The following is a 55,750-nucleotide window of genomic DNA, read 5'->3' on the forward strand; positions in this document are numbered from 1 at the left end:
TGGCCGGCACTGGTCGACCCGCCGCAGCTTGAAAACGCCCTGCTCAACCTGTGCATCAACGCGCGGGATGCGATGCCGGAGGGCGGCCGCATCACCATCGAGACCGCCAACAAGTGGCTCGACGACCGCGCTGCCAAGGAGCGCGACATGCCGCCGGGGCAGTACCTGTCGCTGTGCGTCACCGACACCGGCACCGGCATGACACCGGACGTCGCCGCCCGCGCCTTCGACCCGTTCTTCACGACCAAGCCCATCGGGCAGGGCACCGGGCTGGGCCTAAGCATGGTCTACGGCTTCGCCCGGCAAACCGGCGGCCAGGTGCGGATCTACTCGGAGGTGGGCCAGGGCACGACCCTGTGCATCTACCTGCCGAGGCATTATGGGGATGCCGAGGCCAACGCGGTCCTCGCCGACCTCGCCGGAGCCCCACGGGCCGAGCAGGGCGAGACCGTCCTGATCGTGGACGACGAGCCAACGGTACGGATGCTGGTCACGGAAGTCCTCGAGGACCTCGGCTACACGGCTATCGAGGCAGGCGACGCCGTCTCGGGGCTCAAGGTGCTGCAGTCCGACGTGCGCATCGACCTGCTGGTCACCGACGTCGGGCTGCCCGGCGGCATGAACGGGCGCCAGATGGCCGACGCGGGGCGGGAGCGCCGGCCCGACCTGAGAGTGCTGTTCATCACTGGCTATGCGGAAAACGCGGCTGTCGGCAACGGCCACTTGGAGCCCGGCATGCAGGTGCTGACCAAGCCTTTCGCGATGGAGGTGCTGGCCTCCCGCATCAAGGACCTGATCGCCAGCCGATGATATCGCCTCGACTACGAGCAAGGATCCCTGGCGAGCAGCGTTCGCAACCCCGCACGCCTGGCCGCGTTTGCAATCTCACTTAGGTTGATGCCGGAATCCTTCCGTACCGCTGGTGAGGGGACCGAGAAGTAGTGCTGGTCCCTCGATGTCGCTGACCAACCGGATCGTGGGCTTGGTGGCCCTGGCGCTCGTGCCGGCGTTGGCCATCCAGGGTTACAACGAGTACGCGCTGCGCGCGGCTCGCACCGAGGCCGTGCGCGCCGAGGCGGTGCGGACAGCACGGGGTGTGGCGGTCGACCTTGGGCAGTTCGGGCGTGGCGTCCGTCAGGCCCTGCGCATCCTCGCGGAGGTGCCCGAGGTCCAGGGCAAGGACCCGGCAGTCTGCACACCCTACCTGCGAACGCTGCTCGACAAGGTGCCGGGCGCCTTCTTCTTCGGCGTGATCGACGTGGATGGACGCGTCGTGTGCAACACCCTGGGGTCGGCGCGCGGCGCCTACTCGCTCGCGGACCGCCAATACTTCCAGGATGCGATGCGGGGCGGCTTCGCCGTTGGCGAGTATGTCCGTGGCCGCATCACTGACCGACCTACCATCCAGCTCGCCCAAGCGATTCCGGGAGCGGACGGCCTCCCGGCGGGCGTCGTCCTAGCGAGCGTCGACCTGGATTACCTCGCCGGCCAACAGGCCCGGGCCGGCTTGCCGGCGGATGCCACCCTCACGGTTACGGACAGGAAGGGTGCGATCCTGCTCCGTCTGCCCGATCATGCCCAGTGGGCCGGCAAGCTCTTGCCGCCCGCCTACCAGGCGACGCTCCAGGCCAACCGCGGCCATGTCGTCGACATGCTGGGCCTGCGCGGCACGATGCGCATCACTGGGGTCGCTGCCGCCACCCCGGATGACCTCGATGGCATCACGGTTGCCGTCGGCCTGTCGCCAGTCACCGCCTTCGCGGACATCGACGCGGCGACACGGCGCGGCCTGATCCTCATCGGTCTGGGCGCTGCCCTGGCCCTCGCTGCGGCCCTCCTGGCCGGACGTGCCTTCATCCGTGAGCCAGTGCACCGTCTGCTCAGGACCGCCAGCGCCTGGCGGGCCGGCGACCTCGAGGCGCGGACCGGCATCGCGGGGCCGACGGAGTTCGGCCAGCTCGGCGAGGCGTTCGACGCCATGGCGGCCTCGCTGCAGAAGCATGAGGGCGAACTACGGGCCGAGATCTCACGCAGCCACCAGTTGCAAGAGCGGCAGACGATGATGCTGCACGAACTCAATCACCGCGTCCGCAACACGCTAGCCACGGTGCAGTCCCTCGCCCGGCAATCGCGTCGGAGCGATGCGACCGACGACCGGCTGGAGGGCCGCATCCTCGCGCTGTCCAAGACGCACGACCTGCTCTCGCGCGACGACTGGTCCGGGGCCTCGCTCGTGACGGTGCTGGAGAACGAACTGTCCCCATTCCGGGACGAGCACGACCGCTTCCAGTTTGACGGGCCGGACGTTGAGCTTGCTCCGCGCTACGTCCTAGCGCTCGGAATGACGGTCCACGAGCTCACCACGAACGCAGCTAAATACGGCGCCCTCTCCGTCGAGCACGGTCGTGTGGACATCGCCTGGCACGTGGTCACCGGCGAGAGCGGCGCCCGCCGGCTCGCACTGGAGTGGCGCGAGAGCGGAGGCCCCTCGGTCGAAGAGCCACGCGGGCGCGGCTACGGCACGCGATTGATCAACGGCGGCGTCACGCAGGAGCTCGGTGGCACGGTCAGGCTGGTCTTCCAGCCAGGCGGGCTGCGCTGCACGATTGACGTTCCCCTCGACGCACAGGACCGCTTCACCTCGTTCCGCGACGTCGCAAGCCCCTCCTCGCCATCGTCCCCATGAGGCCAGCTTGCCAACGTCCGCTGCCGACCGAGGGTGTGTAGAAACGCAGGAGGGGTAGACGAATTTCCCCTCTAACGCCCTGGTTATCGCCGAAACAGGCACCCTAGAGACTCTGGAGGGGCAATCCGACATTCAGCAGGTCCGCTTGGCGGTAGGCTGAGAGGCCGCAAAAATCGCATCTGGTGGTCGAAATCTGACGTTTGATACCCGCCGATGGTCCGCTACATGCCACACGGGGATATCCGGCATGAGTGCGTCTCGGCCAAATTTGCTTTCGCCCGAAACGCCCGTGTTGCACCGCCATCAAGGGACTAATTCAATCTCGCTTGGCCGCCAAGTCTTCGTAAAGAACGGTTCGAGCGGGCTGTAAAGCCGCAGGATCGTGAACCAGCCCTTTTTGGGGTCAGTCTGTATCCAGTTGCCACGTTTGACGCCTGTGGGCTGGGTTGGGCTGAAGTAGATTGTTGTTACGCCGTCAGAGCCTGCCTCGGCGGCGGGGGATGGGTAACTTTGACTACCCGCTCGTGGGTAGCGTTGCGGCGTTTCGAGCATTGAGCGCGTCTGATTATCGTAGAGCGTGAATGACCAGAAGTTCTCTTCTGGAATCCCCTTAGGCAGCATCACCCTGTATGTCTTGGAGCCGTCGAAGTAAGTTTTATCGGCATCAAGCATGTTGAGCAGATATTGCGACCCGATACCAGTCACACGCATAGCCATGGCTGGTGTAATACCGGTGACGTAATAGAAGAACGCAGTGCGCGCATCCAACTGGCGGTACCCCGTCGCTGGGAACGGCTTGACACCTGCTTTAGTGATTTCGGGAATTGGAGTCTCGAACTCATATCCTGTAACAAACAGGAAATTCATCCAGGCGGAGTCCGGATAATAATACCAATTTTTGTCGCGGGGATTTAGGAATAAACTACGCGAGGTAGCGTTGGCGACCGAAGCGGCTTCCGTGAGGATTTTCTTCATCCTCGCGTCGGGCGAAAATGACTTGCCCTTGATGATGCCGATGGCAGCGACCGATCCCATCTGTTCGGGATTAAGCGATGTAGCTGGCTCCTGCTGCACGATCTCATTCAGCATCTCGTAGAAGCTGAAGTCGTTGGGCGGAACGGTATTCATCACCTTGCCGCTGCCTTCGTGGAATACAGTGGCAGGTGGCTCGGTGATTTCGCCAAGTTTGGCCTTGCCGGAAAGAAAGGCTGCGATTGGAGTGCCAACGCCACCAGCCTCGTAAGGGTAAATCTTGGTGAAATTCTTGATCGACTCGACGGCAGGTTTCGGATCGCTTTTGTTTTCGAGAAATGCGCGGCCCATAATGAGCAGCCGGGTCGTGATGGGTCGAGCAACGTAGTATCCGCCCTCCGGAACCGGGCCGTCATAGCCCGGCGGCAGGATAAGATATTTGCCGCCAAGACCGCGATCAGGTCCTGGCAAGCCGAAATCAGTGACCCAACGGAACCACATGTCGTCCAAAGCCCCCAGAGCCTTGGGCGGGGCCTCGAACACCACTGGACCATTAGAAACGTCAATAAATCCAAGGAAGTACACAGTATCTGCGTTTGCAGTCAGGAACAGTGACTTTGCATCCATCAACTCAGAAAAGATTAGAATCTCGTTATCCTTGACACCGGCGTCGATAAATCCTTTGCGCGCAGCAACTAGGCTGACACCTTGCATTGTATTGACGAACGCGTTGTACGCATGTGTAAAGTCGATGTAGTCGTAAGCTTTGTCCAACGTGTTTTTTGACGGCGCGCCATCCTTGAATTCGAACGTCCCAAAGCGCGTATCGACTTTATCCTGAGTGGTGATCGACGGTGGGGGCGCGGGTACCGTCTGGGCAGTAGCCAAGCGTGTCAGTCCCAGAGCGACGCAGAACACAAGCAATGAGGTGAGTTCAAATTTTCTCATCGGTCGCCTCCCTTGGGACGGTTCGGCAGGGTAAAAGAAAGTGATCCTCATCCAGCAATTGCAGATTTTAGAAAATCTGGCCATACAAAAACGATAGGCAGAATTACTACCAACGCTCCGGAGCAACTCATTTCGAGGTGCAGCAGCCGGAAGTGGTCCAGCGGCAATCCAATATCCAAAGTCCATCCTTTGCGGAAGGTTGGAAGGTCCGCTTCCAGGCATTTGAGGAAAGAATGCCCTACGACTGGATAGGATGGAAAGTAGTCGTTGCGGCGTGTCCAACGAGAATGCCCGATCTCTCCGCTGCTGAGGAGATGAGCTATGCCGACACAGACCGTCCTAGCCGCTGCAACAGCCCTGGCACTTGGACAAGGAACACCGCAGCCGCTTCCCTCCACCCAGGCCACGACGACCTACCATCGGGTCGAGGTAAATGGAGTTGGCATTTTCTACCGCGAGGCGGGGCCGCGCGATGCGCCCACGATCCTGCTGCTCCACGGCTATCCGTCGTCATCCCGGCAGTGGGACCCGCTGCTACCGCTGCTCGCCGACCGCTATCACCTGATCGCGCCCGACTACCCCGGCTTCGGCCAGAGCGATGCGCCGTCGCCAGCGCAGTACACCTACACCTTCGACAACCTTGCCAGGACGATGGAGGGGTTGGTCGCCCACCTCGGCATTGAGCGATACACGCTCTTCATGCAGGACTACGGCGGTCCGGTCGGCTTCCGCATGGCGCGAGCTCACCCCGAACGGGTGAGTGCGTTGATCGTTCAGAACGCCAACGCCTACGCAGAGGGCCTCGGTGCGAAGTGGCAGTGCATCGCCCGGTACTGGGCCGATCCCGCGGCTCACCCCGAGCAGGTCGATGCCTTCATCTCGTTGGAGGGAGCCAAGCAGCGTCACCTTGGCACGAGCCCGAACCACGAGCGGTACAATCCGGACACTTGGACGGACGAGTACGCTGCCTTAGCCCGTCCGGGGCAACGGGACATCCAAGCGGCGCTCCTTTACGACTACCGCACCAACGTCGCGTCTTATCCGGCGTGGCAAGCTTGGATGCGCAGCCATTCGCTGCCAACGCTCGTGCTGTGGGGCCGTTATGATCCCTCGTTTATTGTGCCAGGAGCAGGAGCGTACCTGCGCGACATGCCGGCGGCGGAGTTGCACATCCTCGATGCTGGCCATTTCGCGCTGGACGAGGCAACGGACGAGATTGCTTGGCTGACGCGTGACTTCCTTGGCCGCAGCATTGGAAGCTCGACAGCCCCATCTTCCGTACCTCGTTAGTGCGGACGCTACTCCCCTAGCGTTGGAGAAGGGCTGGAGACGGAACGTCCGCTTCGAGGCGATAGGCCAGGGTCCGCTGACCACCCTTTTCCGGCCTTCTGGAGGTCTGCTTACCGGCAGATTGGTCGTCAGCTGGCGCTCGACGGCCATGGTGCCTCGGGTATTCTGCGTGCGTGGCATGCCTGCTCGGGATCTGGGGGCGAGATACCCTCGTGTGCTGGTCGCCAGCGGAGGGTAGACCGCGATCCGGACCCGATCCGCTCGGCCAAGCCAAGCTGCACCAGTCCCATGCAGGCATCGAGAACTTCCGCGTTGCACTGAGCGCGTGGAAGCCCAGACCTGATCTTGATAACGCTAGCGCGGACGAATTCATCGGTCAAAACTGAGAGAACTGCTCGCTCCGCAGCGCTGAGCGGATGCATCGTGTAAACTTCCTCGCACCCAAGTGCCTAAACGCCTTGACAAGGAGCTGTGACCTTCGCTTCCGGCCTCCCCCGGTTAATTGGGGTAGCTGCCACCCGAGGCCGGATGATGAGTGCCCGCATACGTGGCCGTGCCGGACGTGAGCGGCCCCGCACGGCCGTCGTACAAGGCTTACCCGGCGAGTTCGCGCATGACCTTGATCAGGTCGGATTTGCCCTCAAAGCCGATGCCAGGCAGCTCCGGCATGACGATGTGGCCGTTCTCGACCTTCACCCCATCCGGGAAGCCGCCATAGGGTTGGAACAGGTCTGGGTAGCTCTCGTTGCCACCGAGCCCGAGGCCGGCTGCAATGTTGAGCGACATCTGGTGCCCGCCATGCGGGATGCAGCGGGACGGTGACCAGCCAAACTGGTGCAGTACGTCCAGTGTCCGCAGGTACTCCACCAGCCCATACGACAGGGCGCAGTCGAATTGCAGCCAGTCACGATCCGGCCGCATGCCTCCGTAGCGCAGGAGGTTGCGAGCATCCTGATGCGAGAACAGGTTCTCGCCGGTGGCCATTGGACCCGGGTAGAACTCGGACAGCGCCGCCTGGAGCGCGTAGTCGAGGGGATCGCCGACCTCCTCGTACCAGAACAACGGGTACTCCCGCAGCATCTTGGCGTAAGCAATGCCGGTCTCCAAGTCGAAGCGGCCGTTCACGTCCACCGCGAGCTGCGCCTGGGAGCCGATCTCCTTCAGCACCTCCTCGATGCGGCGCTGATCCTCGTCGATCGACGCGCCACCAATCTTCATCTTCACGACGTTGTAGCCGCGGTCGAGGTAGCCGCGCATCTCGGCACGCAGGGCGCTGTAGTCCTTGCCCGGATAGTAGTAGCCGCCGGCCGCGTAGACGAAGACCCTCGGGTTCGCCTCGACACCCTTCTGCTCGGCGAGCAGGCGGAACAGCGGCTTACCGGCGATCTTCGCGGTGGCGTCCCAGATCGCCATGTCGAGGGTGCCCACTGCCACCGAGCGCTCGCCGTGGCCGCCAGGCTTCTCGTTGTTCATCATCGCGGCCCACAGCTTGTGCGGGTCGAGGTTGTCGCCGGCCTCGTTGAGGACGCTCTTCGGATCGGCCTCCAGGATGCGGTTGCGGAACCGCTCGCGGATCAGACCGCCCTGGCCGTAACGGCCGTTCGAGTTGAAGCCGTAGCCGACGACGCGGCGGCCGTCCCGCTCTACGTCGGTGACCACCGCCACGAGGCTCGTGGTCATCTTGGTGAAGTCGATGTAGGCGTTGCGGATGGGCGATGAGATCGGCTTGGTGATCTCGCAAACGTCGACGATGCGCATGGGTGCACTCCTGGTGTTGAGCGGGGTGAGAAGGTTTGAAGGGATTGGCTCTCAGGTGTCCGCCGGGGAGCCGTGGCCTACGGTGTGACCACCGTGGGACGAGGCAGAGCGTGACTGCTCTCAGGTTCGGGAATGATCTCTTCCGCCGCGACGGCTGCTCGTTTGCGGTAGGCGTCCTGTGCCTTCGTGGCGTCGAAGGCGCCTTCCCACTTCGCGATGGCGATGGTGGCGACCGCGTTGCCGATCAGGTTCGTCACCGCGCGAGCCTCGTTCATGAAGCGATCGACGCCGAGCAGCAGCACGAGACCGGCGACAGGGACGGTGTGGATGCTGGACAGTGTCGCGGCGAGCGTGACGAACCCGGCACCGGCAACCCCGGCCGAGCCCTTTGAGGTCAGGAGCAGCACGCCGAGGACCACCAGCTGATCGCCGATCCCGAGCGGCGTGTTGGTGGCCTGGGCGACGAAGATGGCCGCCATCGTCAGATAGATGCAGGTGCCGTCCGCATTGAAGGTGTAGCCGGTCGGCAGGACCAGCCCGACCACGGACTTCTCACAGCCGAGCCGCTCCAGCTTGACCATCATGCGCGGCATGACGGCTTCGGTGGAGCAGGTCCCAAAAGTGATGAGGATCTCGTCCTTGAAGTAGCCGAGGACCTTGGTCAGCGAGAAGCCGGTCCAAATGCAGACGGTGCCGAGTACCACCACTACGAACACGATCGAGGTGATGTAGACCCCGAGCATGAGGTAGGCGAGCGACCAGACCGTGCCAAATCCGTACTTGCTGATGGTGAAAGCGACACCTGCACCGGCACCGATCGGGGCGAGGCGCATGACCATCGCGACGATGCGAAACAGTGCGTCGAGCAGGCTATCGATGACGACCACCACCGGCTTGCCGTGCTCACCGGCCTGCACGAGAGCGACGCCCAGCAGCACCGAGATCAGGATGATCTGCAGCATGGCGCCCTTAGCGAACGCATCCACCATCGTCGTGGGGATGATGTCCATCAGGAAGCCGACGAAGCCGGGTTGCGCCTCGGCCGCCTTGGCATAGCCAGCGATGGCGCTGCCGTTGATGTGCGTGGCGTCGATGTTCATGCCGGCGCCGGGCTGCATGACGTTGACGACCACGAGGCCGATGACGAGCGCGAGGGTCGAGACGACCTCGAAGTAGAGGAGTGCCCGAACACCGATGCGGCCGACCTCCTTCAGATTGCCCATCTTGGCCACGCCAACCACGATGGTGCCGAAGATCACCGGCGCGAGCAGCATCTTGATCAGCTTGATGAAGCCATCGGCGAGTGGCTGCAGTGTAATGCCGACACCTGGCAGGAAGTACCCGACGAGAGCGCCCAGGATGATGGCGATGAAGACCTGAATGTATAGCCTGCTGAGCCATGTTTTCACGGCTTAATCCCTCCCATTGGCCGCTGCTTGAACAGCGAGACCAGTTTCTCCTCTTGCGGGAGTTTGCAGGGCGGCTATACGCCTGGACACCGTCGCGTGGCCAATGCCATGTTCGATACGCCCTATGCGCAAACGGCACCGACATGGATCTGGACTGGCTCAAGGACTTCCTAGCCCTCGCGGAACAGAAGACCTTCTCGCGGGCCGCCGACGCTCGGAATGTGACGCAGCCAGCCTTCGGCCGCCGCATCCGGGCGCTTGAGGATTGGATCGGCACGGCACTGTTCGTGCGTGGGGCGTACGGCGCCGCGCTGACGCCGGCCGGCGCTCATTTCGAGCCGGCGGCGCAGGAGCTGGTGCGTAGCTTGGAGCGCGCCCGGCGTGGCACGCAGGCAGTTGGTGATCGGGATACGGCGACGCTTTCAATCGCGGCGACCCATGCCCTGTCGTTCACGTTCTTTCCGAGCTGGATACGCCCGCTGATGGGGTCCACAGTTCTAGGGACGCTCAACCTCATCTCGGACAGCATGGAAGCCTGCGAGCAGATCATGCTCTCTGGTGAGGTGCACTTCCTGCTCTGCCATTTTCATCCGGACGCGCCGGCGAAGTTCGAGCCCGACCGCTTCCAGAGCGTTCAGGTCGGTGATGATGTGCTCGTTCCGCTGTGCGCGCCTGGCGCGGACGGCCGCGGGACGTGGTCACTGCCGGGCTCATCGACTGAGCCGGTTCCCTACCTCGCCTACAGTCAGGCTTCTGGCCTCGGCCGCATCTTGGTCGCCTGCAAAAGCAAGGAGTCGACCCACACCGTCACGAGCTTCACCTCGCATCTCGCTGCGACGCTGACGACGATGGCGCGGGAGGGGCATGGCATCGCGTGGCTACCGCAGACAGTGGCAGCGGATGATCAGGCACGTGGTCGGCTGGTACGTGCTGGCTCAGAGCGGTTCGACGTGCCCATCGAGATTAGGCTGTTCCGATCCCCTGAGTGCCGCAACCACGCAGCTGACGAACTCTGGGAGCACCTCTCTAGCCGCGGTTTTCGGGTAGCGGCTCCGTAAGCCGCCCTTATGCGAATGGCCCCCGCCAGTACTGTCTGCTTACGGGACGTCGCCAAAGCCAGCTGAATGGCCGGGTTGGGCGCAAAGCCGAATGTCTGCTTTTCCGCTAATACTCAAGATCCGATCCTGGCCATAAATATTATTTTTCTAAAACATCGTGGGGTTTGGTGGCGGTCGATCCTGGATTTCGGTATTACCATGCAATTGTTGACGAAATCCCGCACAGCCGCTTGAGCCGGTCTGCAACGCGTTGAGCGGGCTCGCGGAGCCTTTCAGCAGTCATAACAACATAGCCAGACGTGACATCGCGCCCCAGCGAGTGGTTCACGAGAGCAGACAAAGCGAGGGGAGAGATGTCAGTGCTCTCTGCTACTGTCACAAATGTTCGTCTCAGATCGTGAGCAGAAACACGAATGCCAGTGGAAACCGCAACTTGTTCTAGAGGGTAGGCCGGCTCTTCGATGTGCCCGCTGGCGCTGTCTGCTGAGAAGACGAACGGTCCATCTTTGCCAATTGCCCGTCTCGCTGCCAGGAGTTCATGAACGAAATCCGTCATCGGAAGATCTAGCTTCCTCCCGGCCTTCGTGTTGGCCGCAGGAAGACGGATGACGCGCTCCGCGAGATCAATGTGCTCCCAGCGAAGTGATGCAGCTTCGCGGCGCCTTAAACCTGTGAACAAGAGCAGCAGGAGGTAAGCGCGAGCTACAGCGTTCGGCAAGCTGAGAACGCCTTGGTAGAAGCGGGGCATCTCCTCGGTCCGCACTACACGTTCTCGCCGACGCTCTTGATACCACTGACGTTTTAAACGTCTGACCGGATTGGCCGGCAGGTCAGCGTCTCGGTCGGCAGCGTAATTCCAGAGGAAGCGCAGCGATCGCATCACACCGTTCGCCGTAGACTCACCGTTGTGAGGTCCCGCAGCCTGGATCTCCGAGGCAATAGCCCGATGGCGTGCCTCCACCAGTTCAGGTGTGATGTCTTTGAGCGGCCTGTCTAGCCAGATCTTCAGATGTCGCTCGACGCCTCGGCGATACTCCTCAGCGGTGGTCTGCCGCAGCGGCCGCGAAACAAGGTAGTCCTCGAGGACAGCGCGGAGCGTAAGGATTGCCTTGGCCGGGGCTTTGGGATCGAGTCCGCGGTAAAGATCGGCGAGCGTAGCTTCAGCGCGGCGGCGCGCCTCATCAATAGGAACCACGTTGGTGGGCGCTACTGTCACGCGCCGCGTGCGCCCGTTCGGAAGGTCGCGCTGAACGACGTAGGTTTTTGCATTCGTCTTGCCCGAGCACAGCACGCCGAATCCGCGCAGCTCGGTGTCCCAGTGGAGCACCTGTCGCCCTGACGCGTCGGGTGCCGGCAATTTCTCGATCACCCGTTGTGTTAGCTTGAGGCGGGCCATAGTGCTGTCCGTCAAATAAGGAAAAAGGGGGCTCAGAAGCTGCCCTACGGAGCTTTACATTAGCTCTACGTTAGTGGGTCTGCGCCTTAAAATAAAGCGGAGATAATGGGTTAGGCTCTGCAGCGCCTTATTTTTAAAACGGCAAAGGGCGCGCGCCTGCAAACTACGAATCTGGGGGTCAGAGGTTCGAATCCTTTCGGGCGCGCCATTAGCTTCACGCACTCAGCAGATACTGTCCTGATCCGCGCTTTTCAGAAGGCGCGATTGGGAAGCGGCTGGGAAACGCACTCACCCATAGCGGTTTAGACGGCGACGCCCGTGCGGGGCGTGGTCAGGACGGCTCGGTCACGTCCTTGATGCCGACCTGCGTGAGGAGCGTCGGCAGCGCGTTCTGCGGGCCGACATAGGCGTTGACGGGCTTGTACCACGCGGAACGCGAGTGCGAATTCCCGCCCTCGCCGCCGCCGCTGAGGATCACCGCCGGGACGCCGGGCGACATCGCCACGTTCGAGTCCGTATGTTCCCCGGTCACGTTGACCGTGGCATCCGTCAGGACCGAGGCGATCGACCGGCGCGCCGTCCGGACGACCGGGGACGCCAGGGGCGTGAGGCCCGCCCGCCGGTCGCCGATCAGCTTGACCGCCACCGTGACGGCCGTCGAGTTCCAGCGCCGGTTCTCCTCCTCGGCCGCCTGCCTCACGAGCCCGAGGACCTGCTCCGCTTCCCTGAGCAGCGCGCGCTCGTCCTTGGAGCGCATGTCGAGGCAGACCCCAGCGCGTGGACCGCGCTGGGCAAACCGAATTGCGTGAAGCTGTGGCCGCCCGGCGCCCTCAAGGTGATCTCGCAACGGTGGCTGCCGGTGCCGCGGTTGAGCAGGCGGCTGATGTCGATCCCGTCGACCGGAACAAAGCCATCGATGTCCGTCTGGTCACGAAACAGCGCGTGCGCACCGCGCAGGTTGCCGAACTCCTCCTCGCCGACGAAGATCACATCGTCGACCGTCGCGAGCGAGTTCTGGTTGAGAGCGTCGCTCACGGAGAGCAGGACCGCCAGCCCGCGCGTCGTCGCCGATTCCCGGGCCATCGAAGGAGGCGCAGAACGGGAGTGGGCTCTGGCAGAACACCGACGACCGCGTGCGTGCGCACTCGTGCCTGGGCGATCGGCCGCCCGCGCCCGGCACCTTCCCGGATCGAGCCTTCCGGCCCCCATGACTGCCGCCACGCCGTAGCCTCACGTCCGGCTCGGTCCACAATACCGGTCCGGTCAGCTGCCGCGTCAGGTCGGCGACCCGCCCATCGCGGCTCGTGTCAGCTGCGGGCTCTGAGCGCTGAGCGGGTCTGATGACGTGAAGGGCCTATATATTTTCTCGCGCGGCCTGTTCGGAGCAAGCCTTTGCGACCTCCGAGATCGGCAGATTCGAGTGGCCGGACGTCTTCGAGGTGTCGTCAAGGCAAGAGCGCACACGATCGCGCGAAGCATTTCCGCCGCTCGACGTATCCAGCTTGCGCAGAAGATTGTCCTTGTCCGCGGACGATGCTCCCGCCCAAGCTTGCATCGTATCGCCTCCGTCCAACGCTGAAGCGAGCGCTGCCATGACGACGAGGACGAACACACTGGCGGGAAGAAAGCGCATTGTTACAGCCTCGCATGGCGAAAGGTCGGCAGCTGCTCTCGGGGTTCGTTCAGGCGGCGGCCGCGGTCGCAGCTCGGCCCGCACGGATTTCCGGCTTGCGAGCAAATGAAGGTGCGACTGAAATAGGTCCTGAAGCGCCGTCGCGGATTGCCGACTACTTGGGGCAAAAACGCACAGCTTCGACGAACGGGCGCGTGTTCGCCGGCGTGAGGCGCCTGGGATTGTCCATCCGCGCATCGGCCTGCCCCGGACATCGCCGCGGCAGGGTGGGATCCTTGGGGCGAGGGGCGGCCGGGCCTACTGCGCGGCTTGGATGTTCGGCGGTCCCAGGTGCTGAAGGAAGTCGGGCTTGCCGAGGCTCACGCCGGCACTGCGCAGGATCGCGTAGGCGGTGGTGGCGTGGAAGAAGAAGTTCGGCAGGGCGAAGCCGGTGAGATAGCGCTGCCCCGTGAAGCGATAGCCCATACCGTTCGGGAACTTCAGCTCCACCTCGCGCTCCGCACCCGAGGCCAGCGCGGCGGGATCGACGCCTTCGACGAAGGCGATCGTCTTAGTGCAGCGCTCCTTGAGTTCGGCGAAGCTGGCCTCGACATCCGGCATTGCAGGCGCCGCGATCCCGGCGAGCCGCGCCACGGCGTTCTTCGCGCTGTCCGATGCCATCTGATATTGAGCCGGCAGGGGGCGCATGTCCGGAGCGAGACGACCGAGGAGCAACTCGGCCTCGGGCTTTTCCAGCGCCGCCTTGTCGAGCCAGGCGCTCATGCTACGAAGCGCATTGACGAAGACGGGGACGCTGACGTCGCGGATGCTGATGCTCATGCCCACTGCCTAGGGCACCTCTCCCCCTTGAGGCAATGCGGATGCACGTCGGGACGGAAACGCCTCGGCACCCCCTGTCCCGCTCGCGAACCTGTCATCCGGCCTGAGCCGATGTCCGCTTCCAAGATGTCGGGAACGGCCCGCGAACTGCCGAGACGGGCGGGCAGCCATCCTGCGCCGCGATCCGAGCGGACGTCCGGTTGCCCAATCTTGTTTCCCCGAAGCAGTCCGGCGGCAAACCACCCAACCCGGATGCGCGGCAGAGCGAGGCAGCGTGTCTCGCGGTGGCCTGGAGCGGCCCGTTCGCTTCAGAAAAGCGCGCTTGAAAAAGCGGACTGACTTCTACCGCGCCATGGCATGTACGGGAAGCCGCTGAGTGCTCGCGCTTGGCGAATGAAGGGTTCGGAGAAGGTCTGCGACCGGCATCGGTTTGCCGATCAGGTAGCCTTGGATGTAGCGGCAGCCATGGCGGTGAGCGGCCTCGAGCTGGTCAAAGGTCTCAACCCCCTCAGCGATGCCGTCGAGCCCGAGATTCTGACAGAGATCCAGGATCGTAGACACGAGACTGCAGCCTCGGTCCGTGTCGATGTCGGCCATGAAACTACGGTCGATCTTGATCTTGTCGAGCGGCAGGCGATGCACATAGCCGAGGCTGGAATAGCCCGTCCCGAAGTCGTCCAGCGCAATCTTGATGCCGAGAGCCCGCAACGCGTTGATGGCCGCCTTCGCCTGATCGAAGTCCCGCATCAGAGCGGTCTCGGTGAGTTCCATGGTCAGGCGACGAGGGTTCAAGCCGCTCTCGGTGACGGCGGCGAGGATCGCGACCATGGTCTCAGGCGAGGCGAGATCATGGGCGGACAGGTTGAAAGACAGGCCGATGTCGGGGGGCAGTCGTGCGCAATCGGCCAGCGCCTTGCGCAAAAGCAGCAGGGTCATGGCATGGATCATACCGCAGCGCTCCGCCGCGGCGATGAACCGGTCTGGCGGGATGCGGCCCAGCGTCGGGCTGGTCCAGCGCGCCAGACCTTCCACGAGGGCGATCTCGCCCGTCTCCGTGTCGAGGATCGGCTGGTAATGCATCTCCGTCTCGGCGGCGAGGTCGGCCGTACGCAGGGCGGCCTCGACGGCTCGCTCGGCGCGGATCGCGTCCTCATGCTCTTGGGAGAACAAAGTCGTCATACCGCGCCGATGCTCTTTCGAGTGGTACAGCGCGTAGTCGGCGCGGTCGAACAACTCGTCCGCCTCGCGTCCTGCTCTCGGGAATTTTGCCAGGCCGCCCGAGCAACCCGTGATGACGCGAATGTCCCCGAGGAGGATCGGCTTCTGCAGCGCCGCGCATATGCCGTCACAGAAGGCGATGATCTCTTCGGGCGACCCGGGCGAGAGGACGAGGACGCCGAATTCATCGCCGCCGAGGCGGGTCACAATCACGCCGACGCGCGCGAACGCGGCCAAGCGCCGGCCGGTTTCCGCCAGGACGCGATCACCCACGTTATGGCCATAGGTATCGTTGATCGGCTTGAAGCGGTCGAGGTCGAAGATCGCCAGCGCGAAACGCGTGTCGCTCGAAGTCGAGTCTCGGATGGCTTCGTCGAGGCGCAGGAAGAAGTAGCGCCGATTAGGCAGTCCCGTGAGGCTGTCGGTATGGGCAAGGCGCGCGTTTTCCTCCGAGAGCCGGCTGGCCTCGGCCTGGGAGGCGACGAGCTGGACGAAGGCGCGGTAGTTGTTGCTGAGAACACGCATCATCACGGCTGTCACGAAGGTGGTGTTCACGGCGATCGCCAGGAAGACTGGGTTCCCGCTTGCGATGCAGCAGAACAAGAACACGCTCATGACGATGCCCGTCACGAGGAAGGCCGCGATCGGCAGGTGCGTCAGGCAGAAAATGCAAGCGATGACCGTTATGGCTACGAAGATCGCGACGTGACCCTGTTCATAGGGGCCGCCATAGACATTCAGGGCCATCGCCCAGCTTACGAAGGCGACGGAGAAGATGGCCGTCAAGACACTGGTCCGTCGGAGCTGGCGGGTGGCTTGCGCCGCGCTGAGTGTCTCAGGGCGCAGGCGCCACCACTGTAACCCCCGCGTCAGGCAGACTACGATCAGAGCGCCGGGTAATCCGAGCGTCAGGGCCGGAGGTGCGAAGGGGTAATGCGTTGCCGCGAGCGCGCAGGCGTTTGCGGACAGCAGCCCATAGAGCGTCGGGATCTGCTTCTGGAGTTCCACCAATTGACGGGTCGGGGGCATGTTGGTGGCGGATCTAAGCATCCCAGTCAGCGTCAGGCGGAAGTAGTTCGAGGGTTTCATCAGGGCTGCATCCGAACCAGGGCTGCAACCCTAACGTGAGTTGATTAAGAGCGGCTTGCCTCGGGATCTGGGGTGTCCGAGTTCCGCCTTCAGAGACGATATTCGGTCCTACATCGTGAATCCCGCTGCTGATCGCGTGACTCGTCAGCAAGACTGCCCGGCATCTGCGATGCGAAAGGCTGATGCGCGCCGGAATTCAGTTTCGGTCGTGCACTGGACGCCACGCTGATCATGAACGCGCCCGCTATCGCGCTTCGTCAGCAGGAAAAATTCGATAGGGAACTGTCAGTCCGAGTGGACCCGAAACCGGCCTCCGGAAGGAAGGCGCGCTCGATCGCGCTGCCCGTGATCTCGACCTCTGAGAGCGCAGTCAGGCCTGCATCGGTGATGGTCCATTCCACGACCAGGTAGCCGCGCAGATGGTGCGGCCATGCATCTCCCGTCCGCGCGATGAGACCGAGTCGCTCCAGAAGCAGGTTCCTCGCGTCGTCGGCCGCCATCGCGCGATTGCGAGTGGCGATCAGGCCGAGGCGTTGGCCCTGCGTCTTCTTCAGAAGCTCGCTCACAGGCTGGCCTGTGGGCCTGCGGCGGCCGGCCCGATCGGGACATCCCGAACCGGGCCGCGCGCCGCGGGACTGTCGATGCGCCGTGTTGTTCGAGGCCTCTCGCCGGGCCAGCGTGTTGGCCTGAGGGATCGAGCGCGGTCCTTCGCCGGCCATGATCATCGGCTTCGCACGGGCAGGTCTCCCGGGTGACGGGCGGCGTCCGCCGGTCCGAACCTCGGGGGTCTCCGCGGAGCGGTCGTTGGGCTGAGGAGGTCTGTCATGGGGGCCCTACGCGGCGCGGATCCTGGAGAGGAACTTGGTGACCTCACCGCCCAGGTGCTCAGACTGCCGGGACAGGTCCGATGCGGCCGTGAGGACTTGGGCGGCGGCCGCCCCGGTTTCCTCCGAGGCACTGGCGACTCCGGCGACGTTGCTCGTCACCTCACCGGTTCCGGTCGCCGCCTCCGTCACGTTGCGCACGATCTCCTGCGTCGCCGCGCCCTGTTCCAGCACGGCCGCGGCGATGGACGAGGCGACGCCATTGATCTCCTGAATGCGGTGGCGGATGCTGTCGATGGCGCCCACGGCGCCCGCCGTCGCCCCCTGGATCCGGCTGATCTGACGGGTGATGTCCTCCGTCGCCCGTGCCGTCTGGCTCGCCAGCTCCTTCACCTCGGCGGCGACAACCGCAAAGCCCCGTCCCGCCTCACCTGCGCGCGCCGCTTCGATGGTGGCGTTCAGTGCCAGCAGGTTGGTTTGGCTGGCGATAGCCGAGATCATGGCGACGACATCGCCGATCTTGCGCACCGCCTCGCTGAGTTCCTGCACGAGCGCCGCCGTCTGCGCGGCCTCGGTCACCGCCTGACCCGCGAGTTCCTCGGAACCGGCCACCTGCCGCCCGATCTCGTTGACCGACGCGCCCAGTTCCTCCGCGGCCGCCGCCACCGTGGCAACGTTGGCGGCGGCTTGGTTGGAGGCCGCCGCCACCGCGGTCGACTGCCGCGCGGTCTCGCTGGCGATGCCCGACATGCTGGCGGCGGTAGCCTGCAGTTCGGTCGCGGCGGACGCAACGGATCCCAGCACGGCGCCGACCGTCTGCTCGAAGGCGTCGGCCAGCCCGGCCAACTCTGCCTTGTGTCGCGTCTCGGCCTCGGCCCGCTCCTGAGCCGCCGCCGCCTCCAGGAGCCTGACCCGCTCGCGCTGCTCGACCTGCGCGGTGACGTCGATGGCGAACTTCGTCACCTGCACCGGACGCCCGTCTGCGTCGAAAACGGGGTTGTAGCTGGCCTCGATCCAGACCTCGCGGCCGCCTTTGCCCAGGCGACGGAACTGGCCGGCCTGGTACTCGCCGCGCCGGAGCGCCTCCCAGAACCGGGCATATTCGGGACCGGCGCGGTAGTCCGGATCGACGAACATCCCGTGGTGCTGACCGACGACCTCGGCGGCCGCATAGCCGATTGCCGCGAGGAAGTTGGCGTTCGCCTCGAGCACACGGCCGTCAAGGTCGAAGCTGATCACCGCCTGCGACTTGCGGATCGCCTCGACCTGACCGCGCAGCGCCAGAACCTCCACGGTCTGCGCGGTGATGTCGAGGGCGTACTTGACCACCCTCGTAACCTGTCCGGTCTCGTCGCGGATCGGGTTGTAGGAGCCCTTGATCCAGACCGTCCTCCCTCCCTTGGCGACGCGCTTGAAGGCGGCGCTCTCGGGGCGCCCGGCGCGGAGGCCATCCCAGAAGGCGGCGTAGTCGCGGCTGTCCCGGTGGGCGGGCTCGACGAAGATGGCGTGGTGGCGGCCGCGGATCTCGTCGAACTCGTAGCCCATGAGCGCGAGGAAGGCGGGGTTGGCCGACAGGACGGTGCCGTCCAGCGCAAACTCGATGACGGCTTGCGAGGCTTCCACGGCGGCGAGGCGGCGCGTCGCATCCTCGCCGCGCAGGCGCTGGGCGGCGTCGCGCCATTCCAGAATGTACCCCGACGGCCTGCGCCCCTTGGACGCCGCGATCACGGCGACGTCGAAGCGGTGCGTGCCGAGGGTCGTCGTGAGCTCGTGCCGCGGCCCCGATCCCGCAACGCGGATCTGGCTCGCCAGGTCGCGGCAGAGGCTGTCGATGGGCCGCCCGACGAGGTTCTCCTGCCGGATGTTCGAGGAGGTGTCCCCGCAGCGGCCGAGCAGAGCAGTCATTGCGGGGTTCACGGCAGTGATGATCCCGTCATCGTCGAGGTTCATCACGGGTGTGCCGATCGCGCCGAGCGTGGCATCCGCGCGGTCCGCTCCGCCGCGACCCAGGGTTAATCGAAGCATGATCGAATCCTCTGTATCGATGATCGCCCGGAGCCCGAGGACATTTCGTCCGGACCCGAAGTTGGCACATTGTCGAGCATCGCGATTGAAAAGAACCAAATTTAATGTTCGAAAGTACAGGGAAAACCTGTCATTTCGACATGAGTATTAGTTAAGGATGTATTTCGGAGATTTTCCGAGGGCCGAAAAGAAAGAAATCTCCTCATTCCACCCATGCTGGGGGACTTGGCTGGTTGCTCACCTGTCTGGCCGCTGCGTGGCCCCGGCAGAGATCGCCCGTCATCCCGCTTCGGTTCGGCGCGCGGGCGAGCCTTGCGGGTCGGCAGACCAGAGGCGCCAGGGGCGGACCCGTGGAGAAGAGCCGGGTCATCGGAGAGCAACTCGCCGTTTCACGGCCGCTGCCTGAGACCGGCTCGGCGGATGTGGAAGGGCTGAACCGGAAGGCCCGGGTCGACACAACTCGCGGTGGAAGATAACGCGCGGCGACTTCGGCCGGACCGCATTGCCGCCGTTGGCGCGCCTCCGCCAGGGAGGGCGAAACCGCGCGCGGCTGATCCGCCCCCCGATCGGTACGGCTTGAGAGGGTATTGGCCGGGACATGTCCGCGCCTGCTGGGCGCTCTCGGGCAGGTCGATGAATCCCGTTCGGATCGTTCTCGGGCTGACCTGGGCGCGTGCACGAACGCGACGTGGTGCCTGTCACGTCCTGTCTCTGAAGGCGTGATCGCGACCTAGGATCGGCCGTACACGGCGAGCGACCGCGCACGATCTCGGGACGGCTCACGCCTCGAACGTCCGCCCGGGCGGCGTTCAACGGGCCGTCGCACAGGCCGCGATGGTTCGCCCCTCGGGAACGCCGGGATCCGGGAGGCTCGGCGCCGTCGGAATCGATTTTGCGCCGGCCTGAGCATCAGGCACGGGGCCGGTCGACGCTATCGACCCAATCGACTGCGCGGGAGCGAGCCCTGGCGCGGAGGGAGGATGGACGTCTGCCCTCCGCGCGCGGACCGCGGTTTCAAGTCACGAGAGCAAGGGGCTCTGGTCTGCCGAGGAAGTAGCCCTGCACTTCGTCGCACGCTTCAGCATCAAGGAAGTTGAACTCCTCCGCCGTCTCGACGCCTTCCGCCAGAACGGGCAGACCGAGCCCGCGACCGAGACCCAGCACGGCGCGAACGATCGCGGCACCCTGATAGTTCTGATCGACCGCCCGCACGAAGGACCGGTCGATCTTGATACGGTCGAAGGGAAACATCTTCAGGTGCGACAGGGACGAGTAGCCCGTCCCGAAATCGTCCATGGTGACCTGTGCGCCGAGGGCCTTGATCTGGCGCAGGGTCGTCAGCGCCCGATCGAAATCACGGATGAGTGCGGTCTCGGTAACCTCGATTTCGAGGCGGTCTGGGGGGAACCGCGTTTCCGCGAGCACGTCACGGACCAGACCGGCAAAGTTCGCGCTGTGGATCTGCAGAGCGGACACATTCACGGCCACGCGCAGATCATTGATCGCGATCATCTCCCTGCAGGCGCAGCGCAGTACCCAGGCGCCGATCGCGTGGATCAAGCCGCTCTCCTCCGCGATCGGGATGAAGTCGGCCGGCGCCACCTCTCCGCGCAGCGGATGCCGCCAGCGCAGCAGTGCCTCGAACCCTGTTACTGCACCGGTGCGAACGCTCTTCTGAGGCTGATAGGCAAGGTAGAATTCATTGCGCTCGAGCGCGAGGCGGAGATCCCGTTCGAACAGCCTGCGCTCCCGCGCCTTCTCGCCCATGGCCGCCTGGAAGAAGCGGTATACGCCGCGACCGTCGGCCTTGGCTTGATAGAGCGCGAGGTCGGCGTGGTTGAGTAGGGTCGAGCGGTCGAGAGCGTCGTGCGGGTAAACCGCGATGCCGACGCTCGTCCCGATGACGCCGCCGGCCGGTAGGGAATCGGCGGCGGCGCGCACGGTTTCTATGATGTGGCCGGCCACCCGCGCCGCAGTCGTGGCATCGGTGAGGCCAGGCAGGATGACGGCAAACTCGTCGCCCCCCAGGCGCGCCAGCATCTGATCGGGGTCCAGTACGCTCGTCACGGCGCGCGCCACGGTCAGGAGCAACTCGTCGCCGGCCGCATGCCCGAACGTGTCGTTCACCTCCTTGAAGCGGTCGAGATCGAGGAAGAGGAGGGCGACGCTGCGCGAGCCGGTTTTGGCCAGCGCCAACTCCTCCTCCAGGCGAGCCGTGAAGCTCGCCCGGTTCGGTAATCCGGTCAGAACATCATGATGCGCCAGATGCCGGATGCGGTCCTCGGCGTACCGGCGCGCGCGCAAGTCGCGCACGGCGATCGCATGCTGGTGCCGGCCTTGTAGTGAGATCTCGTGCCGGATGACTTCGACGGGTACGACGGACCCATCCATCGCGACGAGTTCCTGCTCGGCCGCATGCCCGACCGCGCCCGGCAGCCTCGGAATGATGTCCGAGAGAGGCCTGCCGATCACCTCGGAAGCGGCCTGGCCGATCAGGGCCGCGAAATTCTCGTTGGCCGCGATGACCGTGTTGTCCTCGCAAACGAGGATGCCTTCGACGGCGGCGTTGGCCAAGCTGAGGACGAGGCTGAATTGCTCCCGCCGGAGGCGCTCACGCGTGTCGAGGGTCAGGGCGATCGCCGCGTTGCCCAGTATGCCGAGGCTCGCGCCACCGACGAGTACGGCAAGCCAGTGCCGGGACAGAGTCGCGACGGGGAGCGCCATGGTCGGGTCCGGCGCGACGGTGATCGACGCCATGGACACGAAATGCATCGTGCAGACCGCTGACACGAGCAAGAGCGCACTCTTCGTTCGGACGTAGCTGCGCCCTCCGCGCACCTTCAGGGCGATGGACCACGCCGCCAAACCAAGTCCGAGGGCCACCGCGAGGGTGGCCAGCCCGGGATCCAGCTGGATGCGGCCCGTCGTGACATAGGCGGCGAGACCGACGTGATGCATGGCCGCGAGGCCGAGGCCGACCACCGCGCCACCGATCCAGGGCATCGCAGGGGACCCGCTCCGCAGCGCGAGCCAGCATCCGGAGGAGGTGAACGCCAGCGCCGTAAGAAACGACGCGCCCGTGAGCAGCATATCGTAGCCGGTGGGCAGGCCGCTATCGAAGGCCATCATCGCGATGAAGTGCGTGGCCCAAATCCCGACGCCTCCCACGAAGCCCGCGAAGAGAAGCCAGCGCTTCTTCTCGTTCGGCGCGCCCGTCTTCGCATGATGGATGAGGTCGACGGCCGTATAGCAGGCCAGGAGGCACGTGATGACGGCGAGGATGGCCAAGGCAGTATCGTGCTGCCCGGCGAAGCATCCTATGACCTTGAACATTGTTCGGACCCGCCCGCGTCCGGAAGCTTGCGAGCCCCCGATTCAAGCCGCGTACTTAGAGTCGATTCTATTGGCGATCTCTTGCGGCCAATGACCACTTTTCAAGTCTTCATCGACATCGATGCGATGAATCTCCTCATTATCGAAAATTTGAATGGGGGTGCTATGACAGGTTTCCGCCCACGCGGTGACCATCCAAGGGCAAGCCCACGTTCCAAGGCCTGCGTGCCATCCCGGGGGCCGAACGGGCTGGCAAGCCGGTCCGCCCGACGCTTTCGCACCCACTGGAAGTCTTCGCCCTGAATCTGTCGTGCAGCAGCTATCGCTGCGTCCCGCCACCTCTGATGACGAATTTGAGGGCAGAGCTTCGACAACGTTCGGATGCGCCACCACGGCGCTAAGATTGTTTGACAATGCCGCACTGTCCGAAGGAACGCCGTGGATAAGAGCGGCACTGCTTAGCCTCGGTTGCCCTCGCACCGGATCTGCGACGGGCCTTCGTGAAGGCGGGCGATGAGATTGGCGCCTCAGCCTCCGTGACTCACGGCGGCCGAAAACTCGACGGTGACTGGCACCTGCGACTTGTCGGTCCCTCAATCTCTTGGCGAGCCGGTCTGGATGCCTTCGCCGTTTTGGCGGAGCCTCCGTCAGCTTCCAGTTGAATTGTAGGGATTCATACATTAGGCAGCCGCCGCCGGCCTCAGGCTGGCCGTCCACGCCCGCCTACCGTTCGCCCCTCAGCGACAAAGGCGGGCGTGGATGCATGTTTCTTGCAGGGCCGAGCGGTCGGACCCTCCTCTCGACCGCCACGCCCGCCCCAACGTTCGTCCCCCTCAACCGTTGGGCGGGCGTGGATGCCGAGGGGATTCGCAAAACGCTCCCCACAGGGCCGCGCAGCCCGTGACGGCAGATCCGCCCGCGCTGGCGAGCACCATCGGCGGCGCGGACCCGGCCGATTTGCCCCGTCGACGTGACGTCCACTTCAGCCGGTCCCGGGTTCGAGAATGGTGTGACGATCATCGACACGCCCCGGATCGACATGCGCGTTTCGCGGCGTCGGCAGTTCGCCAGCCTGGCCCCCGATCTGCCCGCGGGCGGCGCTGCCCTCGATCCCGCCAGCGATGAGTCAGGCCGATACGATCCGCGACAATAATCAAATTCAGATGTCCGCGAATAAATGACTTAATACTACTTTTATGTCAGCTTTTGACGGTACGGGTTGTGCTCAAGAATTCAACGAATCATGTTGATTTCATATATACTTTTCTTGAGGCGCTGTGATACTCTATGATACAATGCATGTATCGCTTTCAAATTTGACAACTGTATTATTTCGAATAAAAGTCAGAATTGATGATCCGGGAATGCAATTAATCATTCGTATAAAAGTACTTAGACTGCACTGATGATGGAAATCTGCGGCCCGGAATTTGGGATTTCGATGTGGTTGCGTCTCATGCTTTTGATGCTCGGTCCCAAATCAATCAAGGTATCGGGTAAGTTTGAGCTGGAGTTTTGGGGCGGGTAATGAGTAGATTTCTCGGCAAAAATCGTCGAAAATACCTCGGCATATTTCTCGGTGCTCTCTTTGTTCAGGCCGGGGCGGTCGTCATAGGAATTTTCGAAGAAGAAAGTTACAGAAACGCTGTGAGTGGCTATCTATACGCGTTTTTCGGATCCGTTGCCGACGATGAGTCCGAGCAACAGGCCACTTTCCAATCGATGATGATCATCTTGTCTGGCATCACGATGCTGTATTTTGTCCAAATCATGCGACGAAATAACCCGCATGCCGGTTCGAGCCGCCATCCCCGACCTGATATGTGATTTATTCGACCGGAATCGGTGTATTCGGTATCATCGCGCGACTTGCCACTCTCGTGGTTGGCCTGAGCTGACTTGGCGGGCCGGCTCAGGGCCGTGCTCTCGAGAGGGTCAGCCTGGACTCGAGAGCTGATCCCGCGATGCGGTGGTGTCGTGAGCCGCGCCTCCGACGCCGCTCCTGCGGCGGCCGTTCGCTCGTCGGCGTGAATTCGGGACGTTGCCGCCGCGTCCCGAGCCGTTACCTCGTCCCGGACCCGGCGGCGGCGCATGAGGCACCGGTGCTCCCGAGATCGCGGGCGGCGCCCGCCGCGCGAGCCGCCCCGTCATGCCCCGTCGTGCGCGGGGCCGCCGGCCGGGAAGGCGGACTTGCCGCTCCCACCCCGACCCGGTCGCATCCGCGGCTGGCCGGGGCGGCCCGCAAGGGAGCCGGAACTGCCCTCCACGGCTTGCGGCGGCGCTGCCCGTGGGGGCTTTGCGCCTCGTGCTGGGCCCGGCCGGAGGCCGCGGCCGACGATGGTCCGGGTGGTGTCCCGGCCGTGCCGAGACGCCCGCATCTCGGTGCCGACCCTGCGAGCCCGCCAGAGGCCCGGCCGCCGGCCCGACGCGTCCGGCCATTCGTCGCACCCGATCGCTTCGTCCGAACCGCGACCCCGATGAGCGGTTGCCGCGTGACCACGGTACAGGGAGGTCACCATGTCGAACCCAGCGAAGGGTCAGTCCGGCGACGGTCAGCGGCACACGACGAAGAGCGCTCAGGAGCAGAAGGCGGCCGAAGTACAGGCGGCCGGAAGCGCCCAGGCCGGTGCCGGCCATCCTGAAGTCCTGGAGGGTGGAAAGGTCGAGACGCCGACGGAGGGCAAGGGGCACCCGAAATCGGCCGCCTCGAACGCGCCGGCCGGCGCAACGAGCGGCGGCGCCACGAGCTCGGCGACGGTCGGAAAGGCCGAACAGGAGGCCGCAGCGGCGGCAGGCGCCGGCAAGGAGCAACATGGGCGCGGGCACCGCAAGGCCGAATAGCGGGGCCGCAGGAGCGGCTGGCCGCAGGGCCGGGGGCGGCCCCCGCGGGCCGCTCATCGGATCGCGGCCCGCGCGTGGCACCTCGGCTCCCGCGGCGCCCCGCCGCGGCTCAACCCGTCTCCGCGCCGGCCGGTATCGGTGCCGGTGAGCGGCACCTGAGGCTCAGGTCTTCGGCACCGCCATGCCGCGCTGGACCGCCGGCCGCTCGCCGACCCGGGCCAGCCACGCGTGCACGTTCGGCACGCGGCCGAGCGTGTCCTTCAGCGGCTCCTTGAGGAGCGACGTGGCCGCCAGCGTCCAGGGGTAGCAGGCGATGTCGGCGATGGAGTACTCCGCGCCTGCAAGGTACGGTTCCTCGCCGAGGCGCTTGTCCATCACCCGCAGCAGGCGGTCGGCCTCGTCGGTGAAGCGCTTGATGGCGAGCGGCGCCTTCTCGTCGGAGCGCACCGCGAAGAAGCCGAGTTGCCCCAGCATCGGGCTGAGGCCGCCCGTCTGCCAGTGCAGCCACGCCAAGGCCTTGTAGCGGGCGGGACCGGCCGGCGCGAGGAAGCCGCCGGTCTTCTCGGCGAGATACGTGAGGATCGCGCCGCTCTCGAACACGGAGAGCGGCCCGCCCTCCGTCTCGTCGTCGACGATGGCGGGGATCTTGTTGTTCGGCGCGACCTTCAGGAAGTCGGGCGCGAACTGCTCGTCCTTGCCGATGTTCACCGGCACCACCGCGTAGGGCAGCCCGCACTCCTCCAGCATGATCGGGATCTTGCGGCCGTTCGGCGTCGACCATGTGTACAGCGTGATCATCGCGCGCTCCTCACCTGACGGCCCGATCCAGCATCCCGGCCCTATCGCAGGGTCGGAGATTCGCCGGGCTTCAGGTGGGGGTCCCCACCGTCGGGGCCGGCGAGGGCGACGTGATCGTTCAGGCGCCCCAGATGCTCGAAGACGTGTTCGAACGCGTTCGTCACCGCCTGCTCGAAGGAGCCGTCGCCCTTCCCCTGTGCGTCCCTGAGGGCGCTGAGCAGGGCACGGTGCTTCTCGGTATCGCTCGACATGTCACCCTCCCGTCCGGCATGAGCGCCGACCCGGTAAGCCAATTTCCAGGGTCAATCCCGGTTCCAGCGCATCACCGGTGCCGACGGCACCGAAGGCGGCGCGGCACCATCGGGATCGCTCCGCCCGATGGCTCGCAACCGACACCGGGACAGCCACGATGGCGTCGAGGCCTTTGCGCGGACGAGACCGGCGTGCCTGTGGTAGAGACGCGTCGGCCTTCTGGCCCTCCCTCGACTGCCGGGATCCGGTCGCGCCCGACACGACGGAGTTTCTGGCTGCCACCTTGTCCGGGGATCGCTGCGGATGCCCAATCCAGTCCAGTCGGCCTTCCGGGCGGCTGCCGAAGGCGGCGTCGCCCTGGTGGCGGCCTGCCGCCGGCTGCGCTTGCCCGCAACGCGACATCCCTTCGTGGTCGGCGTCCACGAGCCGATGCGGGAGGAACTGACGCTGCGGGACCTGCCCGTGACCGGCGCGATTCCCCCCGGACTCGACGGCCTCTACCTCAAGATGGGAGCCAACCCCGTCCGCCCGCCGACGCGGGGCCACGATTGGTTCCTCGGCGACGGCATGGTGCACGGTCTTTCGATCGAGGGCGGCCGGGCGCTGTGGTATCGCAACCGCTGGATCGGCTCGCGCACCGCCGCCGCGGCGCTCGGCCGGCCTGCCGCCTCCGGGCCGCGACGGGGCGGCAACGACACCGTCAACACCAACATCGTGGAGATCGGCGGCCGGATCTTCGCCGTCGTGGAGGCGGGCAGCTTCCCCGTCGAGCTCTCGCGGACCCTGGACGATCAGCGCTACAACCCCTTCGACGGAACGCTGGCGGGGTCCTTCACCGGGCACCCGCACCGCGACCCGCTGACCGGCGAGACCCACGCGATCGCCTACGACGGCCGCGTCTGGGACAGCGTCCGTCACGTCGTCGTCGCGCCGACCGGGCGGGTTGTGCGGGACGTGCCGTTTGCGGTCGAGCACGGCCCCTGCATCCATGACTGCGCGCTCACGGCGCGCTTCGCGATCGTGCTGGATCTGCCCGTCACCTTCTCGTTGCGGGCTCTGCTCGCCGGTTACCGCTTCCCATTCCGCTGGAACCCGGCCCACCGGGCCCGTGTGGGGCTGCTTCCCCGGCGAGGCGACGGGGCCGACATCGTCTGGTGCGACGTCGAGCCCTGCTTCGTGTTCCACGTTGCGAACGCGTACGACGAGGCGGACGGGCGGGTGACCCTCGACGTGATCGCCTACGAGACGGTGTTCGCCGCGGCGGGGGGCGGGCTCGACAGGCCGGGTCGGCTCGAACGCTGGACGGTCGAACCTGCGGCGAAGCGGGTCGCGCGGCGGGTGATCGATCCCGCGGCGCAGGAATTTCCCCGCATCGATGAGCGGCGCTTCGGGCAGCCTCACCGGTACGTCTATACGGTCAGCGTCCCCGCGGACGGCAACACGCAACTGGCCGGTGCGACGCAACTCTACAAGCACGACTTGGAGACGGGCGGACGCCGCGTGCACGAGTTCGGTGCCGATCGCGTCCCGGGCGAGTTCGTCTTCGTGCCGGCCCATGCCGGGACCGGGGAGGACGAAGGCTGGCTCGTCGGCCTCGTCATCGATACCGCGCGCGATACGACGGACTTCGCCATCCTCGACGCGCGGTCCTTCGAGGCGCCGCCCGTCGCCACAATCCGCCTCGGACACCGGATCCCGCCGGGCTTCCACGGCAACTGGTTCCCGGCGCACGCCCCGGCCTGAATGGCCCGCTGTGGCCGCGCCGCGGATGGCGCCGGTTCTCGGGAGGTGCCCCTCCTCGCCGTTGACGAGCGCGACCCGGCGCCAACGCGCCGTCAGGCGCGCATCGGGTTCCTCACGCCGCGGCGGTCCAGCCGATCACCGCCGTCATGGGGTCGCCGAAGCCACCCGCCGCCTTCAGGACGCGCACCTCGATGCGGTCGAAACCCGCGCGCTGGAGATATAGATTGACGAGTTGGGCATGTCCCGCGCCGTCGAGGGCGTTCCAGATGGCCACCGCCTTGGTCGGGAAGCAGCGGTTTGAGAAGCCGATCACCGCCGGGCAGCCCGGGCGCAGCACCCGGGCGATCTCGGTCAGGACAGCCACCGGCTGTTGCAGGTACTGCACCGCGACGCAGATCAGCGCGGCGTCGACGCTCGCGGCGTCGAGGGGCAGGCGCGGATCCGCGTTGAGATCCTGCACGAAATACCGGCTCAGGCGCGGGTTGGCGGCGAGCTCCGCCGCATTCAGGCCGTGACCGATGACGCTGGCGTAAGCGACCTCATCCGGCAGGTGGCTGACCCAACTCGACATCAGGTCGAGGACATCGCCGCCCGCGGGGACCACCGTCCTGTACAGGTCGGTCACCGCCGCGATCGCCGCGGCATCGATATGGGTTACGAAACGCGGTTCCGCGTAGAACCGGGCATCGGGATCACGATCGTGCTTCGCGAAGGCTTCCGGTGGGAGATCCGGCAGATCCTGGGTCATCGTGGGCATGCCTCTGGGCCGGGCGGCGCGCCGGCCTCCACCGCCGGTGCACGGACCGCGGGTTGCGGGAGAGTCTAGAGACGGCCCGGCGGAGGCCCAGTGTCGGCGTCCAAGTTGCCGCATCCGCAGCGTGGGGCGGACGACGCCCATCGGACCGTCCCGGACCGTCCCATGGGCCGTCGATTTGCGCCGATATGGAGCGCGGGCCGGGATCGACCCTCTCTGCGCTGCCGATCGCGTCGGTCCATGCCCCCGCCGCAGGCGGAGCAGGCCGTTCCAACGCGGCCCGGAGCGGCGTCAGGGGGCGAGGGTCACTCGTTCACCGGTCCTTGCAGATGCATCTGGGTGAAGCGGGGCAGGATCGCGATGATCGGCTGGGACGCCCCTCGGCTCTTCGGCCGAACCCGCGGTTCGAGATACCGCAGGACCTGCCGCTGAAATCGCTGCGGCGATGGGGCGGCCTCGTATCGCCCGCGATGTGTCGCGAGGAACAGAGCCGCGATCAGCAGCGCGCAGGACAGGCAGAGTACCGCGATCCAAGGGACGAACACCACCGCATCCACAACTTTTGATTGCAATCACGCTGTCGCGGCCGCGGTAAACGAGGCGTTAACGACGCCTCCAGTCGCAGCGGCCGGCCCACCCTGATGCGGCAGCGCAACGCTGTCGGCATCGGCTTGGCAGATGGCCCAGGGGCGCCGCCCGGGCTTCGCGGAGGCCGCAGACGCGCCCGAACGTCCGGGCGGCGACAGACCGCTCCAAGAAGACGAAATGATGATCGGTCGTTTCCCGATCTGCTGACGGGCAGATCAGGTACGCTTCAGGATAGCAGAAGCCCAGTATGGGTTTAGATTGAGCTTTTTACCGTCTGTTACCGGTTACGATCTACGTTCGCGCATAGTTCGGATGGGCGCAGCGATGGCCGAGTCAACGCAGGATGGGAGGGTGACCGAACTTACAACTCTGGATTTGGCTCGGCTGGTCCGCCGCGATCAATTCGAAGCCGTGCGCCGGAGCGTCCTCATCGCGATCCCGGTCAACATCACCCTCGGCTTTACCGGCGCCATCGTGGCCGCCCATGCCGGGCTAGGGGCAGCGGGCGCCCTCTGGTTCGCCACGTCCCTGTGCGTCAATCTCCTGCGCGCGGGACTGTGCCGCATGCCCGTCGGGGCGCTGTCCCTCACCATCGACACGCCGGCGGAAGAGGCGGCCGCCCACGAGCGGACGATCGCGTGGCACCTGCGCCTCGCTGGCGTCGCAGCCCTCGCATCCGGACTCGTTTGGGCGCTCGTACCCGTCCTGTGCGAAGGGTTCACGTCGGCCTCGGCGACCTTCTACCTCGTGGTCACGTGCGGCATCACGGCGGGGTCCGTCACGCACGGCATCGCGTTCGCCCGCGTCCCGCTCTGCTTCATCACCTTGCCGCTCCTGTCGACGGCGGCATGCCTCCTCTACGCCGGCGGATTGGCGAACGCCTGCCTCGCCGGCACGGTACTGTTGTACCTCCTCGCCCTCGCCCGCAGTGCCACCGAGAGCGAGAAGGTGTTTCGCCGGGCCAGCCGCGCGAGGCACGAGGCCGGTGCCGCCGCGCGGGTGGCCGCCGCCGCTCACGCGAGCGCGCGCGCGTTGGCGGAGGAGATGCGCCGCCGCGCCACGCACGACGATCTCACGGGATTGCTGAACCGGGCCGGATTCGCGCAGGCGGTGGAGGCGCAACCGTGCGGTCCGGAGGAAGCCCGCTGCCTGCTGCTCCTCGATCTCGACGGCTTCAAGACGGTGAACGATATCCACGGTCACCAGATGGGCGACCGGGTGCTGGTCGAGGTGGGGCGTCGCCTGCGCGAGATCCTGCCCCCGGATGCGACCGCCGCCCGCCTCGGCGGCGACGAGTTCGCGCTCCTGTACGTTCCGCTGCGATCCGCGACGGCACCGTCGGTGGTCGCCGAGCGCGTGATCGCGGCGGTTGCCGCGCCGTTCGGAGCGGTCGAGCCGGGGCGGCTCGGGGTCAGCATCGGCATCCAGTTCGCACACATGACCAGCATCACGCAGATGCTGAGCTGCGCCGACGAGGCGCTGTACGCGGCCAAGAGTGCGGGTCGGAACAGGTACCGGGTGTTCGACGCGGACCTGCGGTCGCAACGCGAGATGCGTCGGGACAGCGGTCGCGATCTGTCGAAGGCCCTGGCCGACGGGGCGCTGAGCGTCTGGTTCCAGCCCATCTTCAACCGGGATGGTTCCACGATCGCCGGCCTCGAGGCCCTGGTACGTTGGCGACATCCGCAGCACGGCTGGATCCCGCCGGGCGACATCATCGCGGCCGCCGCGAATGCCGGCCTGACCGAGTCGCTCCTGCGCTTCATCCTGGAGCGTGTCTGCGGGATGATGGCCCTGCTGCGGGAACTCGGGCTGCCGCACGTGCGCGTGGCGATGAACGTCTCCCCGCGCGAGATGGCGCAACTCCCCGTCGATGCGATCGCGCTGAAACGGCTGGAGGCGATGGCCTTGCCGCCGTCCGGACTGGAGATCGAGATCACCGAGGAGACGGCGCTCGGCATCGAAGTGATCCAGGACAAGCTGGTGCGTTTGGCCGAGGCGGGCGTGCGCGTGGCCCTCGACGATTTCGGGGTCGGCTACGCCTCGCTCGCCTCGCTGCGCCAGCTTCACGCCGGCCGGATCAAGATCGATCGAAGCCTCGTGACCGGCCTGTCCGGGAGCCGGGACAAGAGCGTCATGGTCCAGGCCGTTCTGAACCTCGGCGTTTCCCTCGGTCTCGAAGTCGTGGCCGAAGGGGTCGAGACCGCCGACGATCTCGGCGCGCTCCAGGAGCTCGGGTGCCCGTTCGTGCAGGGCTACCATCTCGGCCGGCCGATGCCCCTGAGCGATCTCACGTCCCTGCTGTCGGTCGCGCGGGCGGCGGCCTGAGCCCGTCTCGCGGTCCTGCGCGGGCGATGGTCCGCCCTTCACTTCGCCGGCGCGGCGCGTCCCCCGTACGGACCCGTCTCGGCCTCTCGCCCCTAGACGATGATGCCGAGCCGGAATCCCTCGGCGACGGACTGAGCGCGATTTCGCGTCTTCAGCTTCGTGCGCACGCCGCGCAGGTGCGAGTCGACCCCGTGCTCCGAGATGCCCATGATCTCCCCGATCTCCCAATCGGTCTTGCCCTCCGCGGTCCACTGGAGGGTCTCGCGTTCGCGGGGAGAGAGCCCGGCCGCAGCCTCCATGGGCTGGCCTCGCATGAGCAAGGCGTGGCCGAACGCGTAGCTCGCCACCAGCGTGAGCATGCCGCGATGTTCCGGCGCGATGTCCAGTCGCGCGCCCGCGAAGCTCATCCCGCCGATTTCGCCTTCGACGGTCGTCAAGGGGACCGTGTAGCCCTCGCAGAGGTCGAATTCCGCAGCTTCATCCATGATCCGGACAGCCGTTGCCGTCATCGGCGGCGACCGGTCGAGATCGCCCCAGCTGAACCCCGTTTGCCGCTGAAGAGTCTGCGCGACGATCGGGTCGTGCGCAGCATAGCCCCGGCTCAGGTACCGTTGCCGCCATTCCGCGGGAACGCTCTCCATCACCAAGAACTGGCGGTTGAAACCTGACAGCGCGGGGGACGTGGGGAGCAGGCCCGCTATGATCGCGTCGACGCCGAATCCCGTCAGCTGGCGCTGTACCGCGGCCACGACCTCCGGGACGCTGCCGGCCCGATCGAGCTCTTTCAGCAGCTTGAGTGTGTGATCGAGCGACTTTCTACTCACGACAGCTCCCGCCCGATGCGGCTGACAGCGTTCATCCGCGCATCAAGGTAGGGAATATTACGCCTCACATCCAGCGAAAGCCCACGATTGCGCAACGAACGTGCCGACACCACGCGTTCGCGTGGTGTCGCGCGCCGCATCCGGCGGGCACACCACGTTCGGAGGTGTTTTAATGATCCAGGTCATCACTGCGTCAAACATCGCGCAAAATGCCGAGCTGATGGAGCAGGCGTGGCGCTTGCGCCACAAGATCTTCGTCGAGGAGATGGGATGGTCGGCTATCGCGCGCGACGACAAGCGCGAAATCGACGAGTTTGACGATGAGCACGCCGTCCACCTCTTGGCCGTCGAGGACGATGAGGTGGTCGGATATTCCCGGCTGTTGCCGACCGCCCGGCCCTACGTTCTCTCCAAGCACCTGCCTCAGCTCTGCGAAGTCGATCCGCCGTCCTCGCCGCACATCGTCGAATGGAGCCGGATCGGTGTCGCCGGCTCCGCGCGTACTTCGGGCCGTCGGCTGAATCCCACGGCCCTGGCGATCCTCACGGCCATCGTCGAGTGGGGCTTGCCGCGGGGGCTGAAAGGCTTCGTCTCCGAGATGCCGACGAGTTGGCTCCTCCGATTGCTGCAGCTGCATATCCACGCCTTGCCGCTCGGGCTGCCGCAGATGATCGACGACGTCGAGATCGTCGCCGTGAACGCCGGCTTCGATTCGCGGAGCCTGCGGCAACTGCAGAAGATGCGCGGCAGCACGGAGTCGGTCCTGGCCCCGGAAAGTCGCGTCGCAGCTCGACTGGCAAGCTGAAGAAAGCGGTTTGGAGATGGACTTGGTACCCGCCAACGATCGCGAGCGCGATGAACTGAGCTGCCGCCTGGAGCAAGCGGTCCAGCAGGCGCTCGAACTCCGCCAGACCCTCTCGGGCCTCTTCGGACCGGATCTGAGGGGCGTCCTGGATGTCGTCCTGATCGAACTCGGTCGGCGCATCGCTGCGCTGCGGTAGGGCGACGTCCGGACGGACCCCGATCGTCGGCGCGAACTGGGAATGGTCGGCGGCTTCGCGGAACGCTGCCGACCTAGGACCTTTTGCCAGGCCTCCCATCCGAGGAGCTGTCGCCGCCGGCGGCACGACAAGGGTCGGGCGCCGGCTGCAAGCAAGCAATGAATTTCCGATGGCTAAGGATACGGCAGATGATCAGCGCTAGACGATCGAGGATGGAAACAGGTGGTCTCATCGACCAGACGGTGGCTATCGTGTCGGCATACGTGGCCCACAACCACGTGGCCGCCAATCAGCTGCCGTCGCTGGTCGCGACGATCCATGGCGCGCTGTGTCGCCTGGATGCCGTCCCGGGCGCCGGAGCCACGCACGGCTCGGTCGACGGACAGCCCAGCGCGGTTCAGATCCGCCGCTCCATCACCGATGAGGCGCTGACCAGCTTCATCGACGGGCGCACCTATCGGACGCTCAAGCGCCATCTGACCGCCCATGGCCTGACGCCCGAGCGGTACCGCGCGCATTACGGCTTGCCGAACGACTACCCGATGGTGGCCGCCAGCTATGCCGCGCGGCGCTCCGCGCTCGCGAAGGCGATCGGCCTCGGCGTGCCGGGGGCCCAGGCCGCGCGGCAGGCGGCGGAATAGGCGGAACAGTCAGGGTCAGCGGACGGGGATCGCCGTCCGCCCCGGCCAACCTCCGGGACGGGGCTGGGCTGTATGAAGGCGCGCCGGTCCGGTCGAGGCGATCCCGATCCCGCCCGGGTCATCCCGTGGAGTCGATCAGGCGCCGGTCGCCGCGGCGGACGCTGAGCCCCTGCTCGCGCCCAAGTTCGTCGTCGTGGCCTGGATGGCCGAGGGCTGCGGAACGGCACCGGCCTCGGCCTGAGCCGCCTCCTCGGCGAGCCGCCGCCGTTCCTCCGCGTAGCCGCCCGCGATGGCCATATCGACCAAGCGCCGGGTCAGCCGGAAGGCCAGCCAGAATAGGGCGAGGCAGAGAAGCGTCGCGGCGGCGGCCTTGAGCGGGTCCAACGGATCCCTCCGGTGATGTCTCCTCGGTCGAGGCCGCCCTCATAGAGCGGCGGGCCGCCCCGGGGCAATTGGACTTCGTACCGAGTGCGACGTTCGGGAGCGGGGTGGGTCCCTGGGCTGCTTCCTCTGCGCGCGCCATGACGGCGTTGGCAGGTCGGAGCGGACGATCCCGGCCGAGACCGGACCGGAACATGTTATGGCGCCCCCCGGCCGGTCCACGATATCCGGCGATGAGAGCCCATCGACCAGGCGGACACCTTGCGCGAGACCTTCCACATCGAAGTCCTCGGACCGGAGCCCGACGAGATCCAGACGCGGATCTCCGTGCGGGTCGGCAACCTGGAGGGCGCGCAGGAGCGCGCCCTGCGCCTGTTCGCCCGCGCCCGGGTGCCGCAGCGCTCGGGCGAGCCGGCCCAGGCCGTGCGGGTGATCGACGGCGCGGGCCGCGAGGTGTTCTATCGCACCCGCTTCGACGAGGGCGATTAGGCCCGGAGATCGCGGATGCGCTGGACCCTGCTCCCCCTCGGCCTCGTCCTGGCGGCCTGCGCGCTGTTCCTGCGCAGCTACACTCTGCCCCCGGCGCCCGACCGCAGGGGCGGCACGACCCTCCTGCTGACCTGGCCGAACCGCCCGGCCTTCGGCAGCCCCAGGGCCGACTGCCTGACCGGGCCGGCGGATCAGCCCGTCCTGCCCTGCCTGATCGCCTCGGTCGCCCAGGCGCGCGACGGTGGGTACGTGCTGATGCAGCTGCCCTTCTGTGCGACCTGCTACGACCTGTCCGGGCGGATCGCCGTCATGGGGCAGGATGCGGCGGCGACGCGGGCGCGGCTGGAGCAGATCGCCCGCTTCGGCTGGTGAGCCGCGCCGGATCCTCGCGCTTCCTGGCCGCCCGTGCCCTGGCGACGCGCTCCCGCGCCCGCTCCAGCGCCCGGGCCGCCGGGAACAGGGGATCGCGCCCCGCCTCGACCAGGAGATGGGCGATGTCCCGCCGCTCCGTCCAGAAAGTGGAGCCGAGGGCGAAGTCCGGCGGCGCGCAGGAATCGATGCGGTCGATCGCCCAGGCCCCGGCCGTCACCGCTTCGGTCAGGCGGTGGACGAGCTGGACGCCCGGCGCGGCCTCCGGCTGGGTTTCGGCATGGGCGATCTTCAGCACCCAGGCCTCGGTGCCGGTGACCGGCAGGATCGCGGCGGCGAGGGTGCGTTCCCCCCGGCGCAGGCGGGCGATCCGCATCCCGCCCTCCGCGCCGGCATCCGCCAGAGCGGCGCGCAGGAAGGCGACCTCCTCCGGCCGCTGCCCAAGGCCCGTGCCAGCCCGACCCTTCCAGCCGGCCGCCTCGAGGGCGACGTAGGCGTCCAGCGCGGCAGCGAGGTCGTCGGGCGCCTCGAGGATCTCGAACGCCGCCGGACCCTCCGCCTCCAGAACTTCGCGGGCGCGGCGCAGCTTGCGCCGACGCTGGCCGGAGAGATGGCCGAGATAGGTGGCCCGGGCTTCCGGTGTCCGCGCGGTGAGGTCGAGGAGCCCGCGCGCGTGCGGCCAGTAGGCGGCCCGCCGCACTCTCCGGTCCGCCGGGAGGTCGGCCAGGAGGTCGGCCAGAGCCCCCGCGGCGGGCGCGTTCGGCAGGAGGAGCCGCGGCGGCAGGCCGAGCGCCCGCGGGGCGGCGAGCAGACCCGCCAGGGCGCCCGCCGGATCGCCGCGATCGAGGAGCGGTGCGCCGAAGGGACAGTAGCCGTGGGTCCAGCCCATCAGGAGCGGCAGCGGCAGGCCCCAGCGCCGCCACGACACCCGGAACGGCCAGGCGGCGATCAGCCGGGCCCCCGGGGCCTCGGGGGAGCGGTCGGCCACGATCAGGAGCCGCACGCCGGCCCCGAACGCGTCGCGAGCGGCCAGGGCGTAGCCGGCTTCGTAGAACGGGTTCCGCACCAGGGACGCCGCGCCGAGCGCCCGCCAGGCCGGAATCCAGGGCTGCCCCGGGTCGAGGGGCCGGACCGCCGCCACGAGGCCTCCGGCGAGCGTGGCGGTGTTGCGCATGGACGCCCCTCAGGTCGCGAGCCGGTGGCGGATCGCGCCGGCGAAGCCGAGCACGTCGTAGCGCCACGCGGCGGCGCCGGCCGACGCGGCGAGGAGGACGAGGCGCAGGATCTGCCCCGGCACCATGAGCCCGCCCGGAACGAGACCGATCCCGGCATTCACGGCGGCGCAGGCGAGGGCGATGCCGGCGATGCCCGCCATGTCGGCGAGCGGCAGGGGCATCGTCGTGCCGGCCCGGCCGGCGCCGAAGACCAGCACGAGGCAGGCGGCACTCTGTCCGCCCGCGAAGGCGAGCGCAGCCCCGGTGGCGCCGAGCCGCGGGATCAGCAGGAGCGACAGGGCCGCCACGGCCACCAGGGTGGCGAAGGCGGCGGCGGCCTCGAGCCGGCTGGAGCGGGTGAAGTAGATCACCTGCCCGAAGTAATAGGCGCGGAACATCATCAGGATGCTGGCCAGGATCAGAACCGGGGCGAGCTGGCGCGCCTCGGCGCGGTAATCCGGTCCGAGCAGGATCGTGACGACGACGTCGTCGAAGGCCAGGAAGAACACCGCCCCGAAGGCCGCGATCAGCGTCATGGCGCGGGCCGCGTCGCTCAGGACCCCCAGAGCGCCGCTCATGTCGCCCGCCCGCGCCTCGCGCTTGGCGATCGAGATCAGCGACAGGGCGATCGCCTCGCCGAACACGATGAAGCTCTGCCTCAGGAAGTCGGCGAGCGCCCCGTAGGCGCCGAGCCCAGCCGGCCCCACCGTCTTGGCGATGATCAGCCGGTCGAGGCTCTGGGCCAGCGCCGCGGTCCCGAAGGACAGCACCAGCGGCCAGCCGTAGGCGAACAGGCGCAGGGCCTCGGCCCGGCTGCCGCGCCCGGGCATCATTGGCGCGGTGGTGGCCGCGGCCGGCAGGGCCGCCACGGCGTTGGCGGCGGCCACCGCGAAGGCGAGGTGCAGCGGATCCGCCGAGAGGTGCAGCGCGAGGCTGCCGAGGCCGAGGATCAGCACCGCCCGGCTCATCACCGAGGCCGCCACCGCCCCGGCCTGCAGGCGGGTGCGGGCGATCTCGGTGGCCCCCTCGAACAGGGTCGTGCCGAAGGCCAGGGCCAGGATCGCGGTGGCCGTGGCGGCCGAGACGAGACCGAGCGCGACGGCCAGCACGCTGCCGAAGCCGGCCAGCAGCAGCGTGCCGCCGAGGATGCGCACCACGGTGCCGACCTGCGCGGGCGCGCGGGCCTCGTCGTAGAGGGCGAAGAACGCGAATTTCGGCCACTGGCAGGTCGCCCCGTAGAGCACGAGCGCCCACGACACGACGTACAGGTAGGTGCCGTAGCTCTCCACCGGCGCGAGGCGTGTGAACACCGCCACGGAGGCCATGTTGAGGCCGGCGGCGAAGCCGCGGGAGCCGACATAGATCAGGCTGTGCCGGGCGATCATCGGTCAGGCATCGGCACCGGAGGTGGTCCTGCGGATCCGGACGCGCTCCAAGGTTCGGCCGGCGCCTCCCGGGGTGGGGAGGCCCCCCGTTCCGTGCGGGCCGTGATGCTCATCCGCCTCCACCGGGGAGGGGGCGGCGCCGCGCGTCTCCCCTCCTCGGAGGGGAGACGCGCGGCGCGCACGAACTCGGGACGGCCACGCGGCCCGCCCGGGAGCGGATCGGGGTGAGGGCCGAGGCGTCCCCGGACAGGTCATATCCCTCATCCGGCTCTCCGCGCCCGCAGACCCCGCCGAGACCCACGCCTCACAGATCCGATCTTGTCCCGCGTCCCTTAAGAAGACGACCACCGTGCCGGCGATTCCGCACAGGTCCCGCACCGTCCTGGGACGAACCGGTTCCGCTGCGGGACAGGGCGCGAGGGTTTCGGGCATGACGGCCTGCCGGGTGCAGCCGCCATGCCGGACAGCCGACCGGACACCGTGCCGGGCGGCTCAGCGTCCGCCGGCCCGCCGGATCAGGGAGGCGCCGGTCATCTCCGCCGGCTGGTCGAGGCCCATCAGGTCGAGGAGGGTCGGCGCCACGTCGGCCAGCCGGCCGTCGGCCAGCGAGACCCCGTCCACGCCCACCAGCATCACCGGCACGGGGTTGAGGGTGTGGGCGGTGTGGGCATCGCCGGTCTCGGCATCGCGCATCACCTCGCAATTGCCGTGGTCGGCGGTGACCAGCAGCGCCCCGCCCTGGGCCGTCACCGCCTCGACCACGCGGCCGAGGCAGGCGTCGACCGTCTCCACTGCCTTCACGGCGGCGGCGAGGCTCCCGGTATGGCCGACCATGTCGGGATTGGCGAAGTTCAGGATGATGAGGTCGTAGCGTCCCGAGCCGATCGCCTCGACCGCCCGGTCGGTGAGTTCCGGCGCCGACATCTCCGGCTGCAGATCGTAGGTCGCCACCTTCGGCGAGGGCACCAGCACCGCGTCCTGTCCCTCGAAGGGCGCCTCGCGGCCGCCGTTCATGAAGTAGGTGACGTGCGGGTACTTCTCGGTCTCCGCCATGCGCAGCTGCCGGCGGCCGGCGCGCGCCACGGTCTCACCGAGCCCGTTCGGCAGGTCGAGGGGCCCGAACAGGGTCTCGGTGAAGGCGTCGATCTCGACGCTGTACTGGACGATGCCCAGGGCGGCGGCGAACCGGACCGTCCGGTCGCGGGGGAAGCCCGCGAAGGCAGGGTCGAGGAGGGCCTCCAGGATCTGCCGGGTCCGGTCGGCGCGGAAGTTGAAGCACAGCACGCCGTCGCCGTCCCGCATGCCGGCGTAGTCGCCGATGACGGCGGGCCGCATGAACTCGTCGGAGACGTCATCGGCGTAGGAGGCGGCCACCGCCTGGCCGGCCCTGCTGAAGCGGGTGCCCCGCGCCGCCGTCAGGGCGTCGTAGGCGATCTGGACGCGCTCCCAGCGGGTGTCGCGGTCCATCGCGTAGTAGCGGCCGCACAGGGTGCCGATCCGCGCGCCGCTCGGGAGCGCGGCCTCCACGGTGGCGACGCAGGTGGCGGCCGACCGGGGCGGCATGTCGCGCCCGTCGGTGAACCCGTGGAGGCGGACCGGCACGCCCGCCGCCGCCAGCCGGCGCGCCAGCGCCACGGCGTGGCCCTGGTGCGCGTGCACGCCGCCGGGGGACAGCAGGCCGACGAGGTGACAGGTGCCGCCGGACGCGCGCAGGGCGTCGATGAACCGGAGGAGGGCGGGGTTCTTCGCGAGCGATCCGTCCGCGATGGCGCTGTCGATGCGCGGCAGATCCTGCAGGACGACCCGGCCCGCCCCGATATTGAGGTGCCCGACCTCGGAATTGCCCATCTGGCCCTCGGGCAGGCCCACATCGCCGCCGAACGTCCGCAGCTGCGCCCGCGGGCGATCCCGCATCAGGCCGTCGAAGATCGGGGTCCGGGCCTGCTGGACGGCGTTGTCGGCGACCTCGTCCCGAAGACCCCATCCGTCGAGGATCGCGAGCATCACGGGGCGCGGGGTGCTGTCGGGCACGGTCACAACTCTCCTGGACGTCCGCACGACGCGCGCGGCCGGACCTATCCGGGCACCGCGAGGCCGGGCCCGTGCGCGTGTCGATAATCGGCTTGGCGCCGCGAGACTACCGCTGCCGGCGAGGAAAAGGGGCTCGCTGTGAGAGAGCCGCCGCATTCTGACATGCCGGGCCGTGCCGGCCGGGGAGCCGCCGGAGCGCGGGCGGCGGGGACCTTGAGCCCCCAGGAATAAACTGAGTTGAAGGCGTTCGGATCGAGTGACGTCTGATAAAGGCCGTGCTAATTCAGTAAAAACGGGTCTGATGAGGAATCCAGTCGCCGTGCCGCCGGATGAAGCCGCGAACGCCGAGATGAGCGCGACGCTGGCGCTCGACATGATCGGCCGTGCCTATCTGGCCTTGGCCCTCCTCTACGAAACCGCGCATCCGGGCGAGTTCGGCGACGCGCAGCAGAAGATCCGCGCCTACGTCGAGGACAATTTCCGCATCATCCAGGACACCAGCCGGGTCGGAACTCTTGCCACCGCCACGGTCGACGGCGCGTCTCATCTCGTGAACAGCGTCCTGTCCGAGGTCGAACATAAGATCGCGACCATGATCAGGCCGTCCCGGTATCTGCGCGGCGAGACTATTGCGTGAGGCGGCGGGCGCAGGCCCGCGAGTGTTGCAGTCAAGCCATAAATCGCCGGCAATCGATCCGGCGGGCGGGCCCGTGCGGCAGCTAACAGTCATTTGTGTCGACAGTCTTAACGAGGCATGTTACCCGAACAATGGGCAGCAATAAAATATAAGTTGGAAGATGGCCGGCGATGATTATCAACAGGTCACGCGCAGTGCAGATGTCGCGCTCGAAGTCCTGGTCCGGGCCTATCACGCCCTGGCAGTGATCTACGAGCTGGCGACCCCGGGCGCCTACACGGCGCTCCACGGCAAGATCATGCCCTACCTGCTCGACAGCTTCTGCCACGAGACGGCGGACGGTGCCGGCGACGCCCGCAACGCCGAACTCTACGCACGCGCCCTGGAGCGCGTCCGCTGCGTCCTGGATGACGTCCAGACGGACGTGGCCGCCGTCCGGATCCGCGGCGACGAGCGCAATCACTGATCGCCTAGAGTCCGGATCGGCGGCACGCGCGCGGTCCCATGCCCGGACCCCGCCGGCGAAGACGGGGTCCCGCGGCAGCCGGTCCGGGTCTTACCGGTAGACCACGCAGCGATTGTTGTCGTCGGCCGGCAGGAACTCGCAGTTGCCGACCGGCGGGATCGCCCCAGCCTCCAGGCCGGCGGCCACGCTGGTCGGAGGCGCGGTCAGCATGACGGCGCCGAAGGCCAGGGATGCGGCGGCGAAAGCGAGCGCGAACAGCACGAGGTTGCGCCAGAGCGCGGGGAGCAAGGCAGTGGCCATCGATAGCCTCCCTGAGGGCGCGGACGCTGCGCCGGGTCCAAGGCTAGATCCGGACGCCCGACGGATGCCTCCCCTGAACGGAGGACGGGCTCGAGATTCCCGGCCGCGGCAGCCCGGTATTTTCCGCCTCCGGGGCGTGCCGATGCTCCGGCCGCGCCGGCGGCGTCCCGCGCCAGGATCGCGTGGCGTACCTTCATCCGCACGCCGAGCGGCGATGCCGCCGCAGGTGAGGGAACGCCGGCTTTCTCGCCGCGGGGTGCTCCTCGCTCGCGGACGTCCGCGCCTGCAGGCTCGGCCGGTCGGGGGCTCGATCGCGGGCTTCTCGGGCGATCGGCCCTTCGCTCGATGAGCGCCGCCTGAACCGGCCCGCCGGAACGACGACCGCTCCGCGCGCGCGAATGGCGGGCGACCGGGATGCCGTCGCTATGCCGAGATGCCCGCGCGCGACGGCCCCGTCATCTGCCGCAGGGCCTCGCCGGCGATCATCGCGGCCGCCACCGCGACGTTGAGGGAGCGCAGGCCCGGCCGGATCGGCACCACGATCCGCGCATCGGCCGCCGCGTGCACCGCCTCGGGCACGCCGGCCGATTCGCGCCCCACCATCAGGCAATCGTCGGGGCGGAACGCGAACGCCGTGTAGGGCAGGGCGCCCGAGGTCGTGGCGAGCACGAGCCGCGTGCCGGACTCCGCCCGCCACCCCTCGAAGGCCGCGAAGGACCGGTGCCGGGTGATCGCCACGTGGTCGAGGTAGTCGAGGCCCGAGCGGCGCAGGTGCCGGTCCGAGACGTCGAAGCCCGCCGGCTCCACGATCTCGACCGCCAGCCCCAGGCAGGCGGCCATGCGCAGCATCGTGCCGGCGTTCTGCGGGATGTCGGGCTGGTAGAGGGCGAGGCGGAGCATGGCCGGCTCTTGTGGGGGGCCGGGGCCGCGCCGTCAAAGGGTTGCCGCGCCGTCTAAGGGCTGCCGCGCCGTTAAAGGCCTGCCGCGCCGACGCGCAGCCGGCAAAGCGCTGCGTTGTTCCCGGGGGCCGGTGTGACGAGGCGGAACTTAAGCCCCGCCGGAACCTTGAGGCGGCGCCACCCTCGTCCGCGACCCGAAGTCCGAAAGATCTGCTCCGATGCGCATCCCGCTCCTCGCCTCGGCCCTCCTGCTGGCCGGCCTCGCCACCGCCTCGGCTCAGAATGCCGGCACGGGCCCCAGCGCGGGCAGCGGCAGCGCCGCGACGCCCGCGCCCGGCCAGCCCGCCACCATGGCGGACAACCTGCGCCCCACCTTCGTGGCCCAGGCCCCCGACGACATGGTCGCCAGCAAGCTGATCGGATCGAGCGTCGTCAACGGCGCCAACGAGACGATCGGGCAGATCGCGGATTTCGTCCTCGACCAGAAGGGCGCCGTGAAGGCCTGGATCATCGGGGTCGGCGGCTTCCTGGGGCTCGGCTCGAAATACGTCGCGGTCGACCCCTCCGTGCTCAAGCTCGACCGGACCGACGACAAGACGCTCCAGGCGCGGATCGACACCACCAAGGACCAGCTCCGCGCCGCGCCGGAATACGTCTACCTGGGCAAGGAGCCGCCGAAGGGCGCCGCCCCCGCGAGCCCGGCGGGCGAGCCGACGCGGAAGCCCTGACGGAGGTCCCCGGCGGGGACCGAAGAGGGCCGGCGGCGCTTCGTCGGCTTGCCTCGGCGCGCCGTTGTGTGCTGTGCCGGCCTTCCCCGGAGGTCGGAACCCGTCCATGCGCCGCGCCCTCATCCCGCTTCTCGCCTTCTGCCTCGGCCTCGTCGGCATCACCGGGGCGGCTGTGTTCGCCTTCCTGCCCGAGAAGGCGCCGGTGGGCGTCCCCGCCGTGGGCGGGCCGTTCACGCTGGTGGATCAGGACGGGCGCACGGTCACCGAGCGCGACTTCGCCGGCGCGACGCACCTGCTGTTCTTCGGCTTCACCCACTGCCCGGATGTCTGCCCCACGACCCTGCAGCAGATCTCGGACGTGCTGGCCGCCCTCGGGCCGAAGGGCGAGCGGATGCGGGTCGCCTTCATCACCGTCGATCCGGAGCGCGATGATCCGGCGAGCCTGAAGACGTACCTGTCGAGCTTCGATCCGCGCATCACCGGCCTCACCGGCTCGCCCGAGCAGGTGGCCGCCACCGAGAAGGCTTATCGCGCCTATGCCCGCAAGGTCCCCGGCAAGGCGGGGGACTACACGATGGAGCACACCGCCCTCGTGTACGTGATGGACGCCCAGAACCGCTTCCTCGGCGCCCTCGACCTGTCGCGGCCGGCGGCGGACACCGCCGCGCAGCTCGCCAGGAAGATCTGACCGGCCGGCCCCCAGGACCCGCGCGGCGGAGGCCTCGACCAGGGGCTTCGGAAGGGCCCGCGACACCGGCGGCGGCCGGCGGGGTCACCCCGCCGCGAGCCCCGTCGTGTTCCCGGAAGCCCGCGCCGCGGGTGAGCGGGCTCCTACAGGGTCATCCCGGCGTGGAAGCGGTCGGGGGAGAGCGGCAGCAAGAACTGCACGCCGAAGCCGCCCTCGAAGTAGCGCACCAGCCGGCCCGGGGTGCTGCCCACCGTCACGGCGGCGCCGAGCGGAAGGGCGAACGGGCAGGCGATGGCGACGCCGGACATCGAGATGTCGATGAGGCGGGCCGGGATCTCCCGGCCGCCCTCGATCCGCAGGAGCACCGCCGTCTGGGTCGGCACGAGGCGCTCGTGGGAGCGTCCCTCCGGCAGCCCCAGCATTTCCCGGTTGGCGAGCCACGTCAGCTGGGACGCGAGCTTGTCGCGCTTGCGCAGCGTGGCGTTGAGCTGAACCGCGAAGCCGTCCGCGCAGTGGCGCGCGATGATGCCCTCGATCCGGCCGATATGCTCCAGGTAGAGCACCACCCGCTCGCCCAGCTCGCCCTGGACCGCACAGGTCAGGCGCACGCCGCCCGGCGACATGTCCACGGTCTGGCAGGGGTATTCCCGCCGGTCCGCCAGCATGTAGCGGCCGAGGACCGCGACCCGCACGCGCTGGAACCGGCGCGCGTCGGCGGCGCCGCGGGCCGGTTCCAGCGCTACGCGGCGCATCGTTCTGGCGGTGGCGTCGACCGCGATCATCCCGAAATTGGTCCTGCGCCGCGATAATCGAAGCCACAGACTAGAATCGGACTGTTACGAAACCCTTTTCCCGGGCCGATCCGGCAGCGGCTGCGTCGATGTTTCCGCCGTTGATCTCCGGCTCGAACAATCAGGGTGACTGTGCGGCCACCGTCTTTTGCTGTGGATGTAAAATACTTCGAACGGGGAATTCGCTATCTCTCGCGGCGGGACCGCATCAGATCCGGCCGCCGGCATGGACGAGGAGGTGGCCGCGGCGCACCGGCCCCGGATACCCCGCGCCTGTCCTGACCGCCGGCCGCGCGGGCGGCCCGGCCTCCGGCCTGCGGCTCGGCAGGATGCGCAGGGAGGCGGTGTCCGCCTGCACCAGCGGGCGCAGGCCGATCCAGTGCGGCGCACCGTCGAGGCTCAGGGTGCCGAGGGCGCGGACCTGCGTGCGGCCGCGATGTCGCAGCGGCAGGAGCAGCAGTTCGAGATCCGCCTCCTCGCCGGCGGTGTTGGTGGCGCGCAGGCCCGCCACGACGCCGAGGGTGTCGCTGGCCACGATCTCGACGATCCGCCAGGGGTCCGGCGCCTGCGAGCCCCAGAGCCGGGAGAAGGGCGCGCCCTTCAGCTCCTGACCGTACAGGGCGCAGACCCGCGTCCCCGCGAGGCGGATGGTGGCCTCGCGGGACGCCATGTCGAGTTCCAGGATCAGGCTGTCGGCGAGGAGGTGGCGGATCTCGCCCGGCTCGATCTCGGCGCGCTCCGGCGCGGCCCGCTCTCCGCGCAGGCGCTCCCAATAGGCATGGAGCATGCGGCTGGTGGGATGCTTCATCGGTGTCCCGACTCTAAACGCCTGTCGTTCATCCCTGGCCCGATCTGGCACATCCGCGAGGCTGTGGCCGGTCGAACCGGGTGTTCACGGCGTATCGGCGCACACGCCGTGCCGATCCGCTTCGGAACGGTCAAGGTGTCGGCGGATCCGGGCTGGGGCTCGTACCGGATGCGGCGGCTCTCTCGACGGGCGATCGCCCGGAGAATGGTTTGAATATCACACAGAATTGGTCTTCATCGGCAGGCACGAATATCGTTGGGTCTTGTGTAGCCGTCGCAAGCCCCGACATGGTGCCGCGATGGATGCCTCCCCCGAATTTCCGCGCCAGAGCCGCGTGCCCGTCTTCAACCTGCCCGGGGTGGTGACGCTCTCCATCGGGCTGCTCCTGGCGATCCAGGCGGTGCGCGAGTTCCTGCTGCCGGATACCCTGGACATCCGCGTCGTCCTCGACCTCGCCCTCGTGCCGGCGCGCTGGACGGTGTGGTTCGATCCCGGCCGGGCCGCCGACGTGGTCCGCGCCGCGGCCGAGGGCGGCGATGCCGGCCTGGAGGCGGCACGCCAAGCCTTCGCCCGCTACATCGTGGGCGAGCACGCGCTCCAGCCCTGGACGCTCGTCACCTACGCCCTGCTGCACGGGTCGTGGATGCACGTGATCTTCAACAGCGTCTGGCTCGCCGCCTTCGGCTCGCCGGTGGCCCGGCGCTGCGGCGCCCTGCGGTTCGGGGCGCTCGCGCTGGCCGGCACGGCGGCCGGCGGGCTCCTGCACATCCTCATCGATCCCCTGAGCGCAGGTCCGCTGGTCGGCGCCTCGGCGGGGATCTCGGCCCTCATGGCCGCCGCGGCCCGCTTCGTGTTCCAGCCGCCGGCCTCGGGCTATCAGGGGCCGTCCTGGCAGGTGGCGCCCCCCCGGCCCGCCGAGACGATCCCGGAGCTTCTGCGCAACAGGACGGCGGTTTCCTTCCTGGTGATCTGGCTGCTGACCAACCTGCTCTTCGGCCTCGTCAGCGTGCCCCTCGTGGGCGAGAACGCCGCCATCGCGTGGGACGCGCATCTGGGCGGCTTCATCGCGGGCTTCCTGCTCTTCCCGCTCCTCGATCCGCGGGTGGCACGACCGCGCTGAGCACGGCGGGCCGAGCACCTTGCCAACGCGCCGGATAGGTCACACACTCGCCATAATGTGAAAGTGCCGGGGCCTACCCGGCCGGCAGCGTATCACGGGCGCCGCGGGCTGACGGCGCACCGGCCGCGTCACAAGGGAGAGAGCCATGACCGTCGCACGCATCCTCGCCGAGAAGGGCAGCTCCGTCGTCACCGTGAGCCCCGACAGGAGCCTCGATGAGGTGATCCAGATCCTCGCCGACAAGCGGATCGGCGCCCTCGTGGTGGCCCATCCGGACGGTGCCGTGGCCGGCATCATCTCCGAGCGCGACATCATGCGGGCGCTGGCCCGGCACGGGGGCTCGGCCTTCGACGCGCCGGCCTCGGCCCACATGACCGCCGCCGTCACCACCTGCGGCAAGAGCACGACGATCGAGGAGGTCATGACACTGATGACCGAAGGCCGCTTCCGCCACGTGCCGGTCTGCGAGGACGGCCGGCTGATCGGCTTGGTGTCGATCGGGGACGTGGTGGCCCGCAAGATCGCCACGGTCGAGGCCGAGCATCAGGCGCTGCGCGACTACATCACCATGGCGTAGGCACCCTCGGCTCCGCGGCTCTCCCTCCCCCCGCGGAAGGGGAGGGGAGGACGCGTGCGCCATCCGGGCCGCTAGGCCCGCACGGGCGGGTGACGGCGCCTCAGGCCTTCATGGGATCGAGCGTGACGCGCCAGAGGTCGGTATCGGCCGCGTCCTTGAGGGTCACGGTCATCTGCTCGGTGGCGCCGTCCACCGCCACGTGGCCGAAGAACTGGTAGCCGGTGGCCGGCGAAAGGTTCACCTGACCCTGATCGGGTGCCTTCACGAACCGCAGCTGCGGCCCGAACGTGTCGTCGAGGGCGTTCGGTCCGAAGGTCCCGGCGTGCAGCGGTCCGGAGACGAACTCCCAGAACGGGTCGAAATCCTGGGACTGCGCCCGGTCGGGGTCGTAGTCTTGGCCGGGCGGCAGCCCGGTCAGCGCCACCTTCCCGGTGCCGTCGGTCTCCGGCAGGGCGTCGGCGAAGACGCCGCCGCGGATGTCGGCGAAGCTCTCGGTGGTCGCCCACTCGATGACCGCCCGGGCGGGCCGGTCGGACCGGGCCCAGACCATGGCGGCGTCGGTGCCGACATCGCCCGACTGGAGGCCGTGGGTCAGGACCGGCCGGTCGGCGGCACGGCTGAGGCCGGGGCGCCCGAGGCCGGAGGCCAGCCCGACGAGGTCGGCGCCTCCGGACAGCAGGATCTGACGGCGACTTGCGGACGTGGGAAGCCCTCCAGCGTGCCGGGCGGCCATCGCAGGCGGCCGCGAAAGCCGGATGAGGGGTGTGGGACCGAAGCCGGCGGGATTCCAGTCCGGAACCGTCGAACCCGCGGCTTCGTCCTGCGGTGGCGGAGCGCCGCAGGGCCGCGAAAGGGGCCCGCCAGCCGGTGGCGCGATCCCTGGAGGCCTCCTCCCACGCCGCCGTTGCGGCCCCTCAGGATGAGGCGATCCGATCGGACGGATCGGTCCCCGAATCCGTCACGCCCGCGCGGCCGCGCCCTCGACCACGGCGCGGATACGCGGAAGCGCGGCCCGCGCGGCCCGGTGGCCGATGGCGATCCCCTCGGCGGCCTTGTGGAAGTCGAACAGGCCGAAGGACCCGACGTCCGGGCCGATGGCGACGTCGGGCGGGTCGCGCTCCAGCCGTGCCCGGGAGATCCGGTCCTGCGTGATGTTGAAGGCGCCGAGCACCACCCGGGCGAGGCCCGGAACGGGGATCTCCGGCTCGGAACTCTCGAAGCCCGGCAGGCGCCCGCGCATCACCTGCAGGAAGCTGCGCCGCGGCGGCGGCGCCGGAACCTCGTGCACGACCGGGCCGCCGGTGTCGCCGTTGAGGTTCACGCAGATCACGAGATCGGCCCCGAGGGCGCGGGCCAGCGCCACCGGGACTGGATTGACCAGCGTGCCGTCCATCAGCACCCGGCCCTCGTGGGTGACCGGCGGGAACAGGCCGGGGATCGCGTAGGAGGCGCGCACCGCATCCACGGCGGGCCCGTCGGTCAGGCTCACCTCGTGGCCGGTGCCGTACTCGGTGGCGACGCAGCCGAAGCGGATCGGCAGGTCCTCGATCCGGCGCGTGCCGAGATCGGCGAAGAGCCTCTGGCGCAGGCGGTTGCCGGCGATCAGGCCGGAGCCGGGCAGGCGCGGATCGATGAGCCCGACCACCCGGCGGCGGGTCAGCGTCCGGGCGAAGGCTTCCAGGCGGTCGAGCCGCCCCGCGGCGTAGCAGGCGCCGACCACCGCGCCGATCGAGCAGCCCGCCACCACGGTCGGGTGGATGCCGGCCTCCTCCAGGGCGCGCAGCACGCCGATATGCGCCCAGCCCCGGGCCGAGCCGCCGCCGAGCGCGAGCCCGATCCGCGGACCGGCGCGGGGCGCCGGGCGGATCGGTTCGACGGTGCCGGGCAGGAAATGGGGGACGGCTGGACACTCTTGCCACCGCGCCGTGGCAAGGGACGGGCTCATCGCCCGGCGGCCTTCAGGACGATTTGGCCGTCCGCCTCCCGGACGACGCTGCGGTAGAAGCAGTCCCGCCGCCCGGTGTGGCAGCAACCCCCGTCGCCGCCGACCTCGACGCGGATCAGCAGGGCGTCCTGGTCGCAATCGACCCGCATCTCCACGACGCGCTGGATCTGGCCGCTGGTCGCGCCCTTGTGCCAGAGTTCCTGGCGGGAGCGCGACCAGTACCAGGCCTCGCCGGTCTCGAGCGTGCGCGCCAGCGACTCGGCGTTCATGTGGGCGAGCATCAGCACCTGCCCGTCCCGCGCGTCCACCGCGATGCAGGCCACGAGACCATCCCGGTCGAAGCGGGGCGTGAGGGCAGGCCCCTCCTCGACCTCGGCGCGGGTGCCGGGGGGAGCGAAGGCGATGTCGCGCGCGGTCATGGTCGAGACGCCGCCCGGGACTACTTGGCGCCGCCGCGCACCAGGGTCAGGAAGCGGACCTGTTCGTTGGCATTGTCCTTGAAGACGCCCCGGAACTGGCTGGTGATGGTCGAGACGCCGGCCTTCTGCACGCCGCGCATCGCCATGCAGAGATGCTCTGCCTCGACCATCACGGCGACGCCGCGGGGCTTGAGGATGCTCTCGATCACGTCGGCGATCTGGGCGGTCATCGTCTCCTGCGTCTGCAGGCGCCGGGCGAAGGTGTCGACCACGCGGGCGAGCTTCGACAGGCCGACCACGCCCCGGGTCGGGTAATAGGCGATGTGGGCGAGCCCCATGAACGGCACCATGTGGTGCTCGCAGTGGGAGTGGAACGGGATGTCGCGCACCAGCACGATGTCCGAGTAGCCCTCGACCTCCTCGAAGACGCGCTCCAGCAGTTTCTCGGCATCGACGCTGTAGCCGCCGAACAGCTGCTCGTACGCCTTGGTGACCCGGGTGGGGGTGTCGAGCAGGCCCTCGCGGGTCGGATCGTCGCCGGCCCAGCGCAGGAGCGTGCGCACGGCGGCCTCGGCCTCGGCGCGGCTCGGGCGACCGGTCTCGATCCCGTCAGGGACGCGGGTGGCGGAGACCGGCTCGGGCGCGACCTCGACGGGACGGCCGTCATTCACCGGCCGATCGTCATTGCGCATGCCGTTCAGCCCTTGCCCGTCGAGACCGTTCCGGTCGAAACCCGGCGCGTCGCCCTGATAGGACAAGGATTTGAGGGCGGCATCCATGGCATCTCCGGCCCGCGCGATGCGGGACTTCATCGGGGTGCTGTCAGGCTTGGCGTACATCGTCGGATCGCGTCGGGCGTTCGAGGGAAGATCCCGGGCTCGAAAAGGTTTCGAGCCGGCGCCCCGGATGGACTGAAGCCTTTGAAACCACCGTGGCCGTGGGCGCGACCCTGGTCGACGGCCCGCCTCCTCGCGAAGCGACCGCAAGGGGCCTATATCATCGTTCGCGGGGCAACGCGCAATGCGCGAGCCGCGCGGCAGATTCCCGATGAGATTGGCGTACCCGGCCGAGGACCCGATGCTCGACGACATCTACAACCGCCGTATCCTGGAACTCGCCGCCGACATCCCCCGGCTCGGCCGGCTGGAGAATCCGGACGCCAGTGCCACTGCGCATTCCCGGTTGTGCGGTTCGACCGTGACGGTCGACCTCGTCCTCGGCGACGATGGCCGGGTGGCCGACTTCGCCCAGGAGGTCCGGGCCTGCGCGCTGGGGCAAGCCTCCTCGTCGCTGATGGGCCGCCACGTGGTCGGCGCCAGCGCGGACGAGCTGCGGGGCGTCCGCGAGACCATGCGGGCGATGCTCAGGGAGAGCGGCCCCGCGCCCGACGGCGCCTGGGCGGACCTCGCGGTGCTGGAGCCGGTGCGGGAGTTCAAGGCGCGCCACGCCTCCACGCTCCTGACCTTCGACGCGGTGGTGGATGCCCTCGACCAGATCGCCGCCAAGCGGCAGGCCGCCTGACGGCATGGCCCGGCGGGCCGCGCATTGGGTGATTCGCGGCTACCAGCTCACCCTGTCGGGCCTGATCGGCCGCCAGTGCCGCCACTGGCCGAGCTGCTCGGAATACACCGACACGGCCATCGCCCGGCACGGGCTGTGGCCCGGCGGCTGGATGGGATTCGCCCGGATCTGTCGCTGTGGACCGTTCGGTACCCATGGGATCGACCTCGTGCCGGAGCGGGTGCCGCAGGGGGGGGCGTGGTACCGCCCCTGGGTCTACGGCCGCTGGCGCGGCATCGAGGCGCCGCCTTCGCCCTTCGCCTGCGAGGCCCTGGAGGAGGGCGGCCGGGTCGACGCCCGCTGAGCGTCGTGTTCCCGTTTTGTTTCACGTGAAACACGCTTGATCGGTCGGGCGTCGCGCCACCTCGACGTGCCGGTGCAACCCGACCGCGAGCGGCGTCCGCTCACCCCGCCTCGCCCGTCCACCCCCTCATCCCGGGGTGCCCAAGTCGGCGGGCCGCGACGGCGAGCGCCAGGGGGACTCGCGACCCCCGGAACCGTCCTTGGAGGTTTGCGCCGCCCGGCCTCTCAGGACGCGGAGGCGGGTCGGACGTCCTGGGCCGTCCCTGTCCGACGGCCCGTCCTCCGCATCCGCCGATCCTCACGCGGCCTGACGATTGGCCGCCAGCCGCTCGGCGAACTCGATCGCCTCGATCAGGCTGCGCTCGTTGGCGATCCCGGTGCCGGCGATGTCGAAGGCGGTGCCGTGATCGACCGAGGTCCGGATGATCGGCAGGCCGAGGGTGACGTTCACGCCCGACAGGTCCATCCACTTGCCCGTGGCCGGGTCGATCTCGAAGCCGAGGAGCTTCACCGGGATGTGACCCTGGTCGTGGTACATCGCCACCACCGCGTCGTACTGGCCCGCGCGCAGCTTCACGAACACCGTGTCGCCCGGCACCGGCCCGTGGATGTCGAGCCCGTCGGCGTTGGCCTGCGCGATCACCGGGGCGCTGACATCGATGTCCTGGCGTCCGAACAGGCCGCCCTCGCCGGCATGGGGGTTGAGCGCCGCCACGGCGATCTTCGGCTTGGCCAAGCCCAGCCCCTTCAGGGCCTTGTCGGTGAGGTCGATGACGAGGCGCAGGCGCTCCGGGGTCAGGCGCTTCGGCACGTCCTCCAGGGCCACGTGGGTCGTGACGTGGGAGACCCGCATGTTGCCATGGGCCAGCATCATCACCGAGCCGCGCACGCCGGTCAGCTCCGCCAGCATCTCGGTGTGGCCGGCATAGTGGTAGCCGGCCTTGTTGAGCGCCTCCTTGTTCAGCGGCGCCGTGACGATGCCGCCGACCTTGCCGGCCATGGCGAGGCGCACCCCGGCCTCGATCGCCTTGTAGGCGAAGCGCCCGCCATCGGCCGAGAGCCGGCCCGGCTCGATCGGCGCGCCCTCCGCGTCGGCCTGGAGGCAGCACAGGGCCGGCCAGTCGCCGCCCTCGGAAACCTCGGGGATCCGCTCGGGGAGAAGGCCCAGGGCCTCCTCCGCCCGGTGAAGGGCCGGGGCGCTGCCAATGATCATCAGGCGCAGATCGCCCGCGGCGATCCGATCCTTCAGCCGCGCGGCGGCCTTGACGATGATCTCCGGCCCGATGCCGGCCGGATCGCCCATGGTGATGGCCAGATGTGGGGTCACGCGTCGCTCCTGCTGCGCGGAAAGCCGTTGCCGTAGAGTAGATCGCGCCAGACGCCCTCTGTTCCGAAGGCGCCCGATTTCGACACGACCGCCACCCCGTCCCAGCGGCCGCCCCGCAGGGTCGAGCGGGGCAGACCCGGGGCGATCTGTCCGGTGACGTCGAGGCGCAGGACGCCCAGGGCGAGGCAGAGCGCCTTGAGGGTCTCGCCGCCGGCCACCAGCAGCGTGCCGGGCCGCGGGATCCGGTCGATCACGCCCGCGAAGGTCCGGGCGATCCGCGCCGCGGCCTCCTCGCGGGCGATCCCGTCGGGCAGCGCGAGGCTCGCCAGGGCGACGCCGTCCCGGTCGAGGCGCGCGGCCACCGCGCCGGCCTGATCCGGGTCCTGCGCCGACAGGACGAGGTGGTGGCCGCCGCAGGCCGCGAGCTGCGCCGCGGTCTCGGGCCGGTCGGAGCCGAACAGTCCGAGCACGGGGCCGACGAGCCGGTCGTCGCCCGGGGCCGCCGCGTCTCCCGCCAGGGCGGCCGCGAGGCCGCCGCTGCCGCACCAGAGCACCGGCCCGTCGCCGCCGAGCGCGGCCACCTGGACGAGGTCGGGATCCTTGCCCGCGTCGTAGACGGCCACGCCCGCGACCGGGCCCTCGGCCACGCTGGCCCGGCGCGCCGGCAATCCGACGGCCCGCAAGGCCTCGGCGATGTCGCCCGAGACCGGCTCGAAGCCGCCGCCCCGTCGGGCGAGCTGATACCCGCCCTCCGTGCGGCGGCCCTGGAACGGGAAGGCCGGCGCCACGACGCAGCGCTCCCAGGCCCCGGTCCGCAGCACCGCCGCGAGTTCCGCCGCCCAGGGACCGCGCAGCAGGCTGTCGACCTTCTTGAAGGCGATGTCGGCGCCGTCCAGCCGGGACGCGAGGCCTCCGACGATCCGCCCGGCGGCCTCCGCCGACAGCTCCCGGGTGCCGGAATCCATCGCCAGGCATCCGGCGGCCTCAGCCGTCAGGATCTCCGGCCACGCGACCGGGATCGACCCGCACAGGCCGGTGAAGCCTGCAGCCGTGTCGAGGGTGCCGGTGAGGTCGTCGGCGATGAGGCGCAGGCAGGTCATGTCGGGCGGATCATGGCAGGAACCCCGTCGGCCACTCCGCCCGACCGCGGCTCGCCTGCTTGTTGTCAGGTTGTCACCCGGCATACAGAGCGGCCGGAGCGGGGGTCAAGCGCGCGGCTCCGCGGGGCCGGGTTTCGCGGCCCGACCGGGATCGAGGGCGAGGTCGAGGAGCCGCCCCTCGAACAGCCGGTTCCGGGACGTGGCGATATGGGCGGCCATGCGGGCCTGGGCCTCCGCACCGTCGCCGCCCGCGATCGCCGCGAAGATCCCGCGATGCTCCTCCAGTACGCCGCGCAGGCCGGAGCGCGGGCCCTGCAGGGCGAGGCCGTGGATCGTCATGCCCACGGCGATGTGCGGTTGCAGCGCCTCCAGGCAGGCCGCGTAGTAATGGTTGTTCGACGCCGCCGCGATCGCGTGATGGAAGGCGAAGTCAGCATCCGCCCGGTGCTGGGCCTGCCGCGTCGCCGCCGTGAGCCGGTCGAGCGTCGCCGCGATGCGGCCCAGGGCGTCGGCATCGCGGCGCAGGGCCGCGTGGAAGGCGGCGTCCGGCTCGAGGGTGAGCCGGAACTCGTAGCAGCGCTGGATGTCGGCGATGCTCTCCACCGGGGCGAAGCCCAGGGCCGGACGCGCCGCCCGCGCCCGCACGAAGCTGCCCGCCCCCTGCCGCGAGGCGATGGCGCCCTCCCGGCGCAGCCGCTCGAGGGCCGCCCGGACCACCGGGCGCGAGACCCGGAAGCGTCCCGCGAGGTCATGCTCGCTCGGGAGCCGTGTGTCGGGCCCGTAGGTGCCGTCCGCGATCCCCGTGAGGAGCGCGTGATAGACGCCGTCGGCCAGGGAGACGGGCCGGGTCGGGGCCGCACCGCGGCCCGCCGGCCGCTCCGGCGCCTGCACCCGGTCGAGTCGGTCGGGTCGGTCGGACGGGTCGAACGGGGATGGGGACCTCGCTGACGACATCCCCGGAGGCCTCCGCGGCTCGAGACAGGCGGCGCCGAGTCAGCGATGAGCCGCCCGGCTTGTCAACATGTGCACGGTCGGGGCCGCAAGTTGCGCGGACTTGTCGAAAGGTTGTAGCAGCCGGCTCGGGGGCTGAGCGGGCGCCGAGGCCCGGGACGGGGCGGCGCCGGAAGGGCGAACCATGCAGATTCCCATCAAGCGCTCCCTGGAGCGCGTGCCCGGCGGCCTGATGGTGGTGCCGCTGTTCCTCGGCGCGATCCTCCACACGCTCTTCCCGAACACCGCGACGTTCTTCGGCTCGTTCACCGGCGCGCTGTTCAACGGCGCGCTGCCGATCCTGGCGGTGTTCTTCGTCTGCATGGGCGCGGGCATCGATTTCCGCGCCGCCCCGGCGATCGCCCGCAAGGGCGGCGTGCTGCTGGCCGCCAAGGTCGGCGTCGCGGCGATCATGGGCGTGGTGTTCGGGCAGTTCCTGGGCGAGTCGCCCGTGACCAGCGGGGCATTCGCGGGGATCTCGACGCTCGCGATCGTCGCCGCCATGAACGACACCAATGGCGGGCTCTACCTCGCCCTGATGGGCCAGTTCGGCCGCCCGAAGGATGCGGGCGCCTACGCGATCATGAGCCTCGAATCCGGACCGTTCCTCACCATGGTGACCCTCGGTCTGGCAGGCCTGTCCGCCTTCCCGTGGCCGACACTGGTGGGCAGCATCCTGCCGCTGCTGATCGGCATGATCCTGGGCAACCTCGACCGCGACATGCGCGCCTTCCTGTCGGGGGCGGCGCCCGTGATGATCCCGTTCTTCGCCTTCGCCCTCGGCTTCGGGCTCGACCTCGCCAAGATCTGGCAGGCAGGTCTCCTCGGCATCGGGCTCGGCGTGGCCGTGGTGGCGGTCACCGGGGCGGTCCTGTTCGTCGCCGACCGGCTCACCGGGGGCAACGGCGTCGCCGGGGTCGCGGCGGCCTCCACGGCCGGCAATGCCGCCGCGGTGCCGGCGATCATCGCGGCCGCCAACCCCGCCTACGCGGAGG

The 55,750-nt window shown here is 68.3% G+C and carries 52 protein-coding genes and 2 pseudogenes (2 of these 54 only partly in view); 22 read left to right on the plus strand and 32 right to left on the minus strand.

From position 1 onward, the window contains the following. Both MFF58_RS05535 and MFF58_RS05540 read left to right on the plus strand, forming a co-directional pair. On the plus strand, positions 1–810 hold the end of the coding sequence (locus tag MFF58_RS05535; RefSeq protein ID WP_238285881.1) for a hybrid sensor histidine kinase/response regulator. Its footprint begins 1,638 nt before the window's first position; only the last 810 of its 2,448 coding nucleotides appear in the window; its start codon lies beyond the left edge, outside the window; the stop codon is at positions 808–810. Between the two features lie 175 nt (positions 811–985). Beyond that, a complete protein-coding gene (locus MFF58_RS05540; protein ID WP_308445417.1) occupies positions 986–2,686 on the plus strand; it encodes a sensor histidine kinase in 1,701 nt (566 codons plus the stop codon). A 303-nt stretch (positions 2,687–2,989) separates the two neighbouring features. On the opposite strand, the gene MFF58_RS05545 is transcribed toward MFF58_RS05540, so the two are convergent. Then, positions 2,990–4,606, minus strand: a complete 1,617-nt coding sequence (locus MFF58_RS05545; protein ID WP_238285884.1) for a DUF1254 domain-containing protein — start codon at positions 4,604–4,606, stop codon at positions 2,990–2,992. Positions 4,607–4,927: 321 nt separating this feature from the next. Here MFF58_RS05545 and MFF58_RS05550 point away from each other — a divergent pair, with 321 nt between their 5' ends. Beyond that, positions 4,928–5,896: an alpha/beta fold hydrolase gene (locus MFF58_RS05550; protein WP_238285886.1), complete on the plus strand. Its 969-nt coding sequence runs from the start codon at positions 4,928–4,930 to the stop codon at positions 5,894–5,896. A 594-nt stretch (positions 5,897–6,490) separates the two neighbouring features. On the opposite strand, the gene MFF58_RS05555 is transcribed toward MFF58_RS05550, so the two are convergent. Both MFF58_RS05555 and dctA read right to left on the minus strand, forming a co-directional pair. After that, positions 6,491–7,654 (minus strand): mandelate racemase/muconate lactonizing enzyme family protein, encoded by a 1,164-nt coding sequence (locus MFF58_RS05555; RefSeq protein WP_238285888.1) that lies wholly within the window; start codon positions 7,652–7,654, stop codon positions 6,491–6,493. Positions 7,655–7,731: 77 nt separating this feature from the next. Next, entirely contained in the window at positions 7,732–9,063 is a 1,332-nt protein-coding gene (gene dctA / locus MFF58_RS05560; RefSeq protein WP_238285890.1) for a C4-dicarboxylate transporter DctA, read from the minus strand. A 143-nt stretch (positions 9,064–9,206) separates the two neighbouring features. Between dctA and MFF58_RS05565 the strand changes: the two genes are divergently transcribed. Then, positions 9,207–10,121 carry a LysR family transcriptional regulator gene (locus MFF58_RS05565; RefSeq protein ID WP_238285892.1) on the plus strand — a complete coding sequence of 305 codons (915 nt, stop codon included), beginning with the start codon at positions 9,207–9,209 and terminating at the stop codon, positions 10,119–10,121. A 193-nt stretch (positions 10,122–10,314) separates the two neighbouring features. Here the strand turns inward: MFF58_RS05565 and MFF58_RS05570 are convergent, their stop codons facing one another. The 8 genes from MFF58_RS05570 to MFF58_RS05610 form a co-directional block, all read right to left on the minus strand. After that, positions 10,315–11,517 (minus strand): tyrosine-type recombinase/integrase, encoded by a 1,203-nt coding sequence (locus tag MFF58_RS05570; protein ID WP_238285894.1) that lies wholly within the window; start codon positions 11,515–11,517, stop codon positions 10,315–10,317. A 331-nt stretch (positions 11,518–11,848) separates the two neighbouring features. Next, positions 11,849–12,217, minus strand: a complete 369-nt coding sequence (locus tag MFF58_RS05575; protein ID WP_238285896.1) for a zinc-binding metallopeptidase family protein — start codon at positions 12,215–12,217, stop codon at positions 11,849–11,851. Then, a complete protein-coding gene (locus tag MFF58_RS05580; RefSeq protein ID WP_238285898.1) occupies positions 12,214–12,552 on the minus strand; it encodes a zinc-binding metallopeptidase family protein in 339 nt (112 codons plus the stop codon). Before MFF58_RS05580 ends, MFF58_RS05575 begins: the two co-directional genes overlap by 4 nt. Before the next feature lie 895 nt (positions 12,553–13,447). After that, positions 13,448–13,969: a DUF1993 domain-containing protein gene (locus MFF58_RS05590; RefSeq protein WP_238285900.1), complete on the minus strand. Its 522-nt coding sequence runs from the start codon at positions 13,967–13,969 to the stop codon at positions 13,448–13,450. A 342-nt stretch (positions 13,970–14,311) separates the two neighbouring features. Continuing rightward, positions 14,312–16,276, minus strand: coding sequence for a putative bifunctional diguanylate cyclase/phosphodiesterase (locus MFF58_RS05595; RefSeq protein WP_238285901.1), 1,965 nt, complete (start codon positions 16,274–16,276; stop codon positions 14,312–14,314). Between the two features lie 257 nt (positions 16,277–16,533). After that, the gene (locus MFF58_RS05600; protein WP_238285902.1) at positions 16,534–16,842 is read right to left on the minus strand and encodes a hypothetical protein; all 309 of its coding nucleotides are present in this window, start codon (positions 16,840–16,842) and stop codon (positions 16,534–16,536) included. Positions 16,843–17,109: 267 nt separating this feature from the next. Next, positions 17,110–19,125, minus strand: coding sequence for a methyl-accepting chemotaxis protein (locus MFF58_RS05605; protein ID WP_279602902.1), 2,016 nt, complete (start codon positions 19,123–19,125; stop codon positions 17,110–17,112). 1,014 nt (positions 19,126–20,139) lie between these two features. Next, positions 20,140–22,413: a bifunctional diguanylate cyclase/phosphodiesterase gene (locus MFF58_RS05610; RefSeq protein WP_238285903.1), complete on the minus strand. Its 2,274-nt coding sequence runs from the start codon at positions 22,411–22,413 to the stop codon at positions 20,140–20,142. Positions 22,414–23,985: 1,572 nt separating this feature from the next. Between MFF58_RS05610 and MFF58_RS05615 the strand changes: the two genes are divergently transcribed. Both MFF58_RS05615 and MFF58_RS05620 read left to right on the plus strand, forming a co-directional pair. After that, complete coding sequence (locus MFF58_RS05615) at positions 23,986–24,285, plus strand: hypothetical protein (RefSeq protein WP_238285904.1); 300 nt, start codon at positions 23,986–23,988, stop codon at positions 24,283–24,285. 690 nt (positions 24,286–24,975) lie between these two features. Continuing rightward, on the plus strand, positions 24,976–25,299 hold the full coding sequence (locus MFF58_RS05620) for a hypothetical protein (protein ID WP_238285905.1): 324 nt from the start codon (positions 24,976–24,978) through the stop codon (positions 25,297–25,299). Positions 25,300–25,461: 162 nt separating this feature from the next. Here MFF58_RS05620 and MFF58_RS05625 read toward each other — a convergent pair whose 3' ends face one another. Continuing rightward, positions 25,462–26,097: a glutathione S-transferase family protein gene (locus MFF58_RS05625; RefSeq protein WP_238285906.1), complete on the minus strand. Its 636-nt coding sequence runs from the start codon at positions 26,095–26,097 to the stop codon at positions 25,462–25,464. A 41-nt stretch (positions 26,098–26,138) separates the two neighbouring features. Continuing rightward, the gene (locus MFF58_RS05630; RefSeq protein ID WP_238285907.1) at positions 26,139–26,348 is read right to left on the minus strand and encodes a hypothetical protein; all 210 of its coding nucleotides are present in this window, start codon (positions 26,346–26,348) and stop codon (positions 26,139–26,141) included. A 304-nt stretch (positions 26,349–26,652) separates the two neighbouring features. Between MFF58_RS05630 and MFF58_RS05635 the strand changes: the two genes are divergently transcribed. Continuing rightward, entirely contained in the window at positions 26,653–28,092 is a 1,440-nt protein-coding gene (locus tag MFF58_RS05635) for an 8'-apo-carotenoid 13,14-cleaving dioxygenase (protein ID WP_238285908.1), read from the plus strand. A 112-nt stretch (positions 28,093–28,204) separates the two neighbouring features. On the opposite strand, the gene MFF58_RS05640 is transcribed toward MFF58_RS05635, so the two are convergent. Both MFF58_RS05640 and MFF58_RS05645 read right to left on the minus strand, forming a co-directional pair. Next, positions 28,205–28,840: a methyltransferase domain-containing protein gene (locus MFF58_RS05640; RefSeq protein ID WP_238285910.1), complete on the minus strand. Its 636-nt coding sequence runs from the start codon at positions 28,838–28,840 to the stop codon at positions 28,205–28,207. A gap of 311 nt (positions 28,841–29,151) precedes the next feature. Next, positions 29,152–29,391: a hypothetical protein gene (locus MFF58_RS05645; protein ID WP_238285912.1), complete on the minus strand. Its 240-nt coding sequence runs from the start codon at positions 29,389–29,391 to the stop codon at positions 29,152–29,154. A 367-nt stretch (positions 29,392–29,758) separates the two neighbouring features. Between MFF58_RS05645 and MFF58_RS05650 the strand changes: the two genes are divergently transcribed. After that, positions 29,759–31,762, plus strand: a complete 2,004-nt coding sequence (locus tag MFF58_RS05650; RefSeq protein ID WP_238285914.1) for a putative bifunctional diguanylate cyclase/phosphodiesterase — start codon at positions 29,759–29,761, stop codon at positions 31,760–31,762. 92 nt (positions 31,763–31,854) lie between these two features. Here the strand turns inward: MFF58_RS05650 and MFF58_RS05655 are convergent, their stop codons facing one another. After that, positions 31,855–32,586, minus strand: coding sequence for an autoinducer binding domain-containing protein (locus MFF58_RS05655; RefSeq protein WP_238285915.1), 732 nt, complete (start codon positions 32,584–32,586; stop codon positions 31,855–31,857). Between the two features lie 172 nt (positions 32,587–32,758). Here MFF58_RS05655 and MFF58_RS05660 point away from each other — a divergent pair, with 172 nt between their 5' ends. From MFF58_RS05660 to MFF58_RS05670, 3 genes are all read left to right on the plus strand, one after another. Beyond that, complete coding sequence (locus MFF58_RS05660) at positions 32,759–33,391, plus strand: acyl-homoserine-lactone synthase (RefSeq protein WP_238285916.1); 633 nt, start codon at positions 32,759–32,761, stop codon at positions 33,389–33,391. Between the two features lie 22 nt (positions 33,392–33,413). After that, on the plus strand, positions 33,414–33,587 hold the full coding sequence (locus MFF58_RS05665; protein WP_238285917.1) for a hypothetical protein: 174 nt from the start codon (positions 33,414–33,416) through the stop codon (positions 33,585–33,587). Between the two features lie 212 nt (positions 33,588–33,799). Then, on the plus strand, positions 33,800–34,228 hold the full coding sequence (locus MFF58_RS05670; RefSeq protein WP_238285918.1) for a Ros/MucR family transcriptional regulator: 429 nt from the start codon (positions 33,800–33,802) through the stop codon (positions 34,226–34,228). A gap of 135 nt (positions 34,229–34,363) precedes the next feature. Here the strand turns inward: MFF58_RS05670 and MFF58_RS05675 are convergent, their stop codons facing one another. Further along, on the minus strand, positions 34,364–34,612 hold the full coding sequence (locus MFF58_RS05675; protein WP_238285919.1) for a hypothetical protein: 249 nt from the start codon (positions 34,610–34,612) through the stop codon (positions 34,364–34,366). A 258-nt stretch (positions 34,613–34,870) separates the two neighbouring features. Between MFF58_RS05675 and MFF58_RS05680 the strand changes: the two genes are divergently transcribed. Further along, positions 34,871–35,098, plus strand: a complete 228-nt coding sequence (locus tag MFF58_RS05680) for a hypothetical protein (RefSeq protein ID WP_238285920.1) — start codon at positions 34,871–34,873, stop codon at positions 35,096–35,098. A 15-nt stretch (positions 35,099–35,113) separates the two neighbouring features. After that, positions 35,114–35,470, plus strand: a complete 357-nt coding sequence (locus MFF58_RS05685; protein ID WP_238285921.1) for a hypothetical protein — start codon at positions 35,114–35,116, stop codon at positions 35,468–35,470. On the opposite strand, the gene MFF58_RS05690 is transcribed toward MFF58_RS05685, so the two are convergent. The 3 genes from MFF58_RS05690 to gpmI all read right to left on the minus strand — a co-directional run bounded on the left by MFF58_RS05690 (position 35,406) and on the right by gpmI (position 40,070). Then, positions 35,406–36,641, minus strand: coding sequence for a GNAT family N-acetyltransferase (locus MFF58_RS05690; RefSeq protein ID WP_238285922.1), 1,236 nt, complete (start codon positions 36,639–36,641; stop codon positions 35,406–35,408). The two genes, MFF58_RS05685 and MFF58_RS05690, sit on opposite strands and share 65 nt — an antisense overlap. Positions 36,642–36,650: 9 nt before the next feature. After that, the gene (locus MFF58_RS05695) at positions 36,651–38,066 is read right to left on the minus strand and encodes a lipopolysaccharide biosynthesis protein (RefSeq protein WP_238285924.1); all 1,416 of its coding nucleotides are present in this window, start codon (positions 38,064–38,066) and stop codon (positions 36,651–36,653) included. Positions 38,067–38,558: 492 nt separating this feature from the next. Beyond that, positions 38,559–40,070, minus strand: a complete 1,512-nt coding sequence (gene gpmI / locus MFF58_RS05700) for a 2,3-bisphosphoglycerate-independent phosphoglycerate mutase (RefSeq protein WP_238285999.1) — start codon at positions 40,068–40,070, stop codon at positions 38,559–38,561. A gap of 328 nt (positions 40,071–40,398) precedes the next feature. Between gpmI and MFF58_RS05705 the strand changes: the two genes are divergently transcribed. Then, positions 40,399–40,734 (plus strand): hypothetical protein, encoded by a 336-nt coding sequence (locus MFF58_RS05705; protein ID WP_238285926.1) that lies wholly within the window; start codon positions 40,399–40,401, stop codon positions 40,732–40,734. Positions 40,735–40,894: 160 nt separating this feature from the next. Continuing rightward, complete coding sequence (locus MFF58_RS05710; protein ID WP_238285927.1) at positions 40,895–41,200, plus strand: hypothetical protein; 306 nt, start codon at positions 40,895–40,897, stop codon at positions 41,198–41,200. A gap of 90 nt (positions 41,201–41,290) precedes the next feature. On the opposite strand, the gene MFF58_RS05715 is transcribed toward MFF58_RS05710, so the two are convergent. Together MFF58_RS05715 and MFF58_RS05720 are read right to left on the minus strand one after the other, a co-directional pair. Beyond that, positions 41,291–41,500, minus strand: a complete 210-nt coding sequence (locus tag MFF58_RS05715; protein WP_238285928.1) for a hypothetical protein — start codon at positions 41,498–41,500, stop codon at positions 41,291–41,293. A gap of 423 nt (positions 41,501–41,923) precedes the next feature. Continuing rightward, positions 41,924–42,400, minus strand: a complete 477-nt coding sequence (locus tag MFF58_RS05720) for a tRNA (cytidine(34)-2'-O)-methyltransferase (protein WP_238285929.1) — start codon at positions 42,398–42,400, stop codon at positions 41,924–41,926. A gap of 217 nt (positions 42,401–42,617) precedes the next feature. Here MFF58_RS05720 and MFF58_RS05725 point away from each other — a divergent pair, with 217 nt between their 5' ends. Beyond that, entirely contained in the window at positions 42,618–43,127 is a 510-nt protein-coding gene (locus tag MFF58_RS05725; RefSeq protein ID WP_238285930.1) for a PRC-barrel domain-containing protein, read from the plus strand. Between the two features lie 106 nt (positions 43,128–43,233). Then, positions 43,234–43,815 carry an SCO family protein gene (locus MFF58_RS05730; RefSeq protein ID WP_238285931.1) on the plus strand — a complete coding sequence of 194 codons (582 nt, stop codon included), beginning with the start codon at positions 43,234–43,236 and terminating at the stop codon, positions 43,813–43,815. 143 nt (positions 43,816–43,958) lie between these two features. On the opposite strand, the gene MFF58_RS05735 is transcribed toward MFF58_RS05730, so the two are convergent. Next, complete coding sequence (locus tag MFF58_RS05735) at positions 43,959–44,597, minus strand: PilZ domain-containing protein (protein ID WP_238285932.1); 639 nt, start codon at positions 44,595–44,597, stop codon at positions 43,959–43,961. 217 nt (positions 44,598–44,814) lie between these two features. Continuing rightward, positions 44,815–45,414, minus strand: coding sequence for a PAS domain-containing protein (locus MFF58_RS05740; protein ID WP_238285933.1), 600 nt, complete (start codon positions 45,412–45,414; stop codon positions 44,815–44,817). A gap of 298 nt (positions 45,415–45,712) precedes the next feature. Here MFF58_RS05740 and MFF58_RS05745 point away from each other — a divergent pair, with 298 nt between their 5' ends. Both MFF58_RS05745 and MFF58_RS05750 read left to right on the plus strand, forming a co-directional pair. Beyond that, the gene (locus MFF58_RS05745; RefSeq protein ID WP_238285934.1) at positions 45,713–46,534 is read left to right on the plus strand and encodes a rhomboid family intramembrane serine protease; all 822 of its coding nucleotides are present in this window, start codon (positions 45,713–45,715) and stop codon (positions 46,532–46,534) included. Between the two features lie 145 nt (positions 46,535–46,679). Further along, positions 46,680–47,111: a CBS domain-containing protein gene (locus MFF58_RS05750; protein ID WP_238285936.1), complete on the plus strand. Its 432-nt coding sequence runs from the start codon at positions 46,680–46,682 to the stop codon at positions 47,109–47,111. Positions 47,112–47,211: 100 nt separating this feature from the next. Here the strand turns inward: MFF58_RS05750 and MFF58_RS32540 are convergent. The 5 genes and pseudogenes from MFF58_RS32540 to folE form a co-directional block, all read right to left on the minus strand. Beyond that, a pseudogene (locus MFF58_RS32540) lies at positions 47,212–47,502 on the minus strand (alkaline phosphatase D family protein); the annotation flags it as partial. Between the two features lie 9 nt (positions 47,503–47,511). Continuing rightward, a pseudogene (locus MFF58_RS32545) lies at positions 47,512–47,844 on the minus strand (PhoD-like phosphatase N-terminal domain-containing protein); the annotation flags it as partial. 225 nt (positions 47,845–48,069) lie between these two features. Beyond that, positions 48,070–49,056 carry a patatin-like phospholipase family protein gene (locus MFF58_RS05760; protein WP_238285938.1) on the minus strand — a complete coding sequence of 329 codons (987 nt, stop codon included), beginning with the start codon at positions 49,054–49,056 and terminating at the stop codon, positions 48,070–48,072. Next, on the minus strand, positions 49,053–49,475 hold the full coding sequence (hisI, locus tag MFF58_RS05765; RefSeq protein ID WP_238285940.1) for a phosphoribosyl-AMP cyclohydrolase: 423 nt from the start codon (positions 49,473–49,475) through the stop codon (positions 49,053–49,055). Before hisI ends, MFF58_RS05760 begins: the two co-directional genes overlap by 4 nt. A 20-nt stretch (positions 49,476–49,495) precedes the next feature. Beyond that, on the minus strand, positions 49,496–50,167 hold the full coding sequence (gene folE / locus MFF58_RS05770; RefSeq protein ID WP_494337832.1) for a GTP cyclohydrolase I FolE: 672 nt from the start codon (positions 50,165–50,167) through the stop codon (positions 49,496–49,498). A gap of 385 nt (positions 50,168–50,552) precedes the next feature. Here folE and MFF58_RS05775 point away from each other — a divergent pair, with 385 nt between their 5' ends. Further along, the gene (locus MFF58_RS05775; protein ID WP_238286001.1) at positions 50,553–50,996 is read left to right on the plus strand and encodes an iron-sulfur cluster assembly scaffold protein; all 444 of its coding nucleotides are present in this window, start codon (positions 50,553–50,555) and stop codon (positions 50,994–50,996) included. A gap of 4 nt (positions 50,997–51,000) precedes the next feature. Then, the gene (yidD, locus tag MFF58_RS05780) at positions 51,001–51,339 is read left to right on the plus strand and encodes a membrane protein insertion efficiency factor YidD (protein ID WP_238285942.1); all 339 of its coding nucleotides are present in this window, start codon (positions 51,001–51,003) and stop codon (positions 51,337–51,339) included. 297 nt (positions 51,340–51,636) lie between these two features. Here the strand turns inward: yidD and pdxA are convergent, their stop codons facing one another. From pdxA to MFF58_RS05795, 3 genes are all read right to left on the minus strand, one after another. Continuing rightward, complete coding sequence (gene pdxA, locus MFF58_RS05785) at positions 51,637–52,665, minus strand: 4-hydroxythreonine-4-phosphate dehydrogenase PdxA (RefSeq protein ID WP_238285943.1); 1,029 nt, start codon at positions 52,663–52,665, stop codon at positions 51,637–51,639. Further along, positions 52,662–53,765, minus strand: a complete 1,104-nt coding sequence (locus MFF58_RS05790) for a four-carbon acid sugar kinase family protein (protein WP_238285944.1) — start codon at positions 53,763–53,765, stop codon at positions 52,662–52,664. Before MFF58_RS05790 ends, pdxA begins: the two co-directional genes overlap by 4 nt. Positions 53,766–53,870: 105 nt before the next feature. After that, positions 53,871–54,719, minus strand: coding sequence for a FadR/GntR family transcriptional regulator (locus MFF58_RS05795; protein ID WP_238285945.1), 849 nt, complete (start codon positions 54,717–54,719; stop codon positions 53,871–53,873). Between the two features lie 181 nt (positions 54,720–54,900). Here MFF58_RS05795 and MFF58_RS05800 point away from each other — a divergent pair, with 181 nt between their 5' ends. After that, positions 54,901–55,750, plus strand: partial view of a 2-keto-3-deoxygluconate permease gene (locus MFF58_RS05800; protein ID WP_279602904.1) — the 5' portion only. The gene runs 161 nt beyond the window's last position; only the first 850 of its 1,011 coding nucleotides appear in the window; the start codon lies at positions 54,901–54,903; its stop codon lies off the right edge, out of view.

Origin of the sequence: Methylobacterium longum (assembly GCF_022179385.1) — a bacterium.
In the GTDB taxonomy this organism is placed as follows: Bacteria; Pseudomonadota; Alphaproteobacteria; order Rhizobiales; family Beijerinckiaceae; genus Methylobacterium; species Methylobacterium longum.

Excerpts from the sequence above, each read along its gene's own strand:
- MFF58_RS05545 (WP_238285884.1), bottom strand. The coding sequence starts at position 4,606 with ATGAGAAAATTTGAACTCACCTCATTGCTTGTGTTCTGCGTCGCTCTG.
- MFF58_RS05550 (WP_238285886.1), top strand. The coding sequence starts at position 4,928 with ATGCCGACACAGACCGTCCTAGCCGCTGCAACAGCCCTGGCACTTGGA.
- MFF58_RS05555 (WP_238285888.1), bottom strand. The coding sequence starts at position 7,654 with ATGCGCATCGTCGACGTTTGCGAGATCACCAAGCCGATCTCATCGCCC.
- MFF58_RS05565 (WP_238285892.1), top strand. The coding sequence starts at position 9,207 with ATGGATCTGGACTGGCTCAAGGACTTCCTAGCCCTCGCGGAACAGAAG.
- MFF58_RS05570 (WP_238285894.1), bottom strand. The coding sequence starts at position 11,517 with ATGGCCCGCCTCAAGCTAACACAACGGGTGATCGAGAAATTGCCGGCA.
- MFF58_RS05590 (WP_238285900.1), bottom strand. The coding sequence starts at position 13,969 with ATGAGCATCAGCATCCGCGACGTCAGCGTCCCCGTCTTCGTCAATGCG.
- MFF58_RS05595 (WP_238285901.1), bottom strand. The coding sequence starts at position 16,276 with ATGAAACCCTCGAACTACTTCCGCCTGACGCTGACTGGGATGCTTAGA.
- MFF58_RS05605 (WP_279602902.1), bottom strand. The coding sequence starts at position 19,125 with ATGCTTCGATTAACCCTGGGTCGCGGCGGAGCGGACCGCGCGGATGCC.
- MFF58_RS05615 (WP_238285904.1), top strand. The coding sequence starts at position 23,986 with ATGAGTAGATTTCTCGGCAAAAATCGTCGAAAATACCTCGGCATATTT.
- MFF58_RS05620 (WP_238285905.1), top strand. The coding sequence starts at position 24,976 with ATGTCGAACCCAGCGAAGGGTCAGTCCGGCGACGGTCAGCGGCACACG.
- MFF58_RS05625 (WP_238285906.1), bottom strand. The coding sequence starts at position 26,097 with ATGATCACGCTGTACACATGGTCGACGCCGAACGGCCGCAAGATCCCG.
- MFF58_RS05630 (WP_238285907.1), bottom strand. The coding sequence starts at position 26,348 with ATGTCGAGCGATACCGAGAAGCACCGTGCCCTGCTCAGCGCCCTCAGG.
- MFF58_RS05635 (WP_238285908.1), top strand. The coding sequence starts at position 26,653 with ATGCCCAATCCAGTCCAGTCGGCCTTCCGGGCGGCTGCCGAAGGCGGC.
- MFF58_RS05640 (WP_238285910.1), bottom strand. The coding sequence starts at position 28,840 with ATGACCCAGGATCTGCCGGATCTCCCACCGGAAGCCTTCGCGAAGCAC.
- MFF58_RS05650 (WP_238285914.1), top strand. The coding sequence starts at position 29,759 with ATGGCCGAGTCAACGCAGGATGGGAGGGTGACCGAACTTACAACTCTG.
- MFF58_RS05660 (WP_238285916.1), top strand. The coding sequence starts at position 32,759 with ATGATCCAGGTCATCACTGCGTCAAACATCGCGCAAAATGCCGAGCTG.
- MFF58_RS05670 (WP_238285918.1), top strand. The coding sequence starts at position 33,800 with ATGGAAACAGGTGGTCTCATCGACCAGACGGTGGCTATCGTGTCGGCA.
- MFF58_RS05685 (WP_238285921.1), top strand. The coding sequence starts at position 35,114 with ATGCGCTGGACCCTGCTCCCCCTCGGCCTCGTCCTGGCGGCCTGCGCG.
- MFF58_RS05690 (WP_238285922.1), bottom strand. The coding sequence starts at position 36,641 with ATGCGCAACACCGCCACGCTCGCCGGAGGCCTCGTGGCGGCGGTCCGG.
- MFF58_RS05695 (WP_238285924.1), bottom strand. The coding sequence starts at position 38,066 with ATGATCGCCCGGCACAGCCTGATCTATGTCGGCTCCCGCGGCTTCGCC.
- gpmI (WP_238285999.1), bottom strand. The coding sequence starts at position 40,070 with ATGCTCGCGATCCTCGACGGATGGGGTCTTCGGGACGAGGTCGCCGAC.
- MFF58_RS05705 (WP_238285926.1), top strand. The coding sequence starts at position 40,399 with ATGAGGAATCCAGTCGCCGTGCCGCCGGATGAAGCCGCGAACGCCGAG.
- MFF58_RS05710 (WP_238285927.1), top strand. The coding sequence starts at position 40,895 with ATGGCCGGCGATGATTATCAACAGGTCACGCGCAGTGCAGATGTCGCG.
- MFF58_RS05715 (WP_238285928.1), bottom strand. The coding sequence starts at position 41,500 with ATGGCCACTGCCTTGCTCCCCGCGCTCTGGCGCAACCTCGTGCTGTTC.
- MFF58_RS05720 (WP_238285929.1), bottom strand. The coding sequence starts at position 42,400 with ATGCTCCGCCTCGCCCTCTACCAGCCCGACATCCCGCAGAACGCCGGC.
- MFF58_RS05725 (WP_238285930.1), top strand. The coding sequence starts at position 42,618 with ATGCGCATCCCGCTCCTCGCCTCGGCCCTCCTGCTGGCCGGCCTCGCC.
- MFF58_RS05730 (WP_238285931.1), top strand. The coding sequence starts at position 43,234 with ATGCGCCGCGCCCTCATCCCGCTTCTCGCCTTCTGCCTCGGCCTCGTC.
- MFF58_RS05735 (WP_238285932.1), bottom strand. The coding sequence starts at position 44,597 with ATGATCGCGGTCGACGCCACCGCCAGAACGATGCGCCGCGTAGCGCTG.
- MFF58_RS05740 (WP_238285933.1), bottom strand. The coding sequence starts at position 45,414 with ATGAAGCATCCCACCAGCCGCATGCTCCATGCCTATTGGGAGCGCCTG.
- MFF58_RS05745 (WP_238285934.1), top strand. The coding sequence starts at position 45,713 with ATGGATGCCTCCCCCGAATTTCCGCGCCAGAGCCGCGTGCCCGTCTTC.
- MFF58_RS05750 (WP_238285936.1), top strand. The coding sequence starts at position 46,680 with ATGACCGTCGCACGCATCCTCGCCGAGAAGGGCAGCTCCGTCGTCACC.
- MFF58_RS05760 (WP_238285938.1), bottom strand. The coding sequence starts at position 49,056 with ATGAGCCCGTCCCTTGCCACGGCGCGGTGGCAAGAGTGTCCAGCCGTC.
- hisI (WP_238285940.1), bottom strand. The coding sequence starts at position 49,475 with ATGACCGCGCGCGACATCGCCTTCGCTCCCCCCGGCACCCGCGCCGAG.
- folE (WP_494337832.1), bottom strand. The coding sequence starts at position 50,167 with ATGCGCAATGACGATCGGCCGGTGAATGACGGCCGTCCCGTCGAGGTC.
- MFF58_RS05775 (WP_238286001.1), top strand. The coding sequence starts at position 50,553 with ATGCTCGACGACATCTACAACCGCCGTATCCTGGAACTCGCCGCCGAC.
- yidD (WP_238285942.1), top strand. The coding sequence starts at position 51,001 with ATGGCCCGGCGGGCCGCGCATTGGGTGATTCGCGGCTACCAGCTCACC.
- MFF58_RS05790 (WP_238285944.1), bottom strand. The coding sequence starts at position 53,765 with ATGACCTGCCTGCGCCTCATCGCCGACGACCTCACCGGCACCCTCGAC.
- MFF58_RS05795 (WP_238285945.1), bottom strand. The coding sequence starts at position 54,719 with ATGTCGTCAGCGAGGTCCCCATCCCCGTTCGACCCGTCCGACCGACCC.